The sequence below is a fragment of the Acidomonas methanolica genome (assembly GCF_004346035.1).
GTDB classification, from domain to species: domain Bacteria; phylum Pseudomonadota; class Alphaproteobacteria; order Acetobacterales; family Acetobacteraceae; genus Acidomonas; species Acidomonas methanolica.
Genome location: NZ_SLZN01000017.1, coordinates 1 through 56,149, shown reverse-complemented (window position 1 = coordinate 56,149; position 56,149 = coordinate 1). Strand labels below are relative to the sequence as shown.

The 56,149-nt window shown below is 66.6% G+C and carries 54 protein-coding genes and 1 tRNA gene (1 of these 55 cut by a window edge); 46 read left to right on the top strand and 9 right to left on the bottom strand.

Annotated elements, in window-relative coordinates; translation table 11 throughout:
• A protein-coding gene (locus EDC31_RS12115; protein ID WP_042057096.1) for a zinc-binding alcohol dehydrogenase family protein crosses the window boundary here: on the bottom strand, positions 1 to 314 show its 5' portion. Its footprint begins 685 nt before the window's first position; the window shows 314 of its 999 coding nt (coding positions 1-314); it begins with the start codon at positions 312 to 314; the stop codon falls past the left edge of the window.
• Between the two features lie 35 nt (positions 315 to 349).
• On the bottom strand, positions 350 to 1,111 hold the full coding sequence (gene rlmB / locus EDC31_RS12110) for a 23S rRNA (guanosine(2251)-2'-O)-methyltransferase RlmB (protein WP_239641579.1): 762 nt from the start codon (positions 1,109 to 1,111) through the stop codon (positions 350 to 352).
• Between the two features lie 110 nt (positions 1,112 to 1,221).
• On the opposite strand from rlmB, the gene EDC31_RS12105 reads away from it, so the two are divergent.
• Positions 1,222 to 1,307 (top strand) — tRNA-Tyr (locus tag EDC31_RS12105).
• 57 nt (positions 1,308 to 1,364) lie between these two features.
• Here EDC31_RS12105 and EDC31_RS12100 read toward each other — a convergent pair.
• Entirely contained in the window at positions 1,365 to 2,012 is a 648-nt protein-coding gene (locus EDC31_RS12100) for a fused DSP-PTPase phosphatase/NAD kinase-like protein (protein WP_252349743.1), read from the bottom strand.
• Positions 2,013 to 2,215: 203 nt separating this feature from the next.
• Here EDC31_RS12100 and EDC31_RS12095 point away from each other — a divergent pair, with 203 nt between their 5' ends.
• The 3 genes from EDC31_RS12095 to EDC31_RS12085 are packed head-to-tail and all read left to right on the top strand — an operon-like array spanning position 2,216 to position 4,664.
• Positions 2,216 to 2,545, top strand: coding sequence for a hypothetical protein (locus tag EDC31_RS12095; protein WP_042057102.1), 330 nt, complete (start codon positions 2,216 to 2,218; stop codon positions 2,543 to 2,545).
• Positions 2,542 to 3,669, top strand: a complete 1,128-nt coding sequence (locus EDC31_RS12090) for a THUMP domain-containing class I SAM-dependent RNA methyltransferase (RefSeq protein ID WP_042057104.1) — start codon at positions 2,542 to 2,544, stop codon at positions 3,667 to 3,669. The genes EDC31_RS12095 and EDC31_RS12090 overlap by 4 nt, the downstream gene beginning before the upstream one ends.
• Complete coding sequence (locus EDC31_RS12085; protein WP_081797468.1) at positions 3,666 to 4,664, top strand: MIP/aquaporin family protein; 999 nt, start codon at positions 3,666 to 3,668, stop codon at positions 4,662 to 4,664. Before EDC31_RS12090 ends, EDC31_RS12085 begins: the two co-directional genes overlap by 4 nt.
• Here EDC31_RS12085 and EDC31_RS12080 read toward each other — a convergent pair.
• The gene (locus EDC31_RS12080) at positions 4,633 to 5,379 is read right to left on the bottom strand and encodes a hypothetical protein (protein ID WP_042057106.1); all 747 of its coding nucleotides are present in this window, start codon (positions 5,377 to 5,379) and stop codon (positions 4,633 to 4,635) included. The two genes, EDC31_RS12085 and EDC31_RS12080, sit on opposite strands and share 32 nt — an antisense overlap.
• Positions 5,380 to 5,405: 26 nt before the next feature.
• Positions 5,406 to 6,824, bottom strand: coding sequence for a TetR family transcriptional regulator (locus tag EDC31_RS12075; protein ID WP_052511739.1), 1,419 nt, complete (start codon positions 6,822 to 6,824; stop codon positions 5,406 to 5,408).
• A 538-nt stretch (positions 6,825 to 7,362) separates the two neighbouring features.
• On the opposite strand from EDC31_RS12075, the gene EDC31_RS12070 reads away from it, so the two are divergent.
• The 15 genes from EDC31_RS12070 to EDC31_RS12000 all read left to right on the top strand — a co-directional run bounded on the left by EDC31_RS12070 (position 7,363) and on the right by EDC31_RS12000 (position 25,267).
• Positions 7,363 to 9,180 (top strand): glycoside hydrolase family 15 protein, encoded by a 1,818-nt coding sequence (locus EDC31_RS12070; RefSeq protein WP_042057109.1) that lies wholly within the window; start codon positions 7,363 to 7,365, stop codon positions 9,178 to 9,180.
• Between the two features lie 207 nt (positions 9,181 to 9,387).
• On the top strand, positions 9,388 to 9,852 hold the full coding sequence (gene ndhC, locus EDC31_RS12065) for an NADH-quinone oxidoreductase subunit A (protein WP_042057111.1): 465 nt from the start codon (positions 9,388 to 9,390) through the stop codon (positions 9,850 to 9,852).
• Between the two features lie 3 nt (positions 9,853 to 9,855).
• A complete protein-coding gene (locus EDC31_RS12060; protein WP_042057114.1) occupies positions 9,856 to 10,503 on the top strand; it encodes an NADH-quinone oxidoreductase subunit B in 648 nt (215 codons plus the stop codon).
• 12 nt (positions 10,504 to 10,515) lie between these two features.
• On the top strand, positions 10,516 to 12,282 hold the full coding sequence (nuoC, locus tag EDC31_RS12055; protein WP_042057117.1) for an NADH-quinone oxidoreductase subunit C/D: 1,767 nt from the start codon (positions 10,516 to 10,518) through the stop codon (positions 12,280 to 12,282).
• A 4-nt stretch (positions 12,283 to 12,286) separates the two neighbouring features.
• Positions 12,287 to 12,805 carry an NADH-quinone oxidoreductase subunit NuoE gene (gene nuoE, locus EDC31_RS12050; RefSeq protein ID WP_042057173.1) on the top strand — a complete coding sequence of 173 codons (519 nt, stop codon included), beginning with the start codon at positions 12,287 to 12,289 and terminating at the stop codon, positions 12,803 to 12,805.
• Complete coding sequence (locus tag EDC31_RS12045) at positions 12,802 to 14,100, top strand: complex I 51 kDa subunit family protein (RefSeq protein WP_042057120.1); 1,299 nt, start codon at positions 12,802 to 12,804, stop codon at positions 14,098 to 14,100. The genes nuoE and EDC31_RS12045 overlap by 4 nt, the downstream gene beginning before the upstream one ends.
• Before the next feature lie 12 nt (positions 14,101 to 14,112).
• On the top strand, positions 14,113 to 16,839 hold the full coding sequence (gene nuoG / locus EDC31_RS12040) for an NADH-quinone oxidoreductase subunit NuoG (RefSeq protein WP_042057121.1): 2,727 nt from the start codon (positions 14,113 to 14,115) through the stop codon (positions 16,837 to 16,839).
• 2 nt (positions 16,840 to 16,841) lie between these two features.
• Positions 16,842 to 17,801, top strand: a complete 960-nt coding sequence (gene nuoH, locus EDC31_RS12035) for an NADH-quinone oxidoreductase subunit NuoH (protein ID WP_042057123.1) — start codon at positions 16,842 to 16,844, stop codon at positions 17,799 to 17,801.
• A 15-nt stretch (positions 17,802 to 17,816) separates the two neighbouring features.
• Positions 17,817 to 18,329 carry an NADH-quinone oxidoreductase subunit NuoI gene (nuoI, locus tag EDC31_RS12030; RefSeq protein WP_042057124.1) on the top strand — a complete coding sequence of 171 codons (513 nt, stop codon included), beginning with the start codon at positions 17,817 to 17,819 and terminating at the stop codon, positions 18,327 to 18,329.
• 5 nt (positions 18,330 to 18,334) lie between these two features.
• Positions 18,335 to 18,904, top strand: coding sequence for an NADH-quinone oxidoreductase subunit J (gene nuoJ / locus EDC31_RS12025; protein ID WP_042057177.1), 570 nt, complete (start codon positions 18,335 to 18,337; stop codon positions 18,902 to 18,904).
• Positions 18,901 to 19,212: an NADH-quinone oxidoreductase subunit NuoK gene (nuoK, locus tag EDC31_RS12020; RefSeq protein ID WP_042057127.1), complete on the top strand. Its 312-nt coding sequence runs from the start codon at positions 18,901 to 18,903 to the stop codon at positions 19,210 to 19,212. The genes nuoJ and nuoK overlap by 4 nt, the downstream gene beginning before the upstream one ends.
• Positions 19,213 to 19,217: 5 nt before the next feature.
• The gene (gene nuoL, locus EDC31_RS12015; RefSeq protein WP_042057129.1) at positions 19,218 to 21,059 is read left to right on the top strand and encodes an NADH-quinone oxidoreductase subunit L; all 1,842 of its coding nucleotides are present in this window, start codon (positions 19,218 to 19,220) and stop codon (positions 21,057 to 21,059) included.
• A gap of 2 nt (positions 21,060 to 21,061) precedes the next feature.
• A complete protein-coding gene (locus EDC31_RS12010; RefSeq protein WP_042057131.1) occupies positions 21,062 to 22,546 on the top strand; it encodes a complex I subunit 4 family protein in 1,485 nt (494 codons plus the stop codon).
• A complete protein-coding gene (locus EDC31_RS12005) occupies positions 22,546 to 24,003 on the top strand; it encodes an NADH-quinone oxidoreductase subunit N (protein ID WP_042057132.1) in 1,458 nt (485 codons plus the stop codon). Before EDC31_RS12010 ends, EDC31_RS12005 begins: the two co-directional genes overlap by 1 nt.
• 160 nt (positions 24,004 to 24,163) lie before the next feature.
• On the top strand, positions 24,164 to 25,267 hold the full coding sequence (locus EDC31_RS12000) for a branched-chain amino acid aminotransferase (RefSeq protein ID WP_042057135.1): 1,104 nt from the start codon (positions 24,164 to 24,166) through the stop codon (positions 25,265 to 25,267).
• 84 nt (positions 25,268 to 25,351) lie between these two features.
• Here EDC31_RS12000 and EDC31_RS11995 read toward each other — a convergent pair whose 3' ends face one another.
• Positions 25,352 to 26,083 carry a gamma-glutamyl-gamma-aminobutyrate hydrolase family protein gene (locus EDC31_RS11995; RefSeq protein WP_042057138.1) on the bottom strand — a complete coding sequence of 244 codons (732 nt, stop codon included), beginning with the start codon at positions 26,081 to 26,083 and terminating at the stop codon, positions 25,352 to 25,354.
• A 134-nt stretch (positions 26,084 to 26,217) separates the two neighbouring features.
• Between EDC31_RS11995 and EDC31_RS11990 the strand changes: the two genes are divergently transcribed.
• Positions 26,218 to 26,703 carry a nucleoside deaminase gene (locus tag EDC31_RS11990; protein ID WP_042057139.1) on the top strand — a complete coding sequence of 162 codons (486 nt, stop codon included), beginning with the start codon at positions 26,218 to 26,220 and terminating at the stop codon, positions 26,701 to 26,703.
• Between the two features lie 9 nt (positions 26,704 to 26,712).
• Here EDC31_RS11990 and EDC31_RS11985 read toward each other — a convergent pair whose 3' ends face one another.
• On the bottom strand, positions 26,713 to 27,177 hold the full coding sequence (locus EDC31_RS11985; RefSeq protein WP_052511741.1) for a hypothetical protein: 465 nt from the start codon (positions 27,175 to 27,177) through the stop codon (positions 26,713 to 26,715).
• A 326-nt stretch (positions 27,178 to 27,503) separates the two neighbouring features.
• Between EDC31_RS11985 and EDC31_RS11980 the strand changes: the two genes are divergently transcribed.
• The 15 genes from EDC31_RS11980 to rimI all read left to right on the top strand — a co-directional run bounded on the left by EDC31_RS11980 (position 27,504) and on the right by rimI (position 43,364).
• Positions 27,504 to 29,057, top strand: a complete 1,554-nt coding sequence (locus EDC31_RS11980) for a Do family serine endopeptidase (RefSeq protein WP_081797474.1) — start codon at positions 27,504 to 27,506, stop codon at positions 29,055 to 29,057.
• A gap of 182 nt (positions 29,058 to 29,239) precedes the next feature.
• Positions 29,240 to 30,124 (top strand): aldo/keto reductase, encoded by an 885-nt coding sequence (locus tag EDC31_RS11975; protein ID WP_042057141.1) that lies wholly within the window; start codon positions 29,240 to 29,242, stop codon positions 30,122 to 30,124.
• 97 nt (positions 30,125 to 30,221) lie between these two features.
• Positions 30,222 to 32,969, top strand: a complete 2,748-nt coding sequence (locus tag EDC31_RS11970; protein WP_081797470.1) for a penicillin-binding protein 1A — start codon at positions 30,222 to 30,224, stop codon at positions 32,967 to 32,969.
• A gap of 48 nt (positions 32,970 to 33,017) precedes the next feature.
• Positions 33,018 to 34,149 (top strand): peptide chain release factor 2 gene (prfB, locus tag EDC31_RS11965; RefSeq protein WP_132127073.1). Its coding sequence is split into 2 segments (ribosomal slippage): positions 33,018 to 33,086 and positions 33,088 to 34,149, totalling 1,131 coding nucleotides; the frame shifts between segments, so codons are not numbered across the junction.
• Positions 34,150 to 34,523: 374 nt separating this feature from the next.
• Positions 34,524 to 35,189, top strand: coding sequence for an energy transducer TonB (locus EDC31_RS11960; protein WP_042057147.1), 666 nt, complete (start codon positions 34,524 to 34,526; stop codon positions 35,187 to 35,189).
• A gap of 208 nt (positions 35,190 to 35,397) precedes the next feature.
• Positions 35,398 to 36,447, top strand: coding sequence for a MotA/TolQ/ExbB proton channel family protein (locus EDC31_RS11955; protein WP_081797472.1), 1,050 nt, complete (start codon positions 35,398 to 35,400; stop codon positions 36,445 to 36,447).
• 3 nt (positions 36,448 to 36,450) lie between these two features.
• Complete coding sequence (locus tag EDC31_RS11950; protein ID WP_042057149.1) at positions 36,451 to 36,879, top strand: ExbD/TolR family protein; 429 nt, start codon at positions 36,451 to 36,453, stop codon at positions 36,877 to 36,879.
• A gap of 117 nt (positions 36,880 to 36,996) precedes the next feature.
• Positions 36,997 to 37,431, top strand: a complete 435-nt coding sequence (locus EDC31_RS11945) for an ExbD/TolR family protein (protein WP_042057151.1) — start codon at positions 36,997 to 36,999, stop codon at positions 37,429 to 37,431.
• Entirely contained in the window at positions 37,428 to 38,690 is a 1,263-nt protein-coding gene (locus EDC31_RS11940) for a tetratricopeptide repeat protein (protein WP_239641581.1), read from the top strand. The genes EDC31_RS11945 and EDC31_RS11940 overlap by 4 nt, the downstream gene beginning before the upstream one ends.
• 107 nt (positions 38,691 to 38,797) lie before the next feature.
• Complete coding sequence (locus EDC31_RS11935) at positions 38,798 to 39,565, top strand: response regulator (RefSeq protein ID WP_042057152.1); 768 nt, start codon at positions 38,798 to 38,800, stop codon at positions 39,563 to 39,565.
• A 59-nt stretch (positions 39,566 to 39,624) separates the two neighbouring features.
• The gene (locus EDC31_RS11930; protein WP_239641582.1) at positions 39,625 to 40,923 is read left to right on the top strand and encodes an ATP-binding protein; all 1,299 of its coding nucleotides are present in this window, start codon (positions 39,625 to 39,627) and stop codon (positions 40,921 to 40,923) included.
• A gap of 118 nt (positions 40,924 to 41,041) precedes the next feature.
• Entirely contained in the window at positions 41,042 to 41,605 is a 564-nt protein-coding gene (locus EDC31_RS11925) for a NifU family protein (RefSeq protein WP_042057157.1), read from the top strand.
• 2 nt (positions 41,606 to 41,607) lie between these two features.
• On the top strand, positions 41,608 to 42,219 hold the full coding sequence (locus EDC31_RS11920; RefSeq protein ID WP_042057159.1) for a malonic semialdehyde reductase: 612 nt from the start codon (positions 41,608 to 41,610) through the stop codon (positions 42,217 to 42,219).
• Between the two features lie 13 nt (positions 42,220 to 42,232).
• Entirely contained in the window at positions 42,233 to 42,889 is a 657-nt protein-coding gene (locus EDC31_RS11915) for a tRNA threonylcarbamoyladenosine biosynthesis protein TsaB (protein WP_081797476.1), read from the top strand.
• Positions 42,837 to 43,364: a ribosomal protein S18-alanine N-acetyltransferase gene (rimI, locus tag EDC31_RS11910; RefSeq protein WP_307725768.1), complete on the top strand. Its 528-nt coding sequence runs from the start codon at positions 42,837 to 42,839 to the stop codon at positions 43,362 to 43,364. Before EDC31_RS11915 ends, rimI begins: the two co-directional genes overlap by 53 nt.
• Here the strand turns inward: rimI and EDC31_RS11905 are convergent.
• On the bottom strand, positions 43,304 to 43,588 hold the full coding sequence (locus EDC31_RS11905) for a sulfurtransferase TusA family protein (protein WP_261753916.1): 285 nt from the start codon (positions 43,586 to 43,588) through the stop codon (positions 43,304 to 43,306). The genes rimI and EDC31_RS11905 overlap by 61 nt on opposite strands.
• 94 nt (positions 43,589 to 43,682) lie before the next feature.
• On the opposite strand from EDC31_RS11905, the gene EDC31_RS11900 reads away from it, so the two are divergent.
• From EDC31_RS11900 to EDC31_RS11870, 7 genes are all read left to right on the top strand, one after another.
• Positions 43,683 to 44,096: a MucR family transcriptional regulator gene (locus EDC31_RS11900; RefSeq protein ID WP_042058862.1), complete on the top strand. Its 414-nt coding sequence runs from the start codon at positions 43,683 to 43,685 to the stop codon at positions 44,094 to 44,096.
• Between the two features lie 110 nt (positions 44,097 to 44,206).
• Positions 44,207 to 44,767, top strand: a complete 561-nt coding sequence (locus EDC31_RS11895) for a Fur family transcriptional regulator (RefSeq protein ID WP_081797598.1) — start codon at positions 44,207 to 44,209, stop codon at positions 44,765 to 44,767.
• Positions 44,764 to 45,669 (top strand): GNAT family N-acetyltransferase, encoded by a 906-nt coding sequence (locus tag EDC31_RS11890; RefSeq protein ID WP_081797596.1) that lies wholly within the window; start codon positions 44,764 to 44,766, stop codon positions 45,667 to 45,669. The genes EDC31_RS11895 and EDC31_RS11890 overlap by 4 nt, the downstream gene beginning before the upstream one ends.
• Before the next feature lie 4 nt (positions 45,670 to 45,673).
• The gene (gene lnt / locus EDC31_RS11885; protein WP_132127071.1) at positions 45,674 to 47,179 is read left to right on the top strand and encodes an apolipoprotein N-acyltransferase; all 1,506 of its coding nucleotides are present in this window, start codon (positions 45,674 to 45,676) and stop codon (positions 47,177 to 47,179) included.
• Positions 47,180 to 47,234: 55 nt separating this feature from the next.
• Positions 47,235 to 47,753 carry a helix-turn-helix domain-containing protein gene (locus EDC31_RS11880; protein ID WP_042058860.1) on the top strand — a complete coding sequence of 173 codons (519 nt, stop codon included), beginning with the start codon at positions 47,235 to 47,237 and terminating at the stop codon, positions 47,751 to 47,753.
• Positions 47,754 to 47,893: 140 nt separating this feature from the next.
• Positions 47,894 to 48,799 carry a transglutaminase family protein gene (locus EDC31_RS11875; RefSeq protein ID WP_042058858.1) on the top strand — a complete coding sequence of 302 codons (906 nt, stop codon included), beginning with the start codon at positions 47,894 to 47,896 and terminating at the stop codon, positions 48,797 to 48,799.
• Between the two features lie 107 nt (positions 48,800 to 48,906).
• Positions 48,907 to 49,149, top strand: a complete 243-nt coding sequence (locus EDC31_RS11870; protein WP_042058856.1) for a hypothetical protein — start codon at positions 48,907 to 48,909, stop codon at positions 49,147 to 49,149.
• Between the two features lie 7 nt (positions 49,150 to 49,156).
• Here EDC31_RS11870 and EDC31_RS11865 read toward each other — a convergent pair whose 3' ends face one another.
• On the bottom strand, positions 49,157 to 50,653 hold the full coding sequence (locus tag EDC31_RS11865) for a helix-turn-helix domain-containing protein (protein ID WP_042058866.1): 1,497 nt from the start codon (positions 50,651 to 50,653) through the stop codon (positions 49,157 to 49,159).
• A gap of 126 nt (positions 50,654 to 50,779) precedes the next feature.
• Between EDC31_RS11865 and pdhA the strand changes: the two genes are divergently transcribed.
• From pdhA to lpdA, 4 genes are read left to right on the top strand one after another with little or no spacing between them, the layout of a single operon-like run.
• The gene (gene pdhA, locus EDC31_RS11860) at positions 50,780 to 51,808 is read left to right on the top strand and encodes a pyruvate dehydrogenase (acetyl-transferring) E1 component subunit alpha (protein ID WP_081797594.1); all 1,029 of its coding nucleotides are present in this window, start codon (positions 50,780 to 50,782) and stop codon (positions 51,806 to 51,808) included.
• A 7-nt stretch (positions 51,809 to 51,815) separates the two neighbouring features.
• Positions 51,816 to 53,126 carry a pyruvate dehydrogenase complex E1 component subunit beta gene (locus tag EDC31_RS11855; protein ID WP_042058853.1) on the top strand — a complete coding sequence of 437 codons (1,311 nt, stop codon included), beginning with the start codon at positions 51,816 to 51,818 and terminating at the stop codon, positions 53,124 to 53,126.
• A 9-nt stretch (positions 53,127 to 53,135) separates the two neighbouring features.
• Entirely contained in the window at positions 53,136 to 54,398 is a 1,263-nt protein-coding gene (locus tag EDC31_RS11850) for a pyruvate dehydrogenase complex dihydrolipoamide acetyltransferase (protein WP_042058851.1), read from the top strand.
• Between the two features lie 7 nt (positions 54,399 to 54,405).
• Positions 54,406 to 55,815, top strand: coding sequence for a dihydrolipoyl dehydrogenase (gene lpdA / locus EDC31_RS11845; protein WP_042058848.1), 1,410 nt, complete (start codon positions 54,406 to 54,408; stop codon positions 55,813 to 55,815).
• Positions 55,816 to 56,149 lie beyond the last annotated feature (334 nt).

The window sequence follows — 56,149 nt, the reverse complement described above, 5'->3', positions numbered from 1 at the left end:
TCATCGACGCAGTGCCATTCCGCATTGCCGCCCTGACGCATCAGCTCGCCCGCGTAGAAGACCTCGTCGCCCGGCGCGAAGAGCGTGACCTCCGCCCCGACCGCCTCGACCACCCCCGCCACATCCCAGCCGAGCACGCGCCAGCTTTCGCCGGGGAGCGCCGCCGCGCGGCGGCGGATCTTGGTGTCCACCGGGTTGATCGAGATCGCCTCGACCTTCACCAGCAGATCGCGCGGGCCGGGCACGGGCTTCGGCAGCTCGATCTCCTCCAGAACGGAAGGAGCGCCGATCGAGGAATAGCCAATCGCCTTCATGGAATAATTCTCCAAACCAGATCAGGACGGTCGCGTCAGAGCGGACGCGCGAGTTCATACAACGCCACGGCGGCGGCGTTGGAAACATTCAGGCTCTCCATATTCCCGGGCATGTACACGCTCGCGATTTCGTCGCAGCTCTCCCGTGTCAGCCGCCGCAGCCCCGCGCCTTCCGCTCCCAGAACCAGCGTCACGCGTCGCTCCGCATAGGCCGCGCCATCGAGCCGCACCCCGCCCGCGTCGAGCCCGACGACCCAGAGTCCGGCATTCTGCAACGCCGCCAGAGCCCGCGCGAGATTGACCTCGCGCAGTACCGGCACGATGTCGAGCGCGCCGGAGGCCGCCTTGGCCATGGCGCCGCTCTCCTGCGGCGCGTTGCGGTCCTGGAGCAGGAGAGCGGCGGCGCCGAACGCGGCGGCGGAGCGCAGGATCGCGCCGATATTGCGCGGGTCCGTCACCTGGTCGAGCACGAGGATCGGACCGCTGCGCTCCAGCACGTCTTCGAGCGCGGGCGGCGTCAGGGGCTCGACGCGCAGCGCGACGCCCTGATGCACGGCGTCGCGCTCGCAAAGCTGGTCGAGCCGTCCGCGCTCCACCAGATGAGGAGGGACGGGCAGGGGGACACGCTGTCCCTCCAGCGCGGCAAGCGCCTCTTTCGTCACGAGAATTTCGTGAATATGACGATGCGGATTGGCGAGCGCCGCCGCAGCGGCATGTTGGCCGTAAAGCCAGTACCCACTGCCCGCTGGAGCACGATGGGACGGCGCAGAGGGGCGGAACGAGGGGCGACGCGACATGACGTTCCCTATAGTCCGAATGCTGCGTCCCGTCATCGGGAAACCCGCATATAAAACCGCGCCCCGCCGCTTGACTTCATTGGCGATCCACCATATTTCCCCACCCCCATGGAAGGGTGCCCGAGTGGCTAAAGGGGGCGGACTGTAAATCCGCTGGCGTACGCCTACGTTGGTTCGAATCCAACCCCTTCCACCAGAAACATGCGAAAATCAGCGCATTAAGCGTTTTGCCGGGAAAGAGGGACGCCCCGTTCTATTCCCGTCGCAGCACGGCGTCGTTCAGGAACGAGGCAAGCTTGCCCGCCGTGAAATCCCGCTTCAATGCGGCTTCGTCATAATCGGTCTCCACCCAGTCGAGGAAGGGGCGCCGCCCTTCCGCCTCGGCCTGATAGCGGAGAAAGAACGCATCCAGAATGCCGGTGCGGGACCGATTGAAATGGCCGAAGCGCCAGTGCAGTTGCCGCATCGCGTCCGTGGCGCTGCCCCCTTCGAATAGGATCACGAGTCCGGAAGCCAGCCCGGCGCGGTCCGCGCCGGATTTGCAGTGCATCAGCATCGGCGTTTCGAGGGTGCGGTAAAGCCCGTGGAAGCGCAGGATGCGGTCGCGATGCGGCGCGCCACGGCTTTCGAAGGCCATGTCGATATGGGTCAGATCAAGCCGTCTCGCCGCGTCGCGGGACAGGGCGTCCGAGCCGCAGCGGCGATGGCCGCGCAGATTGACCAGCGTCCGGAATCCGTAGGTTTCGACCAGCCGCGCCAGCCGGGCGGGCGTCGGGTGGTTGCAGCGATAGACCCGTCCGGGCAGGACGGGGGCGAAATTCGTCCAGGCCAGCCGGAAGATCGCATGATCGACAAACAGACTGTCGCGCCACGCCCGGCGCCGCGCGGCGGGGGAAGTCATCTCGCCTTCAAACACCGCCTTCTATCCTTTGCGCAGGACTCAACCGGCGCTGTCCTTGCCCCGCGCCGCGCGGGACGTCAACCGCCGCCATGCGTCGGCGGTGTTCCGGTGTCGGCGGACAGGTCGGCTGCCGGCCGTCAAGCCTGGGCCTCTTCGGCGAGACGCGCGATTGCCGGGGGAGCGGTGGATTGATACGATAAACCATGTGCTGTCTCCGCCGCTTTCCGATCGCCCGGCTCGTGCTTGCCCTGGGCATGACGATGGTGGGCGGCTGTTCGGCGCCCGAAATTCTGGGGCCGCCCCGGGCCGATCTGGTGGTCTACGGGCCGCCCGGCCATGGCCGGCACCGGCCGCCTTCCCCGGTGCTCGCGGCGGCGGTGCCGGGCGGGATCGGCGTCAGCGGAGTGGGGCCGCCGGAGCCGTCGCCTGATCATCCGTCGACGAACGCCTCGTCGTCGGTGGTGCCGGGGGTGTATCAGCCGGCGGAAAGCGTGACCTACGGGCCTCCGCGGAGCGGGTCCGGCGGCCGATGAACGGGTCGGCGAACGGAGCGGAGCCCTTCGAAATCTTCCTCGCCGCGCCGCCCGGACTCGAAGCCGTGCTGTGCGAGGAGGCGCGGCTGAAGGGCTTCCGCCGTCCCGCCGTCGTGCCGGGCGGGGTGACGCTCATGGGCGGGTGGAGCGACGTCTGGCGCGCCAATCTCTGGCTGCGCGGGACGGGGCGCGTGCTCGCGCGGCTGGCGTCCTTCCGCGCCGTGCATCTGGCGCAGCTCGAGGCGCGGGCGCGCGAGGTGCCGTGGGCGGCGGCGCTGCGCCCTGACATACCGTTCCGCGTCGAGGCGAGCTGTTCCGGTTCGCGGCTCTATCATTCGGGCGCGGTGGCGGAGCGGGTGGCGCGGGCGATCGGCGAGACGCTCGGCGCGCCCTCCGATCCCGAAAACGGCCTGACGGTGATGGTGCGGATGGAGCGCGATCTCTGCACGATCAGCCTCGACACTTCGGGCGAGGCCCTGCATCGGCGCGGCTACAAGGCGGAGGTCAACCGCGCGCCGATGCGCGAGACGATGGCCGCCCTCTTTCTCCGCCGTTGCGGTTTCGGCGGCGAGGAGCCGGTGCTCGATCCGATGTGCGGGTCCGGCACCCTCGTCATCGAGGCGGCGGAAATCGCGGCGCGGCTGAATCCGGGACGTGCGCGCGCCTTCGCTTTCGAGCGCCTCGCCACTTTCGATCCCGACGCCTGGAACGCCCTGCGCCATGAGCGCGGGCGGCGGGAGCCCGGGGGGCGGTTCCATGGGAGCGATCGCGACGCCGGGGCGGTCGCCATGAGTCGTGCCAATGCGGAGCGCGCGGGGGTGTCGGCCTTCACGGTCTTCCGTCAGTGCGGCGTGAGCGAGATCGTTCCGCCGGAGGGGACGCCGGGGCTGCTCATCACCAACCCGCCCTATGGCGCGCGCCTCGGCGACAAGCGCGCCCTCGCGCCGCTGTATCGCGCGTTCGGCCATGTGGCGCGGGAACGGTTCGCGGGCTGGCGCGTCGGGATCGTGACGACGGAACCGGAACTGGCGCGGGCCACCGGGCTCGATTTCCTGCCTGCCGATCCGCCCGTGCCGCATGGAGGACTGCGCGTGACGCTCTATCGCACCGAACCGCTGGCATGAGCCGACAGAAAGAGGACGACGCGGCGGAGGCGCGGGAAAAGAGTTATCCGGCGCATCATGCCCGATTCCCGCACATCGCCTTGCCCCATGTCCGGTTCACCCGCAGGCAGTTGGAGGATCGTCCTCTCGCGGGCGCTCCGCACCCGGACCATCGGCTGCATTGGACGCTTTATGGATGCGAGGCCGTGGCGACCGCGGTGCTGATGTGTCTCGGGATCGCGACCAATACGCTGCTGCTGACGCCCGCCTCGCCGGTGGCGGGCGTGCTGCGGCGGTATCCGGAGCTGCAAATCGCGCTGTGCGGTCTGTGCTTCGGCGGGTCGGGGACGATCGCCGCCATGACGCCCTTCGGCCGCGTGAGCGGGGCGCATCTCAGCCCGTCCGTCACCCTGGCCTTCGCCCTCGGCAGGCGCATCGCGCCGCTGGACGCGCTGGGCTATGCTCTGGCGCAGATTGTCGGGGCGTGTCTCGGCACGGCCGCGATGTCTCTGCTCGGGTGCCTCCTGCCTGTCTGGAGAGGATGGGTGAGCGCCGTGCATTACGTCGCCACCATGCCGGCGGCGGGAGTGCCCGGCCTCTTCGTCCTCGGCGCCGAGCTGGCGGCGACGATGGGGCTGATTCTGGCGCTCTACTGGGCGGCGGCCACGCCCCGGCTGCATCTCGTCGCGCCATGGATCGGCGGGTGGTATTTTTTCCTGATGAATCCCTTCGTCGCCTGGATTTCCGGAGACAGCACGAATTTCGCCCGCTCCTTCGGGCCGGATCTGTTCAGCGGCGATTTCAGCGGGCTATGGATCTACATCCTTGGCCCGATGCTGGGGTCGGGTCTCGCGGTCCTGCTTCTGAGGTCGAACCTCATGGGGGTGGTTCGTCCGGTCGAGGCGCGGATCGTCAATTTCGGGCATCACGGGCGCGTCCCGAAGCTGGGCGCGCCCGAGGCGGTCGGGCCCGCGCCGGAGGAGGTCAGGGCAGCCCGTTCGGATAAACGCTCCTGAGCCGCTCCGCGATCAGGGGGGCGAGTGTCTTGCGCAAATCGGGCGTCGGGCCGTCGCCAACCGGGCTGGCCCAGCTTTCCGGCGTCAGGAAAACGAGGATTTCGTAACTTCCCAAAGGTGTCATTCGCCGCACCTCGATCCGGTACCGCTCGGGGTCGGTATGTATTTTCTGTGTCGTCTGTATCGGCTCGGCCTGCGCGAAGAGCCCGTTGAGCGGGCCCGAGGTGAAGAAGGCCCGCTGCACGGCGGTTCCTCCCTCGATGGACTCCGGGTTCAGGAGGGTGCCATTCGGCAGTTTCCGCCAGATCAGCAACAGGTCCAGCACGCCGGGGCCGCCGCCGCTGTACCGGGCGCGCGCCAGCAGGGCGCGTTCCGACCCGCCCTTGCCGTCGGGGATCTCCGCCACCTTGAGATCGGTGATCGTCTGATAGGGATAGGCGATATTGCCCGGATACTCAGGCCCGGTGACGATGCGCAGGCAGTCGGGCGAGGCGGCGGGCCGGGTGATGCAGATCCGGGCCGGGATGTCGCCGATTTCCGGAGCGGTGCCGGATTTCGGCTCGAAGGTTTCGACGCGCCAGCCCGGCGGAAGCCCGAGTCCGGCGCTCAGATCGAGGGTCCGCGTGAGCGTCATCGCCTCGCGGGAGGGCTCCGCCGCCGATCCGGCGGTCATCGGGACCGTGCAGAGCAGAAGCGCAGGGATACAGAGGCGCATGGCGGCACAACTCCCTATTTTTGAGGTCAGGAATTTCGAGGGGGCGATTCATCACCGGGGGACGATCCCACCACCGGCGGCGAGAGCGGCCGGAGACCGAAGATATCGTGCTGGATACGAAAAGCCTCGTCCAGCAGATCGGGGAAGGGAAGCCGCCCTTCCTGCCGCAGCCATTCATCGAGCGCCGAGCGGAACGCGGCGATCGCGCCGCGCGCCAGAACGCGCGCGGTCAGGAATTGCGTCGGGCCGGGCGGGAGCCGGTCATGCCAGGCGGTCATGATGCTGTCTTCCCACGCCTCATATTTCCGCAGCGAATGCTGCCGCAGGGCGGGCGACTGTTCGATGAGCCGCACCAGCGCGACGGTCTCGGCGGTATCGGTCCGGATATGGCTGAGCGCGGTGACGAAAGCGCGGCGCAGCACCGTCTCCGCCGATTCGTCGGCCGCGTGCGGGGCCGCCGCGTGAAGGGCGAAGGTCTCGCGCAGGGAGTCGGTCATGATTTCCGTCCAGGCGAAGACGATGTCGCCCTTGGTCGGGAAGTAGCGGAACAGCGAGCGGCGCGAGATTCCGGCGATGGCGGCGATCTCGTCCACCGTGACCGCCTCGAAGCCGCGTTCGGCGAAGAGGCGCATCGCCGTGTCGATCACCGCCTTGCGGACGCGCTTCTGCTTGAGTTCCCGCACGCCCGGCGCGCGATCCCGCTCGCCCTCGGCGCGTCGCCGCCCGCCGTCGATCCGGCGGTGCGGGATCGCCGCGGCGAGCCGGACGGAGGTGGCGAGATCGAAGCCGCGTTCGGGCGCGTCCACCAGGGCGACCCGCTCGGGTCGCGTGCGCCAGATCGGCCCGAAATCCTCGTCGCCCGTCAGCCGGTCGGCGAGGGCAAGCGTCTCCGCCGAGATCAGCGCCGGAAGACCGAAGCTGTCGGCGTCATGGCGCGAGGCGATGTCCCGCACGGCGCCGACAGCGCGATCACGCCCGGCGCGCAGGAGCGCATCGAGATGACGCGCCTCCAGTCGGCACTGATCCACGCTCGCGAACAGCGTCGGTCCTTCATGACCGCGCAATGCCTGCGCCGCGCGTTGCACCGAAGCGGCGAACCCGGACGGCCACGCGTCGTGGACGAGAATCTCCGCCCCGGCCCCCGCGAGTCGCGCCGCCATTTCCCTGGTCCCGACGATTGCAAGCAGGCGGCGCGGCGCGGTTGCCTCCAGCAATCGGACCATCCGGCGAAGCAGCGTGGCCCCGTCGACCGTCGAGGCGTGTTCCGGCCGGTCGAGGCGCGCGCCGCCGCCGGCGGCAAGCAGAACGGCGCAATGCGGCCAGGTCAGGCTTCCGGATCGGGCGGAGGTCATCGGGATGAAGGGTGTGGGAAGCTGGGCACGCGATCGGCTTTCTGTCTCATGTTGTCCGGCCGAAATGCGGCGTCCGACGGCGGGGGCGTTCACTCGGGATGCACTCCCGCGCCCGACAACATATACGACCGGGCACATAAGCATATAACATGGAAGACAAGGCTGCGATGTTGGATGCGGAACGTTCCTGGATCAGAAGGCCAAGACCAGAAGCCAAAAAACAGAGTGCATGCGTGGTTTAACATGGCAGGCACGTCGAAACCTGTTGAGAAGCTCTTCTTCCATCGGCATGGCCGATCGTCCCCCGGGAAATGTCGTCGCCAATGGACATCATGAAACGACATTAATCATTTTTTATATCATTGTGACATTTATTGTTCCGCCACCCTCTACTCGGTCAGATCCGCCCTGTTTTTCGCGGGAAACTGACGTGCCCAGTTGCGCCTTGATGGCCATCCGCCCTGTCCAGAGTCGCAGCGCGGGAGGCGCGCGCCCGCCCCGCGTGAGAGAGTGCCTTCAATCTGGTGTCAAATCGCGGGAAAATGGCTTTCGCCCCTTGGCAGAGACCCGTTTCCCCGGTTTCTAATTGTCTGTGCGGCGGCGCGTGGCGTCGCCTTCCGGGAGACAACCCATGGCGGATATGGCGATCGAGAATCACGCGGTCATCGGCGGACTGCGAACCACGGCGCTGGTGGCGCTGAACGGGAGCATCGATTTCCTTTGCTGGCCGCGTTTCGACAGCCCGAGTGTCTTTGCGTCCCTGCTCGATCCCGAGGCGGGGGAGTTTTCGCTCGCCCCCGCCCTCGAGGGCGGGCGTCTGACCCAGTTCTATGTTCCCGATACGAACGTGCTGCTGACGCGACGACTCTCCACCGAGGGCGTCAGCGAGATTTCGGACTTCATGGTGCCCTTGCCGGTCGATCCGGTGCAGCGCCTCATCCGCCGTGTGAAGGCGGTGCGGGGGCGAGTGACCTATCGCCTTCGCTGCGCCCCGCGCTTCGATTACGCGCGCGTGTCCCACAGCATCGAGCAGCCGGAAGCGTGTCAGGTCATTTTCCGTCCGGACGGGCCGGATTTGCCGCCGCTTCGGCTTTGTGCCTCCGTTCCTCTCACGATCGAGGGGGATGCGGTCGTCGCGGAGTTCGCGCTGGAGCAGAACGACACCGCCACCTTCACGCTCGACAGCGAAGAGGCCGGGGAGAATATCTGCCTCGAGCCGCACCGGGTCGCGGAGGCGTTCAAGGAAACGTCGACTTACTGGCGGGACTGGGTGGCGCATTCGTCCTATACCGGGCGCTGGCGCGAGCACATGACGCGGTCGGCGCTTGCGTTGAAGCTGCTGACCTCCGCCGAATACGGCTCGATGGTGGCGGCCGCGACGTTCGGCCTGCCGGAGGACCCCGGGGGCGTTCGGAACTGGGACTACCGCTATTGCTGGGTGCGCGACTCCTCCTTCATGGTGAACGCCTTCATGAAGATGGGCTACCGCGAAGAGGCGACGGCCTTCATCCGCTGGCTGCATGAACGCCGCCTGGCTGCGAAGCCCGGGGAGGCGCGGCTCCGCGTGCTCTACGGGATCGACGGGCGCAACATCGATTTCGAAACGGATCTGGATCATTTCCAGGGTTATCGGGACTCGCGCCCGGTCCGGATCGGCAACGGGGCGGAAGGGCAGTTGCAGCTCGATATCATCGGCGAGGTGATGGACGCGATCTCTCTCGCCGACGAGGCGTTCGAACGGCTGAGCCATGAGGAATGGATCTCCGTCGCGGAAGCCATGGACTGGCTCAGCGTCAACTGGAACCAGCCGGATGAAAGCATCTGGGAGGTGCGCGGCGGGAAGCGGCATTTCCTCTTCTCGCGCTTCATGTGCTGGGTGGCGCTGGATCGCGGCATCGGAATCGCCCGGCGGCGCAGCCTGCCCGGACGGGTCGCGTTATGGCGGCGCGAACGTGATGCGATCTATCACGACATACATGAGAACTTCTGGAATGAGGATCTCGGTTACTTCACGCAATTCAAGGGTGGAGACGCGATCGACGCTTCCTGCCTGCTCATGCCGCTGATGGGGTTCATCGGCGATCACGATCCGCGCTGGCAGTCGACGCTGAACGCGGTGGGCGAGCGGCTCGTCGACGACAGCCATGTCTATCGCTACGAGGTGAAGAAAGGCGAAAATCACGACGGGCTGACCGGCACAGAGGGGACGTTCACCATGTGCTCCTTCTGGTATGTCGAGTGTCTCGCCCGTTCGGGCGATCTGCTGCAGGCCCGCTTCCTGTTCGAGAAGATGCTGTCCTACGCCAATCATGCGGGGCTGTTTTCCGAGGAAATCGGCCCGGCGGGCGAACATCTCGGCAATTTTCCGCAGGCCTTCACCCATCTCGCCCTGATCCGGGCGGGCCTGTATCTGGATCAGGCGCTGTCGCGCGCCGGCCGTTGTAATTGAGAATAATTCTCAAATAATGGCCTCATTCGAATTTATGAAACCGAATTAATAGCCTTTCACGAAGACGTGCAGTTGGCAGCAGGATATAGGCTGAGGCAAAGGGTGAAGGCTATTGGAATGACAATGCCGCAAAGATGGTGCTTTCATGATAGTGTTGCGCCTGTCCGGTCTGTTCGGGCGCAGTCCTGTCCCTATGGTTGAACGGTGATGAGCGTGATTATCGACTTCATTACAACCCATATTCTTGCGATTTATATCGCATTCACTGCGATATTTCTCACAATCGTTGTGGCGCTGTCTTCTGTTCTTGGTCCGCGCCGAGTCGGGCGCGCCATGGGTGCCTCGATGAACCTTCCCTGTGAATCGGGGATGCTGCAAACGGGGACGGCGCGGTTGCGGCTGCCGGTGCAATATTATCTTCTGGCCATGTTCTTTGTGATTTTCGACGTCGAGGGTGTGTTTCTCTACGCCTGGGCCGATGTGGCGGTGCAGGCGGGCTGGGCGGCCTACATCACTGTCGTGACCTTCGTGGTCTTCCTCTTCGTGGCGCTGGCCTATCTCTGGCGGTGCGGCGCGCTGGACTGGGGCCCGAAGCAACGGCGTCCGCACCCGGTCGCGCCCGTGCAGGCGCCCGATCTGTCTCTCGTCCCGTCAGCGCCGCGCGAGGTCTGAAACATGAACTGGTCCCTTACCTCTCCCCTCGGCGGCGAAGCGATCGAGAAGCAGCGCCCCGAGGATCTGTTGCAGCATGAGGACGTGCGGCGCTCGCTGCTGGTCGGGAAGTTGCAGGATTTCATTTCCTGGGGGCAGAAGAACTCGCTCTGGCCGATGAATTTCGGGCTCTCCTGCTGCTATGTGGAGATGGCGACGGCCTTCACCAGCAAATACGACATCGCCCGCTTCGGCTCCGAGGTGTTGCGCGCGACCCCGCGCGAGGCGGATCTGATCGTCATCGCCGGGACCGTGTTCCGCAAGATGGCGCCCATCGTGAAATATATCTACGACCAGATGCTGGAGCCCCGCTGGGTGATCTCCATGGGCTCCTGCGCCAATTCCGGCGGGATGTACGACATCTACTCGGTGGTGCAGGGGGTCGATTCCTTCCTGCCCGTCGATGTGTACGTGCCGGGATGTCCGCCGCGGCCGGACGCGCTGCTCGAAGGGCTGATGCTGTTGCAGAAATCCATCGGCCAGCAGCGCCGTCCGTTGAGCTGGATGATCGGCGACCAGGGGGTGACGAAGGTGACGCCGCCCTCGATGCGCGATCTCAAGCGCGAGGAGCGCATGGCGGTGCGCGACCTCCGCACGCCGGACACGATCTGAGGAGGCGGGCATATGAGCGAAGTCCTGGAACGTAGCCGTCTGGGGGCGATGGGCGCGACCGTTGCCGCGTTGCCGCCGCATATGGTGCTGACGGAAGAGGCGACGCGCGACGAGGTGCCGACCTTCTGGGTGTCGCGCGGCCAGATTCGCGAGGTGCTCAAGGCCGTCAAGCGCGCCGGACGACTGCGGATGCTGTTCGATCTGACGGCGGTGGACGAACGCCAGCGCGAGCACAAGGCGGCGGGGCTTCCTTATGGCGGCTATACCGTCGTCTACCATCTCACCTCCTTCGACGGTCCGCTCGACGATCTGCGGCTGAAAGTGCCGGTTCCCGCCGATGACGCGACGGTGCCGACCATCACCGATCTCTGGCCGAACGCGAACTGGCTGGAGCGCGAGGCATGGGATCTCATGGGCGTGGTGTTCGAGGGGCATCCGGCCCTGCGCCGCATCATGCTGCCTCCGACCTGGGAGGGGCATCCGCTGCGTAAGGATCATTACGCGCGCGCGACGGAGCGGCCGCCTTTCACGCTCACCGACGAAGACATGATGCGCGAGCAGGAAGCGCTGAAATTCGACCCCGAAGCCTGGGGAATGAAGCGGCATTCCGACAACAGCGACTTCATGTTCCTCAATGTCGGGCCGAACCACCCGTCGGTGCATGGCGTGTTCCGCCTGATGCTCCAGCTCGAGGGCGAATTCATCGTCGATGCGGTGCCGGATATCGGCTACCACCATCGCGGCGCGGAGAAGATGGCGGAACGCCAGACCTGGCACAGCTTCATCCCCTATACCGACCGTGTTGATTATGTCGGCGGGGTGATGAACAACTTCCCCTATGTGATGGGGGTGGAGAAGCTGGCGGGCATCACCGTGCCGGATCGCGCGAAGATGATCCGCATCATGCTCGCCGAGTTCTTCCGCCTGTCGAGCCACATGGTGTTCTACGGCACCATGATCCAGGATCTCGGGCAGTTGTCGCCGGTCTTCTTCATCTTCACCGACCGCGAGCACGTCTTCGAGATCATCGAGAAGATCTGCGGTTTCCGGATGCATCCGGCCTTCTTCCGCATCGGCGGCGTGGCGATGGATCTGCCGAAGGGCTGGGAAGGGGAGGTGAAGGCCTTCCTCGACTACCTGCCCAAGCGTCTGGACGAGTACGACAAGCTCGTCATGCAGAATCCGATCTTCAAGGCGCGCACCAAGGGCGTGGGCGTCTACTCCACCGAGGAAGCCGTGGAATGGGGCGTGACGGGGCCGGGTCTGCGCGCCACGGGGCATGAGTGGGATTACCGCAAGATCGCGCCCTATTCGGGATACGACCAGATTCCCTTCGAGGTGCCGGTCGCCCATAACGGCGACTGCTACGACCGCGCGCTGGTGCATGTCGAGGAGATGCGCCAGAGCCTGCGGATCATCCGCTATTGCCTCGAGAACATGCCGGAGGGGCCCTACAAGGCCGAGCATCCGCTGGCCATGCCGCCGCCGAAGCCGCGGACGATGCATGACATCGAGACGCTGATCCATCATTTCGTGGGGGTGAGCTGGGGGCCGGTGATGCCGCCGGGCGAGGCGCGCTCCTGCATCGAGGCGACGAAGGGGTTGAACTCCTATTACCTGACCTCGGATGGCGGCACGATGTCCTACCGCACGCGTATCCGCACGCCCTCCTTCATTCATCTGCAACAGATTCCGCTGCTGGCGCGGGGCGCGACGCTCGCCGATCTCATCGCCATCGTCGGCAGCGTCGATTTCGTGATGGCCGATGTGGACCGCTGAGAAGATGGCTGCTGAAAAAACGGCCGCCGGCGCCGAAATGCCGGCCGAGATCGCACCCGATCTCGTCACCACCATCCTCGATCTGGCGCATCACGACGTCCTGCCGCGCGGAGCCTGCATCGAGGCGTTGCGGCTGGTGCAGGAGCGCTATGGCTGGATCTGCGACCGGCATCTCAGGCAGATCGGCGATCTGCTCGGCATGTCTCCGGCCGATCTGGACGGGGTGGCGACCTATTACAACCTGATCTTCCGCAAGCCCGTCGGGCGCAATGTCATCATGTTGTGCGACAGCGTTTCCTGCTGGCTGACGGGTGCCGACGGCGTGAAGGAAAAGCTCTGCGCGAAGCTCGGGATCGGGATGGGGCAGACCACGCCGGACGGGGCATTCACGCTGCTGCCGATCGTCTGCCTCGGGCACTGCGATCATGGCCCGGCGATGATGATCGGCGCGGAGACGTACGGGCCGGTGAAGCCGGAAGACATCGACGCCATTATTGAGGCGAAGCGGGGAATGACGTCATGAGCATCACGGCGAAGGATCCTGAGAAGCGGCCCCTGCTCGCTCTGGTCGATCAGGCCGATCCGCCGGATGTCGCGGCGTATGAGCGCGGCGGCGGGTTTCGCGGATTGCGGCGCGTGCTGTCCGGCCTGTCTCCGGCGGAGCTGATCGAGGAGGTCAAGAATTCCCGGCTGCGCGGACGCGGCGGCGCGGGGTTCAACACCGGGCTGAAATGGAGCTTCGTGCCGAAGGACTCCGCGAAGGACCGCCGGAAATACCTCGTCGCCAACGGGGACGAGATGGAGCCCGGCACCTTCAAGGACCGGCTGCTGGTCGAGGGCAATCCGCTCCAGCTCATCGAGGGGATGATCATCTCCGCCTATGCGATCCAGGCGTCGCACGGCGTGATCTTCCTGCGCGGCGAATATCATCTCGGGCTGGAGCGGGTGCGCCGCGCGCTGGCGCAGGCGGAGGCAGCCGGGTATCTCGGCAAGAACATCCTCGGCTCAGGCTTCGATTTCGAGCTGATCGCCCATCCTTCGGGGGGGCGGTACATCTGCGGCGAGGAGACGGCGCTGATCACCGCGCTGGAGGGGCGTCGCGCCAATCCGCGCACCAAGCCGCCCTTCCCGCAGGTCAGCGGGTTGTGGGGCGCCCCCACGGTGGTCAACAACATCGAGACGTTCTGCAACGTTCCGCATATCGTGGCGAACGGGGTGGAGTGGTATCTCGGCCTCTCGGCCTGTGAGGATGGCGGCACCAAGCTCTACGGCGTCAGCGGGCGCGCGAAGCGGCCCGGCGTCTACGAATTGCCGCTCGGCACGCGCATGGGCGTCCTGCTGAACGAGTGCGCGGGCGGGATGCAGGACGGCTACAAGCTGCGCGCCTTCCTGCCCGGCGGTGCATCCACGGCGTTCCTCGGCGCGGAGCACGCCGATATCACGCTCGATTATCCGACGCCGGAGAAGGCGGGCAGCCGTCTGGGCACCGGGCTTGCGATCCTGCTGGACGACCGCGCCTCGCCGATCGGCATGCTGCGCAATCTCGAACATTTCTTCGCGCAGGAATCCTGCGGCTGGTGCACGCCGTGCCGCGACGGGTTGCCCTGGGTGGAGAAGCTGCTGATCGAGATCGACGAGGGGCGCGGGCGGCCGGAGGATATCGACCGGCTGGAAGATGCGGCGCGGATGATCGGCCCGATGGGGCGCACGTTCTGCGCCCATGCGCCGGGGGCGATCGCGCCGCTGGAGAGCGGTCTGAAGCTGTTCCGCAGGGATTTCGAGCGGGCGGTCGGGCTGAAGCACGGCGTGGCGGCGTAGGGAGAGGACGACATGGCGAAGATCACGATCGACGGCCGCGTCGTCGAGGCGCGGGACGGCGGGAACCTGCTTCAGGCCTGCCTCGAGGCGGGGACGGACCTGCCCTATTTCTGCTGGCATCCGGAACTCGGCTCCGTCGGCGCGTGCCGTCAATGCGCCGTGAAGCAATACGCGAATGCCGACGACAAGCGCGGCCGCATCGTCATGGCCTGCATGACGCCGGTCACGGAGGGGGCGATTCTCTCGGTGGACGACCCCGAGGCGAAGGAGTTCCGCGGCGAAGTCGTCGAATGGCTGATGACCAATCATCCGCATGACTGTCCCGTCTGCGAGGAGGGCGGCGAGTGCCACCTTCAGGACATGACGGTGATGACCGGGCACCGCGAGCGCCGCTTCCGCTTCGACAAGCGGACGCATCGCAATCAGGATCTCGGGCCGTTCGTCAAACATGAGATGAATCGCTGCATCGCCTGCTATCGCTGCGTCCGGTTCTACAAGGATTACGCGGGCGGCGAGGATCTCGGCGTCTTCGCCCAGCACAACAATGTCTATTTCGGACGTCAGGAGAGCGGCACGCTGGAAAGCCCGTTCGCGGGCAATCTGATCGAGGTCTGCCCGACCGGCGTGTTCACCGACAAGCCGTTCTCCCGCATGTATTCCCGCAAATGGGACATGCGCGGCGCGCCTTCCGTCTGCACGCATTGCTCGGTCGGCTGCTCGACGATCCTGAACGAGCGCGCCGGGAAGGTGCGGCGGACGCTGAACCGTTACAATGACGAGGTGAACCGCTATTTCCTCTGCGATCGCGGGCGCTTCGGGAATGACTTCGTCAACGCGCCGTCGCGCCTGCGGGCGGCGGGCTATGTGATGGACGGGCGGATGACGCCCGTGCCGCCGGCCCAGGCGCTGACGCGCTTCGCGGAAATCGCGGCGGACGGCCCGATCTTCGGCGTGATGTCGGGCCGCGCCTCGGTGGAATCCAACCTCGCTCTGCGCAGGCTGGTGGGGGAAGCGCTGGCGGGAGAAGCCAATGTCTCGACCGGCTGGGCGGAGCCTCTGCATGGCGCCACGATGCGGGCGGTGGAGTTGCTGCGGTCCACCCCGGCGCGTGTGGCGACGCTTCAGGAGATCGAGCATTCCGACGGGCTGCTGATCCTCGGCGAGGATGTGGACGCGACCGCGCCGCGCCTCGCGCTGGCGGCCTACCAGACGCAGCGCAACGCCTTCAACAAGCTGGCGGACGCCAACCGGATTCCGCACTGGCTGGAAGCGCCGGTGCGCACGCTCGGCGCGGAGACGCTTGCGCCGCTCTATATCGCCACCCCCGCGCCGGTCGCGCTCGACAAGGCGGCGACGCTCTCCGTGCGGGCGCTCCCGGACGATATCGCCCGGCTGGGCTTCGCCATCGCCAACTGCATCGATCCGGCCGCGCCCGGCGTGTCCGGCCTCGGCGAGGACGAGACACAGCGGGCCGCGGTGATCGCCGACGCGCTGCTCGCGGCGGAACGCCCGGTGATCGTGTCGGGGACGCAATATGCCTCCGTGGCGCTGATCGAGGCGGCGGCGAACATCGCCGCGGCGCTGGCGGCGAAGGGGAAGGCGGCGGGACTCTCGCTCGTGCTGCCCGAGGCCAACGCCGCCGGGATCGCGCTGCTCGGCGGGATGTCGCTCGACGCGCTGCTCGAGAAGGCGCGGGCCGGACAGGTCGGCACGCTGGTCGTGCTGGAGCGGGATCTCGCCCGGCAGATGCCGCAGGCGGGGTTCGATGCGCTGCTGGGCGCGGTCAGGCATCTGGTGGTGATCGATCATTCCGTGACTCCCACCGCCGAGCGCGGGGAACTGGTCCTGCCCGCCACTGCGGTGTCGGAATGTGGCGGTACGATGGTGAGCATGGAGGGGCGGGCGCAACGCTTCCTGCAGGTCGTCTATCCGGAAGCGCCGTTGCAGGTCGGCTGGCGCTGGCTGCGCGACATGGCCGAGGCGGCGGGCATCCAGGCGGAGATCGGCTGGCAGACGCTCGATCAGGCGACGGAAGCGGTCGCGGCGGAAGCGCCGGTCTTCGCCGCGATCCGCGAGGCCGCGCCCGAGGCGGGCTTCATGCTGGAAGGCGAACATATCCGCTCGCAGACCAGCCGCGTCTCCGGGCGCACGGCGATCCGCGCCAATATCAGCGTGCATGACATCCCGCCGCCCTTCTCGCCCGACACGCCGCTGGCCTCGGACATGGAAGGCTCCTACGCGGTGGACATGCCGGGCGCGCTGGTGCCGTTCTATCGTGTGCCGGGCTGGAACTCCGAGCAGTCGCTCAACAAGTTCCAGCAGGAAATCGGCGGCAGGATGCGCGGCGGCGACTCCGGTGTGCGGCTGTTCCCGGGCGAAGTGTCCGCCGGCGGCTATGTGGGGGCTGTGCCGACGCGGGCCGACGGGCGCGGCCAGACGGGCGGCGAGGCCGCGTGTCTGGTTCTGCCGGCCTATGAGGTGTTCGGTTCCGATGAGACGAGCATGGCGTCCGAACCCGTGAAGCAGCGGGCGGGCGAGCCGGTCGTGCGGATCGGCGGCCATGGCGCGAGCGGCGTGGCCGTGCTGGAGATCGGCGGAGACAGGGCGGAGGTCGCCGTGACGGTCGATCCGGCCTTGCCCGAGGGCGTGATCTTCTGCCCGCCTTATCGCGTGATTCCGGGTTTCGCGACCCCGGCCTGGGGGAGTTTGCGAATGGTCGAGGCGGAGGCGGTGGCGTGACCATGGTCTGGTGGTGGGCAATCATCGTCATTCTCGGCACGGTGTTCGGCGTGCTGGCGGTGGCGGCACTTTCGACGATGCTGGAACGGCGTCTGCTGGGGTTCTTTCAGGATCGTCCGGGTCCGAACCGTGTCGGGCCGTTCGGCCTGCTCCAGGTGGCGGCGGACGCCATCAAGATGCTGTTCAAGCAGGACTGGATTCCGCCCTTCGCGGACAAGCCGGTCTTCTTCATCGCGCCGATCATCGGCTTTCTCGCCGTGCTGATTTCCTTCGCGATGATCCCGATCACGCCGAGCTGGAGCGTGGCGGGCCATCTGAACGTCGGCCTGCTTTGGGTCTTCGGCATGATGGGGCTGCATGTCTATTCTGTCGTGCTGGGGGGGTGGTCCTCGAACAACAAGTTCGCTCTGCTCGGCGCGATGCGCGCCACGGCGCAGATGATCAGCTACGAGGTCTTCATGGGGCTCTCGCTGCTGGGCGTGGTGATGACGGCGGGCTCCTTCGCCCTCTCGGACATCGTCGAGGCGCAGAAGCACGTGTGGTTCGTCATCCCGCAATGTCTCGGCGCGGTGGTGTTCTTCATCGCCGGCATCGCCGAGACGCACCGCCTGCCTTTCGACCTGCCGGAAGGTGAGAACGAGCTGGGCGCGGGCTACCACACCGAATATTCGAGCATGAAGTTCGGCATGTTCTTCCTGGCGGAATATGCCGGGATGGCGCTGATCGCCAGCCTCGTGACCGCGCTCTATCTGGGCGGGTGGTCGGGCCCGATCCTGCCGCCGGTGGTCTGGTTCGTCGTCAAGGCGTTTCTGCTGCTCTGTTTTTTCATCCTGCTCCGCACGGCGCTTCCGCGTCCGCGCTATGACCAGCTCATGGCGTTCGGCTGGAAGGTGCTGCTGCCGCTCTCACTCCTCAACACGCTGGTCACGGGCGCGGTGCTGCTGCTGCGCGCCGGGGCCTGAGGAAGAGGTATCATCATGCTCGGTATCATCCGCACGATCTGGCTGAGTTTCCTGCACCTCTTCCACAAGAATGTGACGGTGCAGTATCCGGAGGTCAAACCCTATCTCTCGCCGCGCTATCGCGGCCGCATCGTGCTGACGCGCGACCCGAACGGGGAGGAGCGCTGCGTGGCGTGCAATCTCTGCGCGGCCGCATGCCCGGTGGACTGCATCAGCCTGCAAAAGGGCGAGCGCGAGGGCCGCTGGTATCCGGAGTTCTTCCAGATCAACTTCTCGCGCTGCATTTTCTGCGGCTTCTGCGAGGAGGCCTGTCCGACCTACGCCATCCAGCTCACCCCGGATTTCGAGATGAGCGAATATGTCCGGCAGAATCTCGTCTATGAGAAGAAGGATCTTCTCATCAGCGGGCCGGGCAAGGTGCCGGGGTACAGCTTCTACAATATTTCCGGCCTGGCGATCCCGGGCAAGGACAAGGGCGAGGCGGAGCATGAGGCTCCGCCCGTCGACACCCACTCGCTGATGCCGTGATCCCGATGAGCATATCTCTCCTTCTTTATGGGCTGGTGGCCATCTGCGCGACCGCGATGGTCATCACCCGCACCGCGGCGGTTCATGCGCTGCTCTACATGGTCGTGGCGCTGCTGGCGCTGGCCTGCGTGTTCGACACGCTCGGCGCGCCGTTCGCGGCGCTGCTGGAGGTGATCGTCTATGCGGGGGCGATCATGGTCCTGTTCGTCTTCGTCGTGATGATGCTCAATATCGGCTCGCCCGCAGAGCAGCGCGAGAAGAGCTGGCTCTCGGGCGGGATCTGGGTCGTGCCCTCGCTGCTGGCGCTGGGGCTGCTGGTCACGCTGCTGATCGGGCTGCGGTCCGGCGCGGTGCCGGCCATCGTGCAGGGTGCCGCCCCGATCGGACCGCGCGAAGTCGGGCTCGCGCTCTACGGACCCTATATCCTGACGGTCGAGCTCTCCTCCTTCCTGCTCCTCGCCGGGCTGGTCAGTGCCTTCCATATCGGGCGGCGCATCGGCGGCGCGGGGATCGCGCCGCTGCATCCGGACGGGGTGCATGTCGGCGTCAACGAACACCGGGGAGTGGACCGATGAATCCGAACGATCCCGGCGCGGCGCTTGCGATCGCCGTCGTCCTTTTCGTGCTCGGCCTGCTGGGCGTGATGGTCCGGCGCAACCTGCTCTTCATGCTGATCTCCGTCGAAATCATGCTCAATGCGGCCGGACTGGCCTTCATCGCGGCCGGCACGCGCTATCACATGGCGGACGGGCAGGTGATGTTCCTCATGATCCTGGCCTACGCCGCCGCCGAGGCGGCGGTGGGGCTGGCGATCGTGCTGCGGATGCATGCGGCGGGACGGGCGACGCTCGACGCCGACACTGGCAATCGTCTGAAGGGATAAGGGTCGTGACTGCTCTGCTTCCGCTTGTCATTCTCTGCCCGCTGGCGGTCTCGATCATCCTGTTGCTGTCGCGCGGCGCCATGCCGGCCAGGGCGACGTGCGGGCTGGTCGCTCTCGGGATGGGGCTGTGCGCCGCCATCGCCGTGACCGAGGCCGTGACCTTTCTGACCGGCCCGGCCTCGACGGGGGCGCTGCATGTCGTCCTGTGGAACTGGATGCATGTCGGCGGGTTCGGCGCCCAGTTCGCCCTGACGCTCGACCGGCTCTCGCTGGTCATGATGCTCGTGGTGAGCGTCGTCGGCTTCCTGATCCTGCTTTATGCCTGCGCCTATATGATCGACGATCCGGACATCGCCCGGTTCTTCACCTACATGACGCTGTTCGTGGCCTCGATGGAACTGCTGGTGCTCTCCTCCGACCTGCTGGGCGTGTATGTCGGCTGGGAAGGGGTGGGCGTCTGTTCCTATCTGCTCGTGGGGTTCTGGTATCACGAGCGGCCGAACGCCCTCGCCGCGCGCAAGGCCTTCGTGGTGACGCGCATCGGCGATGCGCTGTTCCTCGTCGGGCTGCTGCTGCTGGCGACCGGGGTGGGGCGGCTCGATATCGGCTCCGTGCTGGCGATCGCGCCGATGGCGCCGCGCCCGGCGATCGCGCTGGGCTGCTTCCTGATCCTCGGGGGTGCCGCGGCGAAATCCGCGATGGTGCCGTTGCAGACCTGGCTGCCGGATGCCATGGCGGGCCCGACGCCGGTTTCCGCGCTCATTCACGCCGCGACGATGGTGACGGCGGGCGTGTATCTCATCGCGCGGCTGCATGCGATGTTCCTGCTGGTGCCCGGAATCATGTTCCTCTGCGCGGTGATCGGCTTCATAACGCTCCTGCTGGCGGCCGGGGCGGCGATGGTGCAGACGGACATCAAGCGCGTCCTCGCCTATTCGACCATGTCCCAGCTCGGCTACATGTATCTGGCGCTCGGCTGCGGGGCATGGCAGGCGGCGATCTTCCATCTCGTCACCCACGCCATCTTCAAGGCGCTCCTCTTCATGGGAGCGGGGTCGATCATCCTGCGCGTGCATCATGAGCAGGACATCTTCCGGATGGGCGGATTGCGGAAATCCATGCCCGTCGTCTTCTATGCCTTCCTCGCAGGCGCGGCGGCTCTCGCCGGTCTGCCCCTGATCTCGGCGGGTTACTTCTCCAAGGAAATGATCCTGACCTCGGCGTACAACGTCGCCCCGCTGTTCTGGCTGGGCGGGGTGTTCGGCGCGTTCCTGACCTCGATCTACATCTTCCGCTGCGTGTTCATCACCTTCTGGGGCCACGAGCGCACGCATCCGCACGGGCGGACGACGATTGTCGAGTTCGTGCCGCTGGTGATCCTTGCCGTGCTGGCGATCGTCGCCGGATGGGTCCAGACGCCGGAAGTGATCGCGCCGATGCATCTTTTCTCCACCCTGCTGGCCCCGGTTTTCGGCCCGCTGCCGGAGGAGCATGGCGGCGGCATGCTGCTGCTCATCGGCTCCATCGTGCCGATCATCGGCGTGTCCATCGCCTGGGCGTTGTACAAGCCGCGCCATAAGGCGCCGGTGCCTCTGGAGACGCCGTGGACGCGGACGCTGCGCGCGGACTGGGGCTTCGACGCGCTCTATGACGTGCTGTTCGTGAAGCCCTATTTCGCCCTCGCGCGCCTCAATCGCGGCGACGCGGTGATCGGGTTCTTCGGCGCGGTGGCCTGGGTCACGCGGACGGGGGGCGCGATGTTCGCTCATATGCAGTCCGGTCAGGTCCGGCGTTATGCGGGATGGATCGCCGCCGGAACGGTCCTCGCTCTTTGTCTGGCGGTGTAACGATGTTCGCTCTTCCCGCTCTCATCGCTCTTCCTTTCCTCGGCGGCCTGGCGGCGTGGCTCGTCGGGCTGCGGAACGGCTCGGCGCGCCTGCCCTGGCTCGTATCGCTTCTCACCCTGCTGCTGGAAGCCCTGCTGCTGCTGGGCGTGACCGGGATGACGGGCGGATCCGGCTGGCGCGGTCATTTCGCCATGCCGTGGATTCCGCTGTTCGGGATCGATTTCCGGTTGGACATGGACGGTCTCAGCCTCGTCATGCTCTGGCTGAATCTGGCCATCGCCGTGCCCGTGCTGCTGACCTCCTCGCGCGAGATCAAGGAACGGCCGGGTCTCTATCATTTCCTGACGCTCGCGACGATCGCCGGCATCAACGGCGTCTTCCTCTCGACCGATCTGTTCCTGTTCTTCTTCTTCTGGGAACTGATGCTGCTGCCGATGTTCGGCGTGCTGCTGATCTGGGGCGGCGAGCACCGGGCGCGGGCGACGCTCAAATTCTTCATCTTCACGCAGGGCAGCGGGCTGCTGATGCTGCTCTCCATCCTGGCGCTCGTCTTCGTGCATGTTCAGGAGACGGGGCAGCTGACGTTCAACTATTTCGCGCTCGCGGGGACCGGCGCGATGTCGCGCGCCGCCTTCCCGATCATGCTGGGCTTCCTGATCGCCTTCGCCGTCAAGCTGCCGATCGTGCCGTTCCATGCCTGGGCGCCGGAAGTCTACGCGGAGGCGCCGAATGGCGGCACGATCCTGCTCGCGGGCATTCTCGGCAAGACGGGAGCCTTCGGTCTGATCCGCTTCGTGTTCGAGCTGTTTCCCGCCGCGAGCGCGCAGATCGCGCCGGTGGTGATGGCGTTCGCGGTGGTCGGAATCCTCTATTGCGGCTGGCTGGCGGTGGCGCAGGACGACATGAAGCGCCTCGTCGCCTATTCCTCGCTGAGCCATCTCGGCTACGTCGTGCTCGGCATTTTCTCCGGCACGAGGGTCGGCATGGAGGGCGCCGTGGTGATGATGGTGGCGCATGGCCTGTCCACCAGCGCGATCTTCCTCATCACCGGCTTCATCGAGGAGCGCACGGGCACGCGCGACATGCGGCGTCTCGGCGGTCTCTGGCCCGCCATGCCGCAACTCTCGGCCTTTGCGATGTTCTTCGCCTGCGCCTTGCTGGGCCTGCCGGGAATCGGGGATTTCGTCGGCGAGTTCCTGACCCTTCTGGCGACGTGGCACGTGAACCACGTCATGGCGTTCTTCGCCGCGGCGGGCTCGGTCCTGTCCTCGATCTATGCGCTGACCTGGATGCTGCGCGTGTTCTACGGGCCGCCGGTCTTCGCGGGGGAGGCGCCGCTGGGCCGTCCCGTCGCCGGGGTGATGTGGACGCTCGGCGCGGCGACGGTGCTGCTGCTGGTGATCGGCTTCTTCCCGCAGCCCTTGCTCGACCTTTCGGCGCCCGCGGCGCCGCAGCAAATCGTTAGCCTTGCCGGGGGGGCGCGTTGATGGACTCCTTCTCTTTCCTCCCCAATGCGGTGCTGGTGCTGTGCGCGGGCAGCCTCGTGCAGATGGCGGCGATCGCCATCCGCCGCAATGTCGCGCAGGACGCGGTGCTCGGGCTGGTGGTGCTGCTGGCGTCGCTTGCGGTGATCCTTGCCCCCACGGCGCTGGTGCTGACCGGCACGTTGCCGCTCTTCGCGCCCGATGCCTGGGCGTCCTACACTGCGGCGCTGGTGATCCTCTCCGCGATCGCGATCCACATCATGTCATGGCGGAACTCCGTGCTTTCGGACACGTCGGTGGGGAGCGAATACTACCTGCTGCTCACCCTCGCGACGCTGGGCGGCGTCGTGATGTCCAGCGCCATCCATGACGTGTCCTTCTTCATCGGGCTGGAGATCCTTTCGCTGGCGATGTTCGGGCTGATCGCCTTTCGGAACGCGCGGATCGACGCGGGCGAGGCGGCGATGAAATATCTCGTCCTGTCAGGCCTGTCCTCCGCGATGCTGCTGATGGGTTTCGCGCTCACTTTTGCCGAGACGGGATCGCTCCGCTTCCTCGCTCCGGTGGCGACGAACGCGCCGGAGCCGCTCCTGGCCTCGATGGGCGTCATCCTCGTGCTGACGGGGATGTTCTTCAAGCTCTCCGCCGTGCCGTTCCATCTCTGGTTGGCGGACGTGCTGGAAGGCACGTCGATTCCCGTGGCCGCGCTGGTCGCGGTTCTGTCCAAGATCGGGTTGTTCGCCGCGATGGTGCGGTATTTCTCCTCGATCAATCTCTACGTGTCCGGGCCGCAGGTTGACGAAATCGTCGCCGTCGCGGTGCTGAGCATGATCGGCGGCAACCTGCTGGCGGTCGCGCAGACCAACATCAAGCGGATGCTGGCGGGGTCGTCCATCGCGCATATCGGCTATCTTCTGGTGGCGTTCCTGTCGCCGGGGCCGTTCTCCTTCGCGAGCGCCGCCTTCTATCTTGCGGCCTACGCGATCGCGACGCTGGGCATCTTCGCCATCATCGCCGGCGTGATGCCGCAGGGATCGTACATCAGCGACTGGTATGGAATGTTCCGCCGCAAGCCGGTTGCGGCATTCGCCATGTCGGTCATGCTGCTGTCGCTGGCGGGCATTCCGCCTTCGGTCGGCTTCTTCGCGAAGTTCTATATCGTCGCGGCGGGCATCTCCGCCCATCGGGTGATCCTGCTTCTGGTGCTCATTGCCGGCAGCACGATCAGCCTCTTCTATTATCTGCGTCTGATCCTCGTGATGATCCTGCCCCGGCCGTCCGACAGCGAGGCGCATCGCCAGATGCCGCCGATCACCACGCCCTGGGTCGGCAATCGCGCGCTGATCGCCCTGCTGGCCGTGGCGACGATCCTGCTCGGCGTGTTCCCGAGCCGGCTGGTGCAGTCGGGGCGTCAGTTGCTGGACGTTCCGCCGCCTCCCGGCCCGTCCGCTTCGCCCTGATGTAAGGTCGGGAGGTGCCAAAGGGCGATAGCCCTTTGGCCGGTGCAGGGACACTCCCTGCCCGGGAGTATTTTCAAGCGTGTCAAAAGCGGGCGCGTGCGGTAATCTGTCGTCCCGAAGTTTTCCCCCGAGCGCCAAAAAGAGAAACGGAACCTGCGCCATGGACGTCGCATCGCGAACCAGCCTGCCGAATTTCACCATCGAACCCACCACGACGCCGACGGATGCGGCGACGCGGGAGGCTCTGCTGGCCAAGCCGGTTTTCGGGCGCGTCTTCACCGATCATATGGTCGTCGTGCGGTATTCGGACGAGAAAGGCTGGCATGATGCGAAGGTGACGGCGCGCCGCCCGCTCAGCATCGATCCGGCGGCCTCCGTCCTGCATTATGCGCAGGAGATTTTCGAGGGCATGAAGGCCTATCGTCTCGAGACGGGGGGCATCGCCACCTTCCGTCCCGAGGCGAATGCACGGCGCTTCCGGGACTCCGCGGCGCGGATGGCGATGGCGGACCTGCCCGAGGAACTGTTCGTCGAGGCCGTGGACCAGCTCGTCCGGATCGACGCCGACTGGGTGCCCCATGGCGAGGGGCAGAGTCTCTATCTGCGGCCCTTCATGATTTCGGACGATGTGTTCCTGGGCGTGAAGCCTGCCTCGGAATATCTGTTCATCGTGATCGCCTGCCCCGTGGGCGCCTATTTCAGCGGCGGCGCGGTCTCCGTCTGGGTGTCGGAAGCCTATACGCGCGCCGCGCCCGGCGGGACGGGTGCTGCCAAATGTGGCGGAAACTACGCGGCCAGCCTTGTCGCGCAGTCCGAGGCCAAGGCGCATGGCTGCGATCAGGTGCTGTTCCTCGACAGCCGGGAGCGCCGCTTCATCGAGGAAATGGGCGGCATGAACGTCATGCTGCTGCGCGATGACGATACGCTGGTGACGCCGCCGCTGACGGGCACCATCCTGCCCGGCATCACCCGTGCGTCGATCCTCACTCTCGCCGCCGAGAGCGGGATGAAGGTCGAGGAAGTGCCGCTGGACATCAACGAAGTGTTCGAGGGGGCGGCGTCCGGGCGATATCGCGAGGCGTTCGCCTGCGGCACGGCGGCCGTCGTGACGCCGATCGGGCGGTTCCGCCGCACGGAAGGCGAGGCGGTATTCGGCGACGGCAAGACATCCGGTCAGGTCACGCTGAAGCTGAAGACGATGCTTACCGATCTTCAGGCGGGACGGAGCAACGACGCCCAGGGCTGGGTGCATCGCATCCTGTAAGGCGGGATTGCCGTCATGCCGTGAGCGAGTCCCGCCGCGCGCTCTCAGGAAATCCGCTGGCCTTCCTTGTGGCCGGTCCCGCGATCACGCGTTGCGGGCAGTCGTGCAGGCCGCAATGAAGGCCGTCAGAATTTCATTGTCGGCGGGATCGATCCCGAATTCCGGATGCCACTGCACGCCGAGGCAGAACGTCTCCCCGTTGCCCTCCACCGCCTCGATGACCCCGTCCGCGGCGTTGGCGGAGACCGTAAGAGTGCCTGGTGTCCGCACGGCCTGATGATGCGAGGAGTTGACGGCCATGCGCGTGCGTCCCGTGATCCGCGCCAGCAGGCTGCCGGGCAGGATCGTGATGTCGTGCCCGGCTTCGTCACGCGGATTGGGCTGTTCATGGGCGATGCCGCCCCGGACCTCGTCGGGCAGATGCTGGATCAGCGATCCGCCGGAAGCCACTGCCAGAAGCTGCATGCCGCCGCAAATGCCCAGCACCGGCAGGCGGCGCGCCAGCGCGGCGCGGAGCAGTGCCAGTTCCGCGCGCGTCCGCTCGGGCTTGAGTACCGTGGTGGGATGCGGAGCTTCGCCGAACAGCGCGGGATCGAGGTCGAACGCGCCGCCCGTCACCACCAGCCCGTCCAGCCGGTTCATCAAGGCCTCCGACAGCCCTTCCTCGTGACCGAGACCGACGGGCAGACCGCCGGCTGACGCGATGGCGGTGAAATAATTCCGCCGCAGGGCGTACCAGGGAAAGCTGGAATATGCTCCGCCGTCCGCTCCGTTCCCGCCCGGTTCCTGGTCGAGCGTCACCCCGATCAGGGCCATCTGCCTTCTCCCGCGCGTCGAAAAGCGAGTATATCTCTTCCCCTGCGGAAAGGAGCAAGGCTCCGTCCCGCGTGCGGAGGGGCGGCGACTTCGTTTCCGCTGTCCCGAAATTCGAAAGTGGCCCGTCTGCGCGCATGTGCGAGAATGACCGACATCCGTTTTCCGAGGCGATCGCCGCCGCGTTCCTTGCGGCGGACGAGGCGGCCGCACGCGGCGAGGTGCCCGTGGGGGCGGCGGTTCTCGATCCCGGCGGCGCGCTGCTTGCCGTGGCTGGCAACCGTGTCGAGGCGCTGGGCGATCCGAGCGCCCATGCCGAGTTGCTCGCCATGCGGGACGCGGCTACCCGGCTGGGCCAGTCGCGCGACAGGCGGCTGCGGCTGAGCGGCTGCACGGTTGTCGTCACGCTCGAGCCCTGTCCGATGTGTGCCGCCGCCATGGAGCATTTTCGCGTCGCGCGCGTCGTTTTCGGGGCGTATGATCCCAAGGGCGGCGGCGTGGCGCATGGGCCGCGTCTGTTCGAGCGGGCGGGGTGTCTTCATCGTCCCGAGGTGATCGGCGGTGTGCGGGAGAGGGAGGCCGCGCACCTCCTGCGGGCGTTTTTCATGCGTCTGCGGGAGTGACGGCGCGGCTCATTGTTCGCAGGGCGTGCGGGAGCCGGGGAAATCCGAACATTCGCTTTTCCCGGCGACCCAGCGGAATTGCAGCAGATTTCCGGCGCGGCCATCCGGACCGCGCTTTGCGACCATCGCGTCGATGGTGGCCACCCGGCCGCCGCGATACGTCAGATCGACATAGCCCGTATAATGGCCGGGCGTGTTGTCCATGCTCTGGAAGTGCTGCGGCTTGCCGTCGCCGCCCGGCGCGCCGAAAAACGCCACGACCTGCGCCGGACTCAGGCCCTTCAGCGATTTCAGCGTCGTTTCGGAAAGATCGCGGCACATATAGCCCGGTTCCGCCGCCTCTCCGGGATCGCGCGTCCAGCATGCCGCCTGACCGCTCGGGGCCGCCATGGCCCGGCCGATCCCGCCGGGTCCGAAGCAGGTGAATCCGGCGCATGACAACAGGAACAATGTGGAAAGGCGGCCTCGGGTCATGTGTCACAGCTCCGGAAACGGGAAACCCCGGATGATATCCCGTGGCCTAACGCGGACCGACCCGATATTTTCTTAAGGATCTGACAGGTGGAAGAAAATGCGTATGGATCGCGAGGGAAGGGCGATCTGGACTCTCCATATCCGAACCATTCCGCAAGAGTTCCGGAAAAACAAGCGGTTACGTTGATTTCATCGGGCGACATTGCCCCCGTGCCAGAGTTCCGCCAGCCTGTGAGAGTGAACTTTTCTTTTCCGCCCGGCTGCGGCACTCTCCCCGGCCGGAACGCTGTGCACTCCAACGGACTTAGTTGACGGAACATACGATCATGACGTCTTCCCAAATGTCTTCCCGCCTTTCGATCCGGCGCGGACTCGTCCTCGCGGCGCTGCCGCTCTGTCTGGCCGGCATGGCCGTGGGTCCGGCCGCGTATGCTGACGGGCCGATTCAGCCGAAAGAGGCACAACTCCAGCGTCTGCCGAACTTCGTCAATCTTGTCAAACAGGTGAAGCCGGCCGTCGTCTCCATCACCTCGCATATCCGTGCCGACGTGGCCGAGCAGGAGGAAGGCGGCGGCCCCGGCCCCGGAGAGGGTTTCGGCGGCTCGCCTTTCCCGTTCCCCTTCCCGTTCCAGATGATGCCGCAGCAGCATCCCAACCGCACGATCAAGGCGCTGGGTTCCGGCTTCGTCATCTCCAGCGACGGCTATATCGTCACTAACAACCATGTTGTGAATGGCGCGACCCATGTCACCGTCACGCTGGATGATGGCACGACGTTGGCGGCCAAGGTCGTCGGGCATGATCCGCAGACGGATGTCGCGCTGCTGAAAATCAAGCCCAACAGCCCGCTGCCCTTCATCGAGCTGGGCGATTCCGATACGGTCCAGCCCGGGGAATGGGTCGTCGCCGTCGGCAATCCCCTCGGTCTCGGCGGCACGGTCACGGCGGGCATCGTTTCGGCGCGCGGGCGCAACCTCAATTCCGGCGCGTATGACGACTTCATCCAGACCGACGCCGCGATCAACCGGGGCAATTCCGGCGGTCCGCTCTTCGATCAGGATGGCAAGGTGGTCGGCATGAACACGGCCATCATCTCGCCCACGGGCGGGTCGATCGGCCTCGGCTTCGCCATCCCCTCGAACACGATCAAGAACGTCGTGGATCAGATCCGCAAGACCGGGCATGTCGTGCGCGGCTATCTCGGGCTGATGGACCAGAACATCTCGCCGACCATGGCGCAGGCGCTCGGCCTGAAGCCGAGCGAGCCCGGCGCGCCCCCGATGGGCACGCTGGTGGCGAGCGTCAATCCGAAAGGCCCCGCCGACAAGGCCGGCGTGAAATCGGGCGACATCATCACCACGCTGAACGGCCATCAGGTCAAGGACGGGCACGATCTCGCCGTCCATGTCGTGGGCATGGCCCCGGGTTCCAAGGCGACGCTGGGGATCATCCGGGACGGGAAGCCCATCACCGTCGACGTCACCGTCGGCAACATGGCGAAGGCCAAGTCCGGCGACGATACCGCGAACACCTCGGATGACGGCGAAACCGACAATAACCATCATATCGGCATCTCGCTCCAGCCGCTCTCCCCGGATGTCCGTCAGCAGCTCGGCGTGGACGACTCCGTGCGGGGTGTGGTGGTCAGCGGCGTGGAGCCCGGTTCCCCCGCCGAACATGCCGGGGTCCATCCGGGCGACATCATCCAGGCCGTGGGCAACACCAAGGTCGAGAATCCGCGCGCCGTTCTCAGTGCCGTGCGTGCGGTGCTGAAAGCCAAGCAGCCCGTCCTGCTGCGTATGCTGCGTGACGGGCAGGCGCTCTTCATCGCCGTCGCCCCGGATGACGGGGACCATGACAGCGGAGATGACGACCAGTAATGCCGTTGCAGGAGCGCGCGGTTTTCGCTCCTTCGTCCCGATCCTCTCGCCGGCGGGCTCTGTCCTGGCCCGTCGGCGTTCGTCCCGGCATCGTGACTGTCTCTCTGTCCTGGTTGTGAGGGGGTCGTCACCGGCTCGAATGTGCCCATATCTGACTCGACAGGCTCTGGAGGAGAGGATTCATGGCGCATAGTGACGCTCGCGCGGCGGGGACATTCCGGATCGGCGGCGATCTCCATGTGGTGCGGCTCGGGTTCGGGGCGATGCGGATCACCGGCGCGGGAATCTGGGGCGAGCCGCCGGACCGGGGCAGGGCGCTGGCGACATTGCGGCGCGTGCCGGAACTCGGGATCGACTTCATCGACACGGCGGATTCCTATGGACCGTTCGTTTCCGAGGATCTGATCCGCGAGGCGCTGTTTCCTTACAAGGGCCTCGTGATCGCGACGAAAGGCGGTCATACGCGCCATGGGCCGGATATCTGGCGGCCGGTGGGCAATCCCGATTATCTGCGGCAATGCGTGCTGATGTCGCTGCGGCGGCTGAAGCTGGAGCGGATCGATCTCTGGCAGTTGCATCGTGTCGGCCCGGATTGCCCGGCGGAACGGCAGTTCGAGGCCATCGCGAAGATGCGCGAGGAGGGGTTGATCCGGCATGTCGGTCTTTCCGAGGTCGATGTGGAGACGATCGAATCGGCGCGGCGCTTCTTCCCGGTGGCGACGGTGCAGAACCGGTTCAATCTCGTGGATCGCAAATCGGAGGATGTGCTGGAGCATTGCGAGCGTGAGGGAATCGGCTTCATTCCCTGGGCGCCGCTGGCGGCGGGCGCTCTGGCGCGGCCTGGCTCGGCGCTCGACCGGATCGCGGGGGAGAAGGGGGTGGCGCCGGGCACCGTGGCGCTGGCCTGGCTGTTGCGGCGCTCGTCGGTCATGCTGCCGATTCCCGGCACGGGCAGTCCGGACCATCTGGAGGAGAACGTGCGCGCCGCCGGGATCGTGCTGAGCGCGCATGAGATGGAAGAACTCGACCGGCAGGGGCGCGCGGTGTGGGAAGCGGCGCGGGGTTGAGCGGAATCCTGCGTGGCGGCCCGAAAGGTGCTCCAAAATTCAAATATGCGACGAGACCGAGGCGACTCGCGGCACCGGGAATGGTAAGGAGCGGGATATGAGTCGGTTTGTATCCTCAAAATCCTTTCCCGGCCTGATCTGGTTGCGCGACGCGCCCGATTCCGGAACCGGCCGGGGCGGCCGGTTCACGCGATCCGGCGGCCGGTTCCTGCCCGGCGGCGGACCGATGCCGCGTGGCCCGCGCTATCGCGGCGTGCGGCGTGTGGCTGCGATCGCCCTCGGCGTGGCGATCGTGGGGTTCACCGGCGGGGTGCTGGTGATCTGGGACCGGTATGAGACGATCGCCGCGCATCTGCCGAGCGTGAAGAGCCTGAAGGACTATCAGCCGCCGACGGTGAGCCGGATCTATGCGGGCGACGACCGGCTGATGGCGGAACTCGCGGCGGAACGGCGCATCTATGTGCCGATCATGGCGATTCCCGATCGGGTGAAGAACGCTTTCGTCGCCGCCGAAGACCAGCATTTCTACACCCATCGGGGCATCGACCCGCTGGCGATCCTGCGCGCGGAGATGTTCAATCTCACGCGCCCCGAGGGGCGGCGGCCGATCGGCGCCTCGACGATCACCCAGCAGGTCGCGCGCAACATGGTGCTGGACAGCAACGCGCTGACCATCGAGCGCAAGATCGAGGAGGCGATGCTCGCCATCCGGATCGAGCAGACGCTGAGCAAGGACAAGATCCTCGAAATCTATCTCAACGGCATCTATCTCGGGGGGCGCGCCTATGGCGTGGCGGCGGCGGCGCAGACCTTCTTCAACAAGACGCTCGACCAGTTGACCGATGCCGAGGCGGCGACGCTGGCCGCGCTGCCCAAGTCGCCGTCGAACTACGATCCGTTCCGTCATCCCGAGGCGGCGGTCGCGCGGCGGAACTGGGTGCTCGGCCGCATGCTGGAGATCGGCGCGCTGACGCCGGAAGCCGCACGGGCGGCGGAGGCGGAGCCGCTGGTGCCGCACAACAAGGAGCGGTTCGGCCCGCTGCCCAATTCCGAATGGTTCGGCTCGGAGGTGCGGCGTCAGCTCATCGAGAAATATGGCGAGACCATCGCCACGCGCAGCGGGCTGGAGGTGCATACCAGCCTCGATCCGGCGTTGCAGAACGAGGCGACGCGCATCCTGCGCGAAGGGCTGATGACCTATGACCGCAGTCACGGCGGCTGGCGCGGCGCGGTGGGGCATGTGACCCTGCCACCCCATTCGACGGCCGATGACGCGTGGGTGGCGGCGCTGAAAGCGGCGAAACCGCCCGCCGGAATGCTGGATCGCTGGCGGTTGGGCGTCATCCTGTCTCCCGCGGCCGGGAAGATCGGCTGGATCGAGGGCGGCGAGCCGCGCACCGGCACGCTGCTGGGGGCCGATGCCGGGTGGATGCGGCTGTTCCGCTATCCGCATGCCGGGGATCTGGTGCTGATCGAACCACAGGCGGATGGCGGCGTGGCGATTCGCCAGATTCCTCAGGTCGAGGGCGCGCTGGTCACGATGGATGTGCGGACCGGGCGGGTGCTGGCGATGGTGGGAGGATGGTCCTTCCGCGACTCGCAGTTCAATCGCGCGACCCAGGCGTTGCGCCAGCCGGGATCGTCCTTCAAGCCGTTCGTCTATCTGGCGGCGATGGAGAAGGGCGTGCCGCCCTCGGAGAAGTTCGATGACGGGCCGGTCTCCTATGGCGACTGGCATCCGAAGAACTACGAGAAGGACAATTGGGGCCCGACCACCCTGCACGACGCACTGCGCGAGAGCCGCAATCTCGTGACCATCCGGCTTGCCGCCTATCTCGGCATGAAGGCTGTGGCGGATATGGCGGTCAAGGCCGGTCTGGTCGAGAAGATGCCGCATGTCCTGCCCGCCGCGCTGGGCGCGGTGGAGACGACGGTGATGCGCGAGGCCGCGGCCTACGCCTCCATCGCGGCAGGCGGCCATATCGTCGTGCCGTCGCTGATCGACACGGTGCAGGATCGGGAAGGCACCGTCATCTGGAAGCAGCCGGGATTGACGCTGGGAACGATGATGCAGGCCCCGGCCGCCGATATCCATCTCGATGCGCCCCCCGCCGTGCCTCCAGCCGTGGCCGCCGCCCAGCCCGCGCCCGGCGCGCCCCCGCTGACTCCCGTCGTCGCGCCCGTGGCTCCCGCCCTGCCGCCGGCAGGCAGTATCGAGGTGCCGGTGATCAGGGACGATCGTCCGCGCATGGCCAGCGAGGACAGCACCTTTCAGATCGTCACCATGATGCAGGATGTCATCGCGCGCGGGACGGGAACGCTCGCCGGGCAGGGGATCGACCGGGAAATCGCGGGCAAGACCGGGACGAGCCAGGATTTCCATGACGCCTGGTTCGCCGGGTTCTCGCCCGACCTGGTGACGGTGGTGTGGGTCGGATTCGACCAGCCGCAGTCTCTCGGCAAGAACGAGGATGGCGGGCGGATCGCGGGGCCGATCTGGAACAAGATGATGAAGGTGGCGCTGGCCTCCCGTCCGAAACTCTCCTTCCGCGCGCCGCCGGACATGGTGCTGGCGCGATACAGCACGGGGCGTCTGCTGGCGGTGGACGCGTTCAAGCCCGATCAGGTGCCGGGGATGAGCGTCGCGCTGCACGGATTCGGCGCGGGCACCGAGGCTCTGACGGCGTCCGATACCGGGGCGGAGAATATTTCCGACACCGAGGCCGACATGGCCGAAGCGCCGGCCGCGCAATCCTCGCCCGGCGTTTCGTCAGCACCCGGCGCCGCCTCCGGCCGGCCGCCGCCGGCGCAGACAGGTGACATCGGCGTCGGCGGCCTGTATTGACGCCGGCTTCGGTGCAATGCGCACCCGATCGTAAGGAGTTCACACCGCATGTCGGCCGAAACCGAGGCCCTGTCCGAGCAGATCAAGCAGTCGGTGGCGCTGCTGAGGAGGCATCTTTGACTGGGATGCGTCCCAGGCGCGTCTCGCCGAACTGAATCACCGCGCCGAGGAACCCGATCTCTGGAATGACGCCGAAGCCGCCCAGAAGCTGATGCGCGAGCGCACGCTGCTGGCCGGGCAGATCGAGGGCGTGCTCCGGATCGAGCGGGACGCGGCGGATATGGCGGAGCTTGCCGTCCTCGCCGAGGAGGAGGGGGACGAGGCCACCGTGGCCGAGGCGACGGCAACCCTGCGCGGGCTGGCCGGGCAGGCCCATGCGCGGCAGATCGAGAGTCTCCTGTCCGGCGAGGCCGATTCGAACGATTGTTATCTCGAGGTGAACGCGGGCGCGGGCGGCACGGAGGCTCAGGACTGGGCCGAGATGCTGTTGCGGATGTACACGCGCTGGGCCGAGCGGCGGGGATACAAGGTCACGCTGATGGAGAGCAGCGAGGGCGAGCAGGCCGGGCTCAAATCCGCGACCCTGCTGGTCGAGGGGCCGAACGCCTATGGCTGGCTCAAGACCGAGGCCGGGGTGCATCGGCTGGTGCGCATCTCGCCTTTCGACGCGGCGGCGCGGCGGCAGACCTCCTTCGCATCGGTCTGGGTCTATCCCGTGGTGGACGACACGATCGAGATTCAGATCAACGACTCGGACCTGAAGGTGGACACGTTCCGCGCCTCGGGCGCGGGGGGGCAGCACGTCAACAAGACCGATTCGGCGATTCGCATCACGCATATGCCGACGGGAATCGTCGTGGCATGCCAGACGGACCGCTCCCAGCATCGCAACCGCGCCACCGCGATGCAGATGCTGAAGGCGCGGCTCTATGAGGCCGAGCTTCAGAAACGCGAGGCGGCGGCGGCGCAGACCGAGGCGGCCAAGACCGATATCGGCTGGGGCCACCAGATCCGCTCCTATGTGCTGGCGCCCTACCAGCTCGTGAAGGATCTCCGCACAGGGGTGGAAAAGGGGAATCCGGAGGCGGTTCTCGACGGGTCGCTGGACGATTTCATGGCGGCGGCGCTGGCCCAGCGCGTGGGAGCCACGCGCTCGGAGGCCAGTGCGACGGCGCAATGAAAATGCCGTCCCGACGCCTGCGGATTCATGATAAATTTATGCCCGGCAACGCGCCGGGCATTTTTTTTGCCTATGTAAGGGAAATTTCCAAACATTCCGCTTGCAGATCGGCCGGCGAATGTCTCTGATACCCCGCCGCGACAACGATCCGAGGAGCGGAGCTGCGGTATTTCATTGGGTTGCGTCGTAATCATGCTTGACACAGGTGCCATAGTTTTGCCCAAAATGCACAGGTGCCATGCTCGCCACGAATGGCGCGGGGCGAATCCGTTCGTGCGTCATGGTGCCGGACCTGATCCGGCGCTGCGTCGGCATGGTTCGGGCGGCCAGATGGGCAGGGTGAAAAGGAACGTGGATTTGGAGGGTTTCATTCGATGAACTACGCCGAGCAACAGCGGAGCCCGACGAAGTACATCGTCGGCATCGCCATTGCCGTGATCTTCCACATCGTCGTGATCTACGCCCTGATGAACGGGCTGGGCGCGGCGATCGTCCAGAAGCTGCGCCCACCGATCAAGACCCAGATCATCACGGAGCCGAAGAAGCCGCCACCGCCGCCGCCGCCGCCGCCGCCGCCGCAGATGACGCAGCCGCCACCGCCGTACATCCCGCCGCCGAAGATCCAGATCCAGCCGCCGCCGCAGAAGCACGTGATCCGGCAGGTGACGCACGTCAAGCCGCCGGCGCCGATGCCGCCGGCGACCTCACCGTCGCCGCCCGCTCCTTCCGCGCCGCCCGGACCGCCGGTGCCCGATCACGCCGCCGGCGCACGTCCGATCAATGGGGCGCGGCCAGTCTTCCCGGAGGAGATGCTCGAGGAGAACCGGGAGGGCAGCGTGACCGTCGCGTGCGATATCAGCGCCCAGGGCTACACGTCGAACTGCACGGTCACGAATTCCAGCGGCGGTCATGCCTTTGTCGAGGCCGCCATGGATTTCCTCCACAAGGCACGATACCAGCCCGCCGTCCTGAACGGACAGCCGGTGGTCGAACATCATCACGTCCTTCACATCAACTTCACGCTCGGTGACGGTGATTGAAGGTGCGCCGGGGCATCGCATTCGCGGGTGCACCGGTCTGCAATAAGGGACTCCGGTCGGCGCAAGCCTTGCCGGAACATGCAACGCCGGTTCATGGCCCGGGTTCCCGATGCGGTGCCCAAGGCGGTTTTCAGGCGGTGCAGCCAGGGTTTCACGAGCGAGCGGGGTTTCTCGCGAGAATGCTCTTTTCTCAGAGGATATGGAGTTTATGACGAGACTGTTCCGCCTTCCCGCTCTTGCCGCCCCGGCCCTGGCGGTGACGCTGGCCATGGGCCAGAGCATGGCTCTGCCGGCTGTCGCCTTCGCGCAGGCGGCGCCGAGTTCCGATCCGAACGCTCCGGCGACGACACCCGCGCCCGCCCCTGATACGGCGGCCCCGGCGCCCGACGCCTCGGCTCCTGCCGGTTCGGCGGCTCCGGCTCCCGCGCCTGACGCGGCGGCTCCTGCGCCTGACGCCGCTGCTCCCGCGGCCGCAGCGCCTGCCGAGGCCGCGCCGGCTCCCGCACCTGCCCCCGCCTCGGAGACGGAAACCAAGGAAAATCCCTATGGCCTCAAGGCCCTCTGGGCCAATGGTGACGTGATCGCGCGCGGCGTGCTGCTCATCATGGTGATCATGTCCGCCGGAACGTGGATCATCATGGTCACGAAGTTCATCGAGCAGGCCAAGGTTTTCTCCGCCTCGAAGGAAGCGGCCAGGATCTTCTGGACCAAGCCGACCATCCAGGAAGGCGCCGCCTCGCTGAAGGCCGCCTCGCCCTTCCGCTATATCGCCGAGACGGGCATCGTCGCAGCCGAGCATCACGAGGGCTCGATGCGTGATTCGATCGACCTGCACGGCTGGGTGGCGATGTCGGTCCAGCGTTCGGTCGACATGATCAATACGCGCCTTCAGGGCGGCCTGGCCTTCCTCGGCACGGTCGGTTCCACTTCGCCGTTCGTCGGTCTGTTCGGCACGGTCTGGGGTATCTATCACGCGCTGACGGCCATCGGCATCGCGGGTCAGGCCTCGATCGACAAGGTTGCCGGTCCGGTCGGTGAATCGCTGATCATGACGGCGATCGGTCTGGCCACCGCCGTTCCCGCGGTTCTGGGCTACAACCTGCTGGTCCGCCGGAACAAGGGCTGCATGGACCGCGTGCGCAACTTCGGCGCCGACGTCCAGTCCGTCCTGATGGGTGGTTTCCGCCACGGCTCCGGTCCGGTCATCACGCCGGACCACTCCCCCACCACGATCACCACCAGCGAGCGGGTTGCCTGAACCATGGCCATGCAAGTCGGCGGGAGCGGCGACGAAGACGAGGTTGTCTCGGCGATCAACACGACGCCACTCGTCGACGTCATGCTTGTTCTGCTCATCATCTTTCTCATCACCATTCCGGTGGCGACCCATACCATCAAGGTTCAACTCCCCAAGGACGCGAACCAGCCGACCCAGACCAAGCCCGGCAACATCGTGCTGGCTGTGACGGCGGACGGGACCTCCTACTGGAACGAGACGCCGCTTCGCGGGCATCAGGACCTGCTCGATCGTCTCGAGAAAGTCGCGGTGCTCAAGCCCCAGCCGCAGATCCAGATCCGCGGCGACGGCAAGGCGCGGTACGAGGCGGTGGGCCGCATTGTCGCGACCTGCCAGGAAGCGGGTATCTATCGTATCGACTTCATTACGGAGCAGCCGCATAGCGAGGAGTGAGCGCGCCATGTCTCCTGTCCCGCCGGACGCCGCCCCGATGTTCCGGCGGCTGACTCAAACTCGCGTCGCGCCGCCTCTTTTGCGGCGCGACGCATTCGCCCAACGGAGAATGCCGTCATGGCCATGAGCGTCGGATCGGACAGCACCCACGAGGATGAAGGCATCGTCGATATCAACACGACGCCCCTCATCGACGTGATGCTCGTGCTGCTGATCATGTTGATTATCACCATTCCCTTGCAGACACATTCCGTGGCGCTGGATCTGCCGCAGGGCAACCCGCCGCCGACGACCGAGCAGCCGCAGGTCGTTACCGTCGCCATCGATTTTGACAATTCGATCACCTGGAACGGTCAGCCCATCACCAGCGAGCAGGATCTCCAGGCGCATTTCATGAACGCGGCCGCCCAGCCCGATCAGCCGGAAATGCACATCCACCCCAATCGTCTGGCCGATTACAAGACGGTTGCGCATGTTCTGGCTGATGCCCAGCGTTTGGGCGTCACGAAGCTCGGGATCGTGGGCCAGGACCAGTTCATGGAAGGACAGTGATTTTGCGATTGTTCCGTAACCGGCACGCCGTATTTCTGACCGGCGTGCTGCTGTCGGCTCCCGTCGGCATTTCCGTTGCCGCGTGTTTTTCCGGCGCCGCCCAGGCGGAAGACATGTTGAGCGCGAACGTGGGCAAGCCGCTCCAGGCGGCGCAGTCCGCTCTGGCCGCGAAGAACTATGCCAAGGCGATGCAGGATGTGGACGCGGCGGACGCCGTATCCGGCAAGACGGACTATGAGACCTACACCATCGCCCAGATGCGCGCGGCCGTTGCGGCGCAGTCGGGCGATACGGCGGCGGCCATCAAGGCCTATGACGTGCTGATCGCCTCATCGCGGACGCCCGCCTCGGCCAAGCAGCAGATGATGATGGCCGAGGCCACCATGGCCTATCAGGCCAAGGACTATGCGCGCGCGGTTCCGTTGATCGAGAAATATCTGAAGGCCGCGGGTCCGAATCCGCAGATGCAGACCATCCTCGTGCAGTCCTATTATCTCCAGAAGGACTACAAAAACGCCGCGCGGGTGTTGCAGGATCAGGTCAATGCGGAGATCAAGGCGAAGAAGGTTCCGCCCGAGAACCAGCTTCAGTTTCTCACGACCTGCTATCACGCGATGAAGGACGATGCGGGCGAGACGCATGGCTACGTGCTGCTGGCCAAATATTATTCGAAGCCGGATTACTGGGCGGCGCTGATCCACGTGCTGGCGACGAATGCCAAGCTGCCGGAAGCCTTGCAGTTCAACCTTCTGCGTCTGCGCGAAGCGACGGGTACGCTCAAGGACCCGTCGGATTACATGGACATCGCCGAAAGGGCGATGCAGCGCAACATGCCGCAACTCGCCGTCAAGGTGATGGATTCGGGCTATGCCAGGGGCGTGCTGGGCAAGGATGCCGGCGCGCCGCGCGAGGCGAAGCTGAAGGCGATGGCGGTCAGCCGCGCCGCCGATGTCAAGGCGGGCCTGACCGCCGCCGCGCGGAGCGCGGCCTCCGCGCCGAATGCCGGACCTGCCCTGACCACCGGATACAATATGGTGCTCGCCGGTCAGGTGCAGGAGGGGCTGGCGCTGATGAAGCAGGGGCTTGCCAAGCATCCGCGCTTCCCGGATATCGCCTTGCTGGATTACGGCATGGCGGAGATGGACGGGGGGCTGCCAAAAGATGCGGCGGCGACCTTCGAGCAGGTGCAGGGTGAGGACGGGGCGCGCGACCTCGCCCAGCTCTGGGAACTTCTCATCACCCGACCGCCGGCCAAGTAGCTTGCTCCGGCCCCGGCGTCCTTCGGGAGAAGGACATGTCGGGGCCGACAATACGCTGTGAGCCCCTCTTGCCCTGTGCGCGGGTTCAGGCGAACACTACCGGAATCATGGTGAACCAAGCTCTTGTTCCGGATCTTCCCTCCCGCATCCTCATCGTCGAGGACGATCCAGGCATGCGCACCCTTCTCCAGCGCGCGCTTCAGGGAGACGGGTTCCGTGTGCGTGGCGTCGCGTCGGGCGAGGAGATGTGGGAAGCGCTTTCCCTCGCACCCGTCGATCTGATCATCATGGACGTCATGTTGCCGGGTGCGAACGGCGTCGAACTCTGCCGGGGTTTGCGTGAGGGGCGGGGCATGTCCCATCCGGGCGAAATTCCGTTGTCGCAAGTGCCGATCATCATGGTCTCGGCGCGCGGGGAGGAGCGGGACCGCGTGCAGGGCCTCGATATCGGCGCGGACGATTATGTCGCCAAACCGTTCAGCCAGCGTGAATTGCTGGCGAGGGTGCGGGCGGTCCTGCGGCGCGGATCGGGCCATGCGCCGGTGGCGGAACGGCAGCGGCAGGAGTTGCTGCGGTTCGCGGGGTGGACGCTCGATCTGCGGCGGCGCGAACTGGTCGATCCCACCGGCGCGATCGTGGAGATTTCCGGGGCGGAGCATGAGCTGCTGGCGAGTTTTCTCGACAATCCCCAGCGTGTGATCGCCCGCGACCGGCTGCTGGAACTGTCGCGCACCCGGCTCGGCGACGTGTCCGACCGCAGCATCGACGTGCTGGTCAGCCGGCTGCGGCGCAAGATGGGCGACGAGGCGGGCGGCCTCATCCGCACGGTGCGCGGCATGGGATATATTTTCGTCGCCCCGGTCGATCGACTCTGAGCGCGCCGTCGCCCCGGCATATCCGTCTTTGGCCGGTCGGGCTGGCCGGACGGATCAGCGTGGTGCTGCTGGCCGCGGTCGGCATGGTGTTCGTCGCCAGCGCGGCGTTTTACGAGCAGGCCGAAACCTATATCGACGACGATGCGCGCATCGAGCAACTCGTGGATGTGTTAAGCACCGACCTGCGTGTGATGGAGACGACGCCACTGCCGCAGCGCCCCGCGATGGCGGAGCTGTTGTCCGAGAGCACGCTGGCGCTGATCTGGCGTCCCGTCGGCATGCGCCACGAGGCGACGACGCCCTCCCTGCGGCGCCTGCGTGACGAGATGGTCGAGTTCGACGCGGCGTTCGGCAAGGCCGATTTGCGCATCTATGCATTGCCCGGCACGGCGTCGAGCGTGCGGGGCGTCCTGACGCTGGCGGATGGGAGCGAGATCGATTTCGTAGCGCGGGAGGTGGTCGGGCATCGTCATGTGAAGAGCGGGCTGGCCTCGACGGCGGTCGCGACGGCGGCGGTGGCGGTGATCGCGGCGATGCTGATCCGCGCGGTCAGCCTGCCGTTGCGGGCGCTGGCGCAGGTGGCGGACAGCATCGGGACGGAAGGCGAATGGGTCGCGCTGGAGGCGCGCGGGCCGAGGGAGGTGCGCGGGCTGGCGAGCGCGATCAACAGCATGCAGCAGCGCATCCAGCATCTCATCAATGACCGGACGGAGCTGCTGGCCGCCGTTTCGCATGATCTGCGCACGCCGCTGGCGCGGCTGAGGCTGCGGGCGGGGTTTCTGACCGATGCCGAGGCGCAGATGATGATCGAATCCGATGTCGACGAGATGGAGACGATGGTGAACGGGGTGCTCGCCTATCTGGCGGGCGAGCTGGACCCCGACCCGCCGCGGTCGATGGATCTCGCGGCGACATTGCTGACCCTGCTCGATTCCTGGGCGGATCGGGGGAAGACGACACGCTATGACGGGCCGGACCGTTGCCCGATCTTCGCGCGGCCGCCGATCACCAAGCGGATCTTCGCCAATCTCATTGACAATGCCTGCACCTATGGCGGCGACGCGCATGTCACGGTGACCCGGGGACGGGACCGCGTCGTCGTGACGGTGGATGACAGCGGGCCGGGCATTCCGGAATCCGAACGCGAGCGCGTGCTGACGCCGTTTTACCGCATGGATGCGGCGCGCGCGCGCTCGACGAGCGGCATGGGGCTGGGGCTGGCGATCGTCCGCCGCGAGGTGGAGCGCGCGAAGGGAACGCTGCGGCTGGATCGCGCGCCGGAAGGGGGGTTGCGGGTGGAGGTGGTGTTGCCCGTTGGCGAAACGCGGGAGGCGGTTCCCGCAGCGCTTCCGGGTTGAGGCCCGCATTCACCCGGAAAGTCACGTCGAGACGCGACCTATTCCGGACCGCGCTCTTGCGGATTGACCTGTCATGCCTCATGTCAGGTCTTTCGAACTGGCCGTGTGAGACTGAAACATGTTTATCGAAACCGAGGACACGCCGAACCCGGCGACGTTGAAGTTCCTGCCGGGGCGGGACGTGATGGGGCATCGCGGCACGGCGGATTTCGCCGAGGCGGAAGGCGTGGGCGAGCGTTCGCCGCTGGCGGGGGCGCTCTTCGACCTGCCGGGCGTGTCGGGCGTGTTTCTGGGCGCGGATTTCGTCTCCGTGACCAAGACGGGCGAGGTGGCGTGGAGCGATCTCAAGCCGCAGGTCCTGACGGCGCTGACCGCGCATTTCGACTCGGGCCGTCCAGTGGTGGAAAATGCCGCCGAGGTGACGGAGGACGAGATCGCGCCGGGTGACGAGGCGGTGGTGGCGCAGATCCGCGAGTTGCTGGATACGCGCGTGCGGCCGGCCGTGGCGGGAGATGGCGGGGACATCGTCTTTCGCGGCTATCGCGACGGGGTGGTGAGGCTGATGATGCAGGGCGCGTGTTCCGGCTGTCCCTCCTCGCGGGCGACGTTGAAGCATGGAGTCGAGAACATGCTGCGTCATTATGTTCCGGAAGTGGTGGCGGTCGAGCAGGTCGAGAGCTGAACATGTCCGGAGTTGTGGCGCCGGAGGGCGGCGTGCTGTCGGACGAGGGGCTGGACCGGCTGTTCCGGCAGGCCCGCACGCCGCGCCGCTTCGGCCCGCGGCCGGTCCCGCCCGAGATTTTGACGTCAGTGTACGATCTGGCGAAGTTGGGGCCGACCTCGGGAAATTGCTGCCCGGGGCGCGTCGTCTTTCTGACCTCCGAAGGGGCGAAGGCGCGGCTCGTCCCGGCGCTCAGCCCGGCCAATGTGGCGCTCTGCGCGAGCGCGCCGGTCGTGGCGGTGGTGTGCCATGATCCGCTCTTCTTCGAGATGTTGCCCCGGTTGAACGAGGAAGCCGGTCTGCGCGACTGGTTCGCAGCGGATGTCGGGTTGTCGGACGAGACGGCGCTTCGCAACGGGACGTTGCAGGGTGCCTATCTGATCCTGGCGGCGCGCGCGCTTGGTCTGGACGCCGCGCCGATGTCGGGCTTCGATTCGTTTCTGGTGGAGGACGGATTGCTGGCGTCGACCGGCTGGCGGGCGAATTTTCTGATCGCGCTCGGCTATGCGGAGGATGCGCCCGCCGCGCCGCGCGCCCCGCGACCGGATTTCGCGGATGCATGCCGCGTTCTCTGAGCGGGAGTTTGCGATGGCGGGTCTCGATCCGGCGTTGCGCCGCGTGCTGGTGCTGAACGGCGCGGCGGCGGGAGAAGGCGCGTTCGGGCTGCTGGCGGCGCTGGACGGCGCGGCGGTGCTGGCCTTGCGAGAGGTGCCCGGGCGCGGCGCGGCGGAGCATTTCGCGACGCTGGCGCGAGAGGTGCTCCATGAAAGCGGCTGGCCGGACGGGCCGGAGGCGATCGTGGCGGTGGCCGGGCCGGGCTCCTTCACCGGCTTGCGCGCGGCTCTGTCGCTCGCGGCGGGGCTGTCCATGGGTTATGGCTGTCCCGGCGTGGCGGTGACGCTCGGGGCGGCGCTGCGGGAGATGGATGGCGCCGCTGGTGCGGCCTGCCTTACGATTGCGCGGCGCGGGCGGTGTTTCGTGGATGACGGGCTGAACGCGCCCTACGCGGCCGCGCCGGAGGAGGTCGTCCTGCCTGCCGGGGTGACGGTCGTGACGGGGGACGCACTCGGCTGGTTGGACCCGGAGCGTTTCGCCGGTGTGCGCCGGTTGGGGGTGACGCGACCTGATGCGCGGGCGATTCTGAGCGCCGCGCGCCGGGGGCCTTTGCTGCCTTTGCAGCCGCTTTACGTCGATCCGCCTGAGGCGCGCCTGCCGGAAGGGGGGCTGCGTCCTGTCCCCGTCTGACGCGCGAGGTCTTTCCGATCTGCGGATTGTCGCCGGGGAGCCGGCGCTTCTGCCGGTTCTGGCGGCGCTCCACGCAGCGGCCTTCGCCGGGGGCGAAATATGGGACGAGGCGGCGCTGGCCGCCCTGCTCGGGATGGACGGCGTCGAGACGCTGTTGGCCGTGACGGAAGAGCGTCGCGCCCTCGGGTTCCTGATGGCGCGGGCGGTGTATGACGAGGCAGAGCTTCTGACTCTTGGGGTGGAGCCGGAAGCGCGGCGGCGCGGCGTGGCGCGCGCGCTGGTCGCGGGGCTGGCGGCGCGGCTGGCGGCGCGCGGGGTGCGGCGGCTGTTTCTGGAGGTGGCGTCGCGCAATGATGCGGCGCGGCGTTTATATGAGGCTGCGGGGTTCCAGCCCTGCGGGATGCGGCGGCGCTATTACGCGGATGGCGACGACGCGCTGGTGCTGGCGCTCGACTTGCGGATGGTGAGGTCGTAGCGCGGGGCGCCATCGGCAGCGGGGGGACGGGAGATGTCTTCCACGATGGCATGGCCCAGGGCGCGGATGGCGGCCGCGACGTTGCGGTGTGGTTCTTCCCCGGCGAGTTGCACGACAAGGACGCCGCCGGGCGGCAGGCCGTCGAGCGCGATACGCACGAGAACGGTCGTCATCGGACATATTTCATAGGTGATGTCGATAACTGTAACAGATTTTTCCGACAAATTCAGACTTCCTCTCAACTGACTTGAATAAGCGGATGGCTTGGACTACAACTGCGCGGAATTCTTTTCAAGAAAATGAGGAAGAAGGCCACCGATGAGTGACGAAGCATTGATCCAGAACCTGACGGCGAAGGTTGTCGAAGCATATGTTTCGAACAATACGGTCGCTCCGGAGGCGCTGGCCGAGTTGGTGGTGAAGGTGCGCGAGGCCTTCGCCAATGTGGGCGCGCCCGCCGCCCCGCCGGTCGCGGACAAGCCGACGCCCGCCGTGCCGCCGAAGAAGTCCGTCTTTCCCGACTATATCATTTGTCTCGAGGACGGGAAGAAGCTCAAGCTGCTGCGCCGTCATCTGAAATCCGCGTACAACATGACGCCGGAGCAGTATCGTGAGCGCTGGGATCTGCCGCCGGAATATCCGATGGTGGCGCCGAACTACGCCAAGCGTCGCTCGTCGCTGGCGCGTCAGATCGGGCTGGGGCAGCGTCGCGAGACTGTCGACGAGGAATGATCTCCGGACAGGCACGTTCCTGCGATCCGGCGGAGCCGGTTCGCATCTTCCTGTGAAGTCTTTGTTGCGGAGATTGGCAACAGGGTTGGTTTTAGGCTACGCAGGTCCGCATGGTGGCAGTTTCGCGCGCAGATGAAAAACAGGCCGGGCGTCCCGGCGGAGAATCCCGGATCGGGAAGCTTTGCCTGGAGCGCGGCCTCAAAATGACAGGTCAGCGCAGGCTGATCGCGCAGGTTCTCTCCGAAGCCGAGGACCATCCCGATGTCGAGGAGCTTTACCGGCGGGCTTCGCAGCTCGACGGGCGGATCTCCATCGCGACGGTTTACCGCACGGTCCGGCTGCTTGAGGAGAAGGGAATCCTCGAACGGCGGGATTTCGGCGGCGGTCGCGCCCGCTACGAAGCCAGCGAGCCGGGGCATCATTATCACCTGATCGATGTCGATACCGGGCGCGTGGTCGAGTTCGAGGCGCCGGAGCACGAGGCTCTGATCCGTGATCTCGTCGAGCGACTCGGGTTCGAACTGGCCTCGCATCGGCTGGAGGTTTTCGGGCGCCGCGTCACGGGAACGCGGGCGGCCGAGATCAGCGCTTCTTCCGGCGTATCGGAGGACGGGACGTCGGAGCGGAAGACGCCGCCGCGCCCGGGCCAGCGCAGGAAAGGCACGCAATGACCGACGCACCCAACCATGCCCAGCTTCTCCGGGCTTTGGCGCAGGACGATTCCGCGTCGCTGGTCGGGGAAACGCGTGGTTCGCTCTCCACTCTGGAACTGGACCGCACCGGCTTCCACGAGTTGCGGGGTGGGCAGCTCGGCGTCCGCATCGCCGCGAACGAAGCGGAGCGCGACGCCGCCCAGGCCCTGCGCTATCGCGTGTTCTTCGAGGAAATGGGCGCAAGCCCCTCGGCCGAGGCGCAGCGCCTGGGCCGGGATATCGATCCGTTCGACGATGTGGCGGATCATCTGCTTGTGATCGACCATGAGATCGGCAGCGGGCCGGAGGCGGTCGTCGGCACCTATCGCCTGTTGCGGAGCGACGCGGCGGCGAAGATCGGACGGTTCTATTCGCAGGGCGAATACGATATTTCCGTGCTGACGGAATTTCCCGGCCGCCTGCTGGAAGTGGGGCGGTCCTGCGTGGATCGCGCCTATCGCGGCCGGTCGGCCATGCAGTTGCTATGGCGCGGCATCGCCTCCTACATCTTCCTGCACCGCATCGACGTGCTGTTCGGCTGCGCAAGCCTGCCGGGGACGGACCCGGACGCGCTGGCGGACGAGTTGACTTATCTTTATCACAATCACCTCGCCCCGCCCGCGCTGCGTATCCGCGCGCTGGAGGACCGCTACGTGGACATGCAGCGCGGCGATCCGCACGCGCTGGACCACCGTCGCTGCCTCGCGCGGCTGCCGCCCCTCATCAAGGGCTATCTGCGCCTCGGCGGCTATGTCGGCGACGGCGCGGTGGTTGATCACGAGTTCAACACGACGGATGTCGCGGTTCTGGTGAAGAGCGAATTGCTGGCGGACAAATATTACCGCCATTATGAACGCCGTCTGCGCGACGCGCTCGAATAGCCGCATGACCCTACCGTGGCGGGGCTGGCGTCTCGCCCTGGCCCTCATTCTGGCCGGGGCGGTGTCCGCCGCGGCTTTTCCGCCGGTCTACGCTCTGCCGCTGCTCGCCCTGGGACTGCTTTTCCTCTATCGCTGTGCCGAGGATGCGGCGAGCGGCTGGAAGGCGGCGCTGTATGGCTTCTGGTGGGGATGGGGGTTCAACACGGCGGGGCTCTACTGGCTCACCAATGCGATCCTCACGCGGGTGCATGATTTCTGGTGGGCGCTGCCGCTCGCCGCGCCGGGTTGTGCGCTGATTCTCGCACCGTTTTCCGCCGTTCCCGCCGCCTTGTGCCGCCGTGTCGCGCCGGGCTGGCCGCGCGTGCTGCTCTTCGCCGGTATCTGGTCGCTTGGCGATATGGGGAAGGTCTATCTCTTCACCGGATTTCCGTGGAATCCGCCCGGCTCGACGCTCGAATTCCCCGGACTGGTGGGGGATTGGCTGATTCAGCCCGCCGCCTGGATCGGGGTGGATGGGATGACGCTGGCCGTGCTGCTCGGCTGTCTGCTGGTCTGGCAGTCGCGCCGCTGGGCGCTGGGCGTCGCCTGCGTGGCGGTGCTCTGGGGGGGATTCGGCGCGTGGCGATTGGCGCATCTGCACCCGTTGCCGGTCACCTTGCCTGCCGTGGCGCTGGTGCAGGGGAACGTGCCGGAGGGTGAAATTCTCGATCGCGCGGACGCCGTCGCGGTGTTCCGCCGTTATCTCGATCTGACGCGACAGGGCGTGGCGGAGGCGCGGGCGAAGGCCGGGGCGGAGGGGCGCGGGCGGAGCGTGCTCTATGTCTGGCCGGAATCGAGCTTTCCCGGATTGCTGGACGAGGATGAGGTCGCGCGGCACATGATCGCCGAGGCGGCGGACGGCGCGAACGGCGTGGTCGGCTCCGCGCGGGGGGATGCGCGGGGGCGGTATTACAACAGCGCCTTCGCGCTGGCGCCGGACGGGACCATTCTCGGTGTCTATGACAAATCCACTCTCGTGCCGTTCGGCGAATACGCGCCGCGTTTCGTACCGGTAAAGCTGGTGCCCGGTGTGCTCACGCCCGGCAGGGGGCCGATACGCTGGGATTTCGCAGGGTTCGGCGGTGTCGGGCCGATGGTGTGCTATGAGGTGATCTTTCCGGGCCGGGTGATCGGCGACAGGCGGCCCGACTGGTTGCTGAACATCACCAATGACGCGTGGTTCGGCGACAGCGCGGGGCCGCGCCAACACCTCGCCACGGCGCGGATGCGCGCGGTGGAGCAGGGAGTGCCGGTGGTGCAGGACGCCAATACCGGCGTCACGGCGATCTTCGACGGCGCGGGCCGTCAGGTCGCGGCGCTGGGCTGGGGAAAGGCGGGCGTGTTGACGGCGCTGCTTCCCGCGCCCTTGCCGGAGACGTTTTTCGGGCGGCATGGGCGGGCGACGCCGGTGGCGCTGGCCTTGCTCTGCATCGGCATGGCGGCGCTGGGTTCTTTCAGGCGGCGGTTGTAATTTTTGCCGAAAGGTTAACATTGACAATCTGAGGTTGTCGGATAAAGCATTTCTCATGTCCAATGCTGATGACACCGAGTCCTCCGACGCCCTGCCGCGTCCCGGCGCGCCGGGGCCGATGGACGTGCATATCGGCCAGCGTATCCGCCTTCGGCGGACATTGATGGGCCTCTCCCAGGAAAAGCTGGGCGAGGCGCTGGGGCTCACCTTCCAGCAGGTCCAGAAATACGAGCGCGGGGCCAACCGCGTGAGCGCCACCCGGCTCTTCGAGATCGCGCGGCTCATGAACGTGCCCGTCAGCTTCTTTTATGACGGCCTGCCCGAGGGTCTGCCGGGAGAATCCGCGGCCGAAGGCGGCGCGGTCTTTTCCTCCACCATGGGTTTCGCCGAGCCGGCGGGGCGTTTCGGCGGTCCCCCGCCCAAGCGCGCGGAAACGCCGCTGGAGGACGCCGCGCTGTTCACCCGCAAGGAGACGATCGAACTCGTGCGGGCCTTCCATCGCATTCCCGACGAGGCGGTGCGGCGGCGGGTGCTCGATCTGGTGTGTTCGATGGCTCCGCCCGAGGCGGGTTGAGGCGGTTCGCCGGGTTTTGCGGCGCGCCTGATTTTTTGCATCACCTTCGAAACGGTTTTCTTGCCAGCGGCGGCGAAACCGTCGATGCTTGCGGGACGGCGTGTGGCGCCGGGCGTCAGAAGGGGCGGAACACTCCAGCCATGCCGGTTTTCTCGGTCGAGCATACGACCGTCTATCGTTATCGCCGCCCCGTGGGGTTCGGCGTGCATCGTCTGCTGGGGCGTCCGCGCGATACGGCGGAGCAGCGGCTGCTTGACTGGTCGCTGGAGGTCTCGCCGCGCCTTGGGGAGATGCATCACGAGCTGGACCCGTTCGGCAATATCGTCACCCAGTTCTCCGTTCCGTCCCGTGCGCGGGAATTGCGCGTCGTCAACCGGCTGCGTGTCGCGCAGACGCCGTCCGTGCCGGAGAGCCGCCGCCTTGCGTCGTATGCGGCAAGCTGGCCGTTCGCCTATGACGCCGACGATGCGCCCGATCTGGCGCCGCTGTGCGAACCGGCGCTGGAGGACGGCGAAACGTCCGCCGAACGCTGGATCGTCGACGGCTGGGCGCGGGAGGTTCTCGACGGAGCCGCAACGCCGACCATCGCGTTGCTGAGCCGGATGACGCGGGCGATCCATGAGGAATTCGCCTATTGCCCGCGTGTGGAGGAGGGGACGCAGCCGCCGTCGCGGACGCTGGCGTTGCGCTCCGGCACCTGCCGCGATTTCGCGGTGCTGATGATCGAGGCGCTTCGCGGGCTGGGCTTCGCGGTGCGCTTCGTCACGGGCTATCTCTTCACCCCGCCCGGCGCGCACCATCACGGGGGCGGGGCGACCCATGCCTGGCTGGATGTGTTCCTGCCGGGGCTGGGCTGGGTGGATCTGGACCCGACGAACGGCATCGTCGGCTCGCGCGATCTCATCCGCGTCGCGAGCGTGCGGGACTGGCGACAGGCCGTGCCGCTGGCCGGCACCTGGATCGGGTTCCCCAGCGATTTCGAGAGCATGACCGTGACGGTGCGCGTGGAGGAAGAGGCGCGGCAGGCGGCGCAGAGTCTGGCCTGAAGGCGCTGCGGGGCGCTTTCGGGGAGGGAAAAGCTGGAATATGTTCCTGTTTTGTTCTAGATCGAGGGGCAAGAACGCCCTCATGAACCCGAGTCCAGACGAGACGAATGATGCTCGACCTCTCCCCGTACTGGCCTGCGTTGCAGAGCTATTTCGCCACCCATGATCCCTGGATGCTACCGCTCATCGTGTTGCTGGGCATGAGCATGCCGCTGCTGCAAACCCTTCTTTCCCGGCACGGCGATCCCTATCGGGACGCGCTGGCGCAGCGGGACGCCGCCTTGCGCGCGCTGGAGGCGGAGCGCGCCGCGCATGAGGAGACGCGCAAGAAGCTGAAGGAGAAGGGCTGAGCGGGGATCAGCCGCCGGAAAAAGCGCGCGCATGGGCCGTGCCGCCGCCCATGCGGTACGGCACGACGCCGCGCTCGTCATTGCCCACGGCGATGGCGAAGCCGCTGCCGGGGAGTGCGCGATGGCGGCAGGATGTGCGGGTGCACGCGCGGCAGCCGGGGCCGATGGGGACGTACAGGCGGCGGTCGGCGAGGTTCAGCCCGGCGGAATAGATGATGTCCTCCGCATGGGCGACGGAGCATCCGAGCACTACGGCGACATGGCGTCCGCGCTCGAAATAGGAGGTGGGCGGCTGGCCGACCGTGCGGGCGACGGCGAGGAAGACGGCGTCATCCGTGTTCTGTGAAAGTTGGACCAGCAGCTTGCCGGGAGTGGCGAAGCACTGGAAGGCGTTCCACAGCGAACACAGACCGCCGAAGCGCGCCTCGGAAAACCGCGTGGCGCTGAAGCTCTTCAGGATGTTCCCGGCCACATCGACCTTGATGAAATAGAAGGGGATGCCCTCCGCGCCGGGGCGTTGCAGGGTGGAGAGCCGGTGACAGACCTGCTCGAAACTGACTTCGAACTGACGTTGCAGGACGTCGATATCGTGCTTCGTCTCCCGCGCGGCGTGGCGGAAACGCTCATAGGGCAGGAGCAGCGCGCCCGCGAAATAATTGCTCATGCTGACGCGGGCGAGCGCGCGCGCATCCTCGCCGGAAAGGCCGGAGCGGCGCACGGAACGGTCCAGCAGCCGGGCGCAGTCGAGTCGTCCGACGATCTGGGCGAGGGAGAAATTCCGGCTCTCGCCCGGCACGCCGTCGGCGAGGATCAGCCGCTTTCCGCGTCGGTCGAAGCGCCAGACGAGGCCCTGGGCGGCGAGATCGCCCTCCGTGGCGACGCGCACGCCGTGACGGTCGAGGAGATGGCGTTCGAGTCCCGCGCCGCGCGACTGGCTGCCCAGATCGGCCTCCTCGTAGAGCCGCTCCGCCGCGCGGTCGATCTCGTCGAAGTAGTTGCGCTGCTGCTGCACCCAGTCGCCCACGGCCTCATAGGGTGCGCGTGCGACGGGCTCCGAATCCGGCGGCGCGGGAGTCGGGGATGCGGGTGCCGGGGATGCGGGAGCCGGAGTGGCGGGGGCGAGAGCGCGTTCGCCGCGCAGGGTGCGGAATGCGCGGTAAAGCGCGATAAAGTGATCGGTCAGGGCCGGAGCGGCGCGCAGGGCGGTGTCGATATCCTGCGGGCGCAGCGGCATCTTGAAGACCGGATCGGAAAGGATCTCGCGCAGGAGCTGCAACCGCCGCATCTCGTGACTGTCGTCGAAATACCCCGCCTCGACCCCGAAATTCTCGCAGATCCGCAGCATCAGGGCGGGAGGGAGCGGGCGCAGATCGTTCTCGATCTGGTTGAGATAGCTGGCCGAGATCCGCAACCGCGCGGCCATCTCGCGCTGGCTGTGGCCGTCGCGCTGGCGCAGATCGCGCAATCGCGCGCCGGCATAAAGTTTTCGTGGACGTGGGCTCATGTTCACACCGTTCGCAATTCCCGGCCCGTTCTAACACATCTTTACGCTTCGTCCGCCCTTCCCCGTCACAGGTTCCGTGCAATATTTCCCAGAGAAGACGTTCGGAAGTGAACAGGAGCCACGGACATGGACGCGCAAGGCACGACCCGACCAGACGCCGAGAACGCCGCGCCGGCGCTGCGGAATGACGCCGCACTTTCCACCGAAGCCCTGATCCGCGCCTATCATGACATGGTGCTGATCCGCCGTTTCGAGGAAAAGGCGGGGCAGCTTTACGGCATGGGGCTGATTGGCGGATTCTGTCACCTCTATATCGGGCAGGAAGCCGTCGTCGTCGGCGTGCAGGCCGCGCTGAAGGAGGGGGACGAGATCATCACCTCCTATCGCGACCATGGCCACATGCTCGCCGCCGGGATGTCCGCGCGCGGCGTGATGGCGGAGCTTCTGGGCCGCGCCACCGGCCATTCCCGCGGCAAGGGTGGCTCCATGCACATGTTCTCGCGGGAGAAGAACTTCTTCGGCGGGCACGGCATCGTCGGCGCGCAAGTCTCGCTCGGCATCGGCCTCGCCCTCGCCAACCAGTATCGCGGCAATGACAACGTGGCGGCGGTGTATTTCGGCGAGGGAGCGTCCAACCAGGGGCAGGTCTTCGAGAGCTTCAATCTCGCGGCGTTGCACAGGCTGCCGGCCGTCTTCATCATCGAGAACAACCGCTACGGCATGGGCACCAGCGTCGAGCGCGCCTCGGCCTCCCGCGCGCTCTGGCGCAATGGCGAACCCTGGGGGATTCCCGGCCTTCAGGTGGACGGGATGGACGTGAACGCCGTCCATGCCGCCGCCACGCAGGCCGTCGCCCATTGCCGCGCGGGCAAGGGGCCGTATCTCATCGAGATGCTGACCTATCGCTACCGGGGGCATTCGATGTCCGACCCCGCGAAATACCGCAAGCGCGAGGAGGTGGACGAGATGCGCCGTAAGCATGATCCCATCGAGCATGTGCGTGTGCTCCTGCTCGAAGCCGGGCTGGGCGAGGCCGAGCTGAAGGCGCTCGACGACGAGGCGAAGGCGGTCGTCGCCGACGCCGCCGATTTCGCGCAGTCCAGCCCCGAGCCGGACGAGTCCGAGCTTTATACCGACATTCTGATCGAGGCCTGATCCGACCATGGCGACCGAAATCCTGATGCCCGCTCTTTCGCCGACGATGACGGAGGGAAAGCTGGCGCGCTGGGTCAAGAAGGAGGGCGAGAGCGTGGCGTCCGGCGACGTGATCGCGGAGATCGAGACCGACAAGGCGACGATGGAGGTCGAGGCGATCGAGGACGGATTGCTCGGCCGGATTCTCGTTCCCGAAGGCACGGAGAACGTCGCGGTGAACACGCCGATCGCGCTGCTTGCCGCCGAGGGTGAGGAGCTGACGGGCGCGGCGCCCGCCGCCGGCTCGTCCCCCGCGCCCGAGGCGAAACCCGCGGTCGCGTCCGAACCGGCGCTGTCCGGCGAGAGGCAGGAGATCACCGTGCGCGAGGCGCTGCGCGACGCGATCGCGCTGGAGATGCGGCGCGATCCGGACGTGTTCCTGCTTGGCGAGGAAGTCGGCCAGTATCAGGGAGCCTACAAGATCAGCCAGGGCCTTCTGGACGAATTCGGCGAGAAGCGCGTGATGGACATGCCGATCACCGAGCATGGCTTCACCGGCATGGCCGTCGGCGCGGCGCTGACCGGGCTGAAACCGATCGTCGAATTCATGACCATGAATTTCGCCATGCAGGCGATCGACCAGATCATCAATTCGGCGGCCAAGACGCTCTATATGTCCGGCGGGCAGCTGGGCTGTCCGATCGTCTTCCGCGCGCCGAACGGCGCGGCGGCGCGCGTCGCGGCCCAGCATTCGCAATGCTATGCGAGCTGGTACGCCCATGTGCCCGGGTTGAAGGTCGTGGCCCCGTGGTCCGCCGAGGACGCGAAGGGGCTGCTGCGCGCCGCCATCCGCGATCCGAATCCCGTGATCGTGCTCGAGAACGAGATCCTCTACGGGCACAAATTTCCGTGCCCGACGGATGAGGCGTTCATCCTGCCCATCGGCAAGGCGAAGATCGAGCGCGCGGGCAAGGACGTCACCATCGTCGCCTTCTCCATCATGGTCGGCGTGGCGCTGGAAGCGGCTGAAAAGCTGGCGGAGCAGGGGATCGACGCCGAGGTCATCAATCTCCGCTCGCTGCGCCCGCTGGACACCGACACCATCGTCGAGAGCGTGAGGAAGACCAGCCGCCTCGTGACGGTGGAGGAAGGCTGGCCCTATGCCGGGATCGGCGCGGAAGTGGCCATGCAGGTGATCGAGCACGCTTTCGACTGGCTGGACGCGCCGCCGGTCCGTGTGACGGGGCTGGACGTGCCGATGCCGTTCGCCGCCAATCTGGAAAAACTCGCCCTGCCGCAGCCCGACTGGGTTGTGGACGCGGTGCGCAAGCTCGTCTGAGGCGCGATCATGGCAACCGAACTTCTCATGCCGGCTCTCTCTCCCACCATGACGGAGGGCAAGCTGGCCCGATGGGTGAAGCAGGAAGGCGACAGCGTGGCCTCCGGCGATGTGATCGCCGAGATCGAGACCGACAAGGCGACGATGGAGATCGAGGCGGTCGAGGAGGGCATTCTCGGACGGATTCTCGTTGCCGAGGGAACCGAGGGCGTGGCGGTGAACACGCCGATCGGGATTCTCGTGGCGGAAGGCGAGGACGTGCCGTCCGGGGCGGTTGCGCCGAAGGAGAAGAAAGCGCCGTCGGAGTCTGCCGCGACGGCGCGGCCCGAGCCTGCCCCGAAGACGCGACCCGAGCCTGCGAGAACGCCGGGCCGTCCCGCGCCGACTCCCTCCGCCGCGCGCCTTTTCGCCTCGCCTCTCGCGCGGCGCATCGCGAAGGACAGGGGCGTCGATCTCGCCATGCTGAAGGGCAGCGGCCCGAACGGCCGCATCCTGCGCCGGGATGTGGAGGCGGCAGAGGCCATGCCGTCCGCGCGCGTCGTCGAGACGCCGGTCGAGGCACCGGTCGCAGGGGGCGGATCGACCGCGACGCCGCTCTCCTCCATGCGCAAGGTGATCGCCCGCCGTCTGACGGAAGCCAAAGCCACCGTCCCGCATTTCTACGTGTCCATCGACGTGCGGCTCGACGCGTTGCTGGCCCTGCGTGCCCAGCTCAGGGCGGCGGCGGCCGCGGACGGGAACGAGGCTCTCCGGCTCTCGGTCAATGACATGCTCATCAAGGCCGCCGCCCTCACCCTGCGGCGCGTGCCGGAAGTGAACGTCTCCTTCGGCGGCGACACGCTGATCCAGCATCAGGACATTGACATCTCCATGGCGGTGGCGATTCCGGACGGTCTCATCACTCCGATCATCCGCCGGGCCGATCGCAAGTCCCTGCGCGAGATCGGGCTGGAATCGGCGGAGCTGGCCGCGCGCGCCAAGGCGGGGAAGCTGAAGCCGGAGGAATTCCAGGGCGGCACCTTCTCCGTCTCCAACATGGGGATGTTCGGCGTGTCCGCCTTCTCGGCCATCATCAACCCGCCGCAGGCCGCCATCCTCGCCATCGCCGCCGGAGAGAAGCGTCCGGTGGTGAAGGACGACGCGCTGGCCATCGCCACGGTCATGACCGCCACGCTTTCGGCGGATCACCGCGTCATCGACGGCGCGCTGGCGGCGCGCTGGATGGCGGCGTTCCGCTCCGTCGTCGAAAACCCGATGACGCTCGTTCTCTGAGGGGCTCATGAGCAGCAAGGATTTCGACCTCATCGTCATCGGCGGCGGTCCCGGCGGGTACGTCGCCGCTCTCCGTGCCGCGCAACTCAAGCTCTCCGTCGCGGTAGTGGAGGCCGATCATCTCGGCGGCATCTGCCTGAACTGGGGCTGCATCCCGACCAAGGCGCTGCTGCGCGCGTCGGAGATCAATCATCTCCTGCACGATCTCGCGCCGTTCGGCTTCGCCGCCGACAATCCCCGCTTCGATTTCGGCAAGGTCGTTGCCCGTTCCCGCGCGGTGGCCGGTCAACTGGCGGGGGGCGTGGACCATCTTCTCAGAAAGGCCAAGGTTCCCGTCTTCGAGGGGCGCGGCCGGCTGGCGGGCGTCAAGGGCGGCAGGCGTGTCGTCGAGATCGCAGTGAAAGCAGGCGGGACGGAGAGTCTGACGGCCGCACATGTGATCCTCGCCACGGGCGCGCGGGCGCGCGTCCTTCCCGGTTTCGAGCCGGACGGCAAGGCGATCTGGTCCTATCGCGAGGCGCTGGTGCCGGAGGCGCTGCCCGCGCGCCTGCTGGTGATCGGCTCCGGGGCGATCGGCACGGAATTCGCGTCGTTCTATCGCAATATGGGCTCCGAAGTGACTCTGGTCGAAGCCATGGAGCGCATCTTGCCGGTGGAGGATGAGGAGATCAGCAGTCTTGCCCGCAAGGCGTTCGAGAAGCAGGGCATGAAGATTCTCAGCGGCGCGAAGCTCGGGGCGCTGGAGCGGACGGGCGGCGCGCTGGCCGTGTCCGTCGAGGCGGAGGGCAAGGCGCATCGCATCGAGGCGGATCGCATCATCACCGCCGTTGGTATCGTCGGCAATGTCGAGGATCTCGGGCTGGACGGGACGAAGGTGAAGGTCGAGCGCAGTCATGTGGTGACGGATGAGCTATGCCGCACCGGCGAGGCGGGGGTCTATGCGATCGGCGATCTCGCCGGGCCGCCCTGGCTGGCGCACAAGGCGAGCCATGAGGCGGTGATGTGCGTCGAGGCCATTGCCGGGCACCATGTCCAGCCGCTCGACGTCACGCGGATTCCCGGTTGCACCTATTGCCGTCCGCAGATCGCGTCGGTCGGCCTGACCGAGGCGAAGGCGCGCGAGACGGGGTATGACGTGCGTGTCGGCCGCTTCCCGTTCATCGGCAACGGCAAGGCCATCGCGGTGGGCGAGCCGGAAGGGCTGGTGAAGACCGTGTTCGACGCGAAGACCGGCGAACTGCTCGGCGCACATATGATCGGCGCGGACGTCACCGAGTTGATCCAGGGCTACGTCATCGCCCGCACCGGCGAACTGACGGAAGCCGAACTGCGGGAGACCGTCTTCCCGCATCCGACCCTCTCCGAATCCATGCACGAAGCCGTTCTGGCCGCGTATGGCGGGGCGCTGCATTTCTAGAGTTCTAGAGAGGATGTTTCGAAAGCCGTTGTTTCATGGCGGGGAGGCTCGCGGGGCTCTGCCCCGGACCCCGCCAAAGGGCGGGCGCCCTTTGGAAACCCTCTGATTGAATTTGTTGAAATTCTTGGGGTGAAGGGCGGAGCCCCGCATCGGCGCGAGGCGCGACTTCTCAAACAGTCTCTTAGCTGGACTTTGGCGGTTTACGCTGCGTAGCAGGCATTGTTGAGCAAGGCATCGACGAGATTGCTCGGTATTTTCCTGGCGTCGGTTGTTGACGGCGACCGTTGAAAATACGGGCCGGCCCAAAGTTCTCTTCGAACCGCGGCGATGGCAT

Coding starts and splice junctions, on each gene's coding strand:
- rlmB (WP_239641579.1), bottom strand. CDS start 1,111: ATGTCGCGTCGCCCCTCGTTCCGCCCCTCTGCGCCGTCCCATCGTGCT.
- EDC31_RS12100 (WP_252349743.1), bottom strand. CDS start 2,012: ATGACTTCCCCCGCCGCGCGGCGCCGGGCGTGGCGCGACAGTCTGTTT.
- EDC31_RS12095 (WP_042057102.1), top strand. CDS start 2,216: ATGTGCTGTCTCCGCCGCTTTCCGATCGCCCGGCTCGTGCTTGCCCTG.
- EDC31_RS12090 (WP_042057104.1), top strand. CDS start 2,542: ATGAACGGGTCGGCGAACGGAGCGGAGCCCTTCGAAATCTTCCTCGCC.
- EDC31_RS12085 (WP_081797468.1), top strand. CDS start 3,666: ATGAGCCGACAGAAAGAGGACGACGCGGCGGAGGCGCGGGAAAAGAGT.
- EDC31_RS12080 (WP_042057106.1), bottom strand. CDS start 5,379: ATGCGCCTCTGTATCCCTGCGCTTCTGCTCTGCACGGTCCCGATGACC.
- EDC31_RS12070 (WP_042057109.1), top strand. CDS start 7,363: ATGGCGGATATGGCGATCGAGAATCACGCGGTCATCGGCGGACTGCGA.
- ndhC (WP_042057111.1), top strand. CDS start 9,388: ATGAGCGTGATTATCGACTTCATTACAACCCATATTCTTGCGATTTAT.
- EDC31_RS12060 (WP_042057114.1), top strand. CDS start 9,856: ATGAACTGGTCCCTTACCTCTCCCCTCGGCGGCGAAGCGATCGAGAAG.
- nuoC (WP_042057117.1), top strand. CDS start 10,516: ATGAGCGAAGTCCTGGAACGTAGCCGTCTGGGGGCGATGGGCGCGACC.
- nuoE (WP_042057173.1), top strand. CDS start 12,287: ATGGCTGCTGAAAAAACGGCCGCCGGCGCCGAAATGCCGGCCGAGATC.
- EDC31_RS12045 (WP_042057120.1), top strand. CDS start 12,802: ATGAGCATCACGGCGAAGGATCCTGAGAAGCGGCCCCTGCTCGCTCTG.
- nuoG (WP_042057121.1), top strand. CDS start 14,113: ATGGCGAAGATCACGATCGACGGCCGCGTCGTCGAGGCGCGGGACGGC.
- nuoH (WP_042057123.1), top strand. CDS start 16,842: ATGGTCTGGTGGTGGGCAATCATCGTCATTCTCGGCACGGTGTTCGGC.
- nuoI (WP_042057124.1), top strand. CDS start 17,817: ATGCTCGGTATCATCCGCACGATCTGGCTGAGTTTCCTGCACCTCTTC.
- nuoJ (WP_042057177.1), top strand. CDS start 18,335: ATGAGCATATCTCTCCTTCTTTATGGGCTGGTGGCCATCTGCGCGACC.
- nuoK (WP_042057127.1), top strand. CDS start 18,901: ATGAATCCGAACGATCCCGGCGCGGCGCTTGCGATCGCCGTCGTCCTT.
- EDC31_RS12010 (WP_042057131.1), top strand. CDS start 21,062: ATGTTCGCTCTTCCCGCTCTCATCGCTCTTCCTTTCCTCGGCGGCCTG.
- EDC31_RS12005 (WP_042057132.1), top strand. CDS start 22,546: ATGGACTCCTTCTCTTTCCTCCCCAATGCGGTGCTGGTGCTGTGCGCG.
- EDC31_RS12000 (WP_042057135.1), top strand. CDS start 24,164: ATGGACGTCGCATCGCGAACCAGCCTGCCGAATTTCACCATCGAACCC.
- EDC31_RS11995 (WP_042057138.1), bottom strand. CDS start 26,083: ATGGCCCTGATCGGGGTGACGCTCGACCAGGAACCGGGCGGGAACGGA.
- EDC31_RS11990 (WP_042057139.1), top strand. CDS start 26,218: ATGTGCGAGAATGACCGACATCCGTTTTCCGAGGCGATCGCCGCCGCG.
- EDC31_RS11985 (WP_052511741.1), bottom strand. CDS start 27,177: ATGACCCGAGGCCGCCTTTCCACATTGTTCCTGTTGTCATGCGCCGGA.
- EDC31_RS11980 (WP_081797474.1), top strand. CDS start 27,504: ATGACGTCTTCCCAAATGTCTTCCCGCCTTTCGATCCGGCGCGGACTC.
- EDC31_RS11975 (WP_042057141.1), top strand. CDS start 29,240: ATGGCGCATAGTGACGCTCGCGCGGCGGGGACATTCCGGATCGGCGGC.
- EDC31_RS11970 (WP_081797470.1), top strand. CDS start 30,222: ATGAGTCGGTTTGTATCCTCAAAATCCTTTCCCGGCCTGATCTGGTTG.
- EDC31_RS11960 (WP_042057147.1), top strand. CDS start 34,524: ATGAACTACGCCGAGCAACAGCGGAGCCCGACGAAGTACATCGTCGGC.
- EDC31_RS11955 (WP_081797472.1), top strand. CDS start 35,398: ATGACGAGACTGTTCCGCCTTCCCGCTCTTGCCGCCCCGGCCCTGGCG.
- EDC31_RS11950 (WP_042057149.1), top strand. CDS start 36,451: ATGGCCATGCAAGTCGGCGGGAGCGGCGACGAAGACGAGGTTGTCTCG.
- EDC31_RS11945 (WP_042057151.1), top strand. CDS start 36,997: ATGGCCATGAGCGTCGGATCGGACAGCACCCACGAGGATGAAGGCATC.
- EDC31_RS11935 (WP_042057152.1), top strand. CDS start 38,798: ATGGTGAACCAAGCTCTTGTTCCGGATCTTCCCTCCCGCATCCTCATC.
- EDC31_RS11925 (WP_042057157.1), top strand. CDS start 41,042: ATGTTTATCGAAACCGAGGACACGCCGAACCCGGCGACGTTGAAGTTC.
- EDC31_RS11920 (WP_042057159.1), top strand. CDS start 41,608: ATGTCCGGAGTTGTGGCGCCGGAGGGCGGCGTGCTGTCGGACGAGGGG.
- EDC31_RS11915 (WP_081797476.1), top strand. CDS start 42,233: ATGGCGGGTCTCGATCCGGCGTTGCGCCGCGTGCTGGTGCTGAACGGC.
- EDC31_RS11900 (WP_042058862.1), top strand. CDS start 43,683: ATGAGTGACGAAGCATTGATCCAGAACCTGACGGCGAAGGTTGTCGAA.
- EDC31_RS11895 (WP_081797598.1), top strand. CDS start 44,207: ATGGTGGCAGTTTCGCGCGCAGATGAAAAACAGGCCGGGCGTCCCGGC.
- EDC31_RS11890 (WP_081797596.1), top strand. CDS start 44,764: ATGACCGACGCACCCAACCATGCCCAGCTTCTCCGGGCTTTGGCGCAG.
- lnt (WP_132127071.1), top strand. CDS start 45,674: ATGACCCTACCGTGGCGGGGCTGGCGTCTCGCCCTGGCCCTCATTCTG.
- EDC31_RS11880 (WP_042058860.1), top strand. CDS start 47,235: ATGTCCAATGCTGATGACACCGAGTCCTCCGACGCCCTGCCGCGTCCC.
- EDC31_RS11875 (WP_042058858.1), top strand. CDS start 47,894: ATGCCGGTTTTCTCGGTCGAGCATACGACCGTCTATCGTTATCGCCGC.
- EDC31_RS11870 (WP_042058856.1), top strand. CDS start 48,907: ATGATGCTCGACCTCTCCCCGTACTGGCCTGCGTTGCAGAGCTATTTC.
- EDC31_RS11865 (WP_042058866.1), bottom strand. CDS start 50,653: ATGAGCCCACGTCCACGAAAACTTTATGCCGGCGCGCGATTGCGCGAT.
- pdhA (WP_081797594.1), top strand. CDS start 50,780: ATGGACGCGCAAGGCACGACCCGACCAGACGCCGAGAACGCCGCGCCG.
- EDC31_RS11855 (WP_042058853.1), top strand. CDS start 51,816: ATGGCGACCGAAATCCTGATGCCCGCTCTTTCGCCGACGATGACGGAG.
- EDC31_RS11850 (WP_042058851.1), top strand. CDS start 53,136: ATGGCAACCGAACTTCTCATGCCGGCTCTCTCTCCCACCATGACGGAG.
- lpdA (WP_042058848.1), top strand. CDS start 54,406: ATGAGCAGCAAGGATTTCGACCTCATCGTCATCGGCGGCGGTCCCGGC.